This is a genomic window from Polaribacter staleyi (genome assembly GCF_038024045.1).
Lineage (GTDB): Bacteria > Bacteroidota > Bacteroidia > Flavobacteriales > Flavobacteriaceae > Polaribacter > Polaribacter butkevichii.
The window spans coordinates 3913529-3971199 of the sequence record NZ_CP150665.1 but is presented as its reverse complement, the minus strand read 5'-3'; the positions used below and the strand labels follow the sequence as shown (position 1 = coordinate 3971199).

Here is a 57671-nt window from a genome sequence, read left to right as displayed (position 1 = left end):
TTACATCTGCATCTGCTTCTGGATAACCGTTTGCCGCAATTAAATTAATTAAGTTATTAGATGTTGCTATAATATGGTAACGCATGTACCAAAAGTTATTTACTGTTGTAAAGTTGGCGTTTGTATGTGTTAACCATCTTAACTCACTTGTCATCCAACCATTACCTGGTGCCGAGTGAATCATTTCCCCCCCCATAGCATCTAAAGCTGGCATATAAAAACTCTGTCCACTTCTACTTGAAGTTCCTCCTGATATCGGATTTTGAGCATACATAACTCTATGCAATCCATTTAATACCAAAAACATATTGTCTACACTAGCAAAGGCGTCTGCTTCTGCAATAGAATCTGTTGGCGTTGTTTCTAGAAAATCTTCAGAACAACCAGTAACAAATACTGCTAGTAATCCTAAAATTAATAGGTTAATTTTTCGTAACATAATTTAATATTTTATTTATAGTTTATATAATTTAATAATTTCTAGAAAGATAAATTTAAGCCTAAAGTAACTGTTCTAGAAGGACTATAGTCAGATGCAGTTTGTGTTCCTGACAAACTATATTGAGGATTTAATCCTTTTCTTTTTGTACTGATAAAAACATTTTCTGCAGAAAGAGAAACGCGTAAATTACTTAAACCTAATTTTTCTGATACATTTTTATCAAAATTATATCCGAAGTTTACGTTTTTTAAAGAAAGGTAAGAAGCATCTGTTAAAAAACGAGTAGAACCAGCAACTGTTTGGTTAGGATCTCCGTTTTCTAAACGAGGTACATCTGTAATATCTCCTGGAGCTCTCCAAGCATTTTCTGCATCTACATGTAAAGATCTACCAAAAGTACCAGCGTGCATTAATGAAGAGTATCCACTATCTAAAATTTCTCCTCCAATACCAAAAGTAAATAAGAAATCTAACGAAAATTGTTTATATCTAAAAGAGTTAGATACAGACCCAATTAAATCAGGAATACTACTACTATCTGTAAATGCTTCTCCAGCTTCTTGATAATCGTTAGTAGTTGCTTGTGTACCATCTGCATTTAAAACAGCAGTTCTTCCTCCGTCATCAGTATCTTCAAACATATAGTATAAAGCATCACCATTATCTACATCTACACCTGCATAATGATAAATGTAATAATCATATCTAGATCTACCTACTTCCCAACGTTTTGATCCGTTATCTGCTGGACTATCAATTTTAGTGATTTCATTTTTAAAAGTAGATGCTTGTACAGATAAGTCCCAATTAAAATCTTTAGTATTTAAGATATGACCTGTTAAACTAAGTTCTAAACCTTGGTTATAAATATCTCCTAAATTTGTAGGAAACACATCTAATCCTTCAGAAAGAGGAATACCTAATTCATATAATAAATCTTGTGAAGTTTTTTTATAAAATTCTACAGAACCTTCTAATACATTATTAAACAAACCAAACTCTAATGCAACATCCCAACTAATTTGGTTCTCCCATTCTAAATCTACATTTCCTGTATTAGACCAAATAATACCAGGTGCACCTGCGTTTGGTATTATTTCATACAATGCTTGAGAAGCATAAAAAGTACCAAGTCTTTCGTTTCCAATTTCACCATAAGAGGCTCTTAATTTTAATCTATCTATAAAAGAAACGTTTTCCATAAAACTCTCTTGGTCTATTCTCCAAGAACCACCTACTGAATAAAACGTTCCCCAACGTGCATCTTTAGAAAATCTAGAAGTACCATCTCTTCTTGCAGAAGCACTTAAGTAATATTTGCTATCAAAATTATAATTTAATCTTGCAAAATACCCTTCTATTCTATGATCTGTACTATTTCCATTTACATTATCTCCTGCTGCAAAATTATCAAACTCATAAATACCAGTAGCAGTTTGAGTATTGGCAATACCTCCTAATGTAGAAAACTCTCTATTCATACTCTCGTGTCCTAAAGTTACATCTACATTATGAACATCTTTAATAGAAGTATTGTATGTTAAAACTTGATTAAAATTTTCAATAACTCTTCTGTATCTATCTTCACTATATCTACCTGTTGGAGCACCATCACCTACAGTTTCGTTTTCATATCCTTTAGTAATATTGTCTTGAATATCTCTACCGTAAGATACTCTAGCTTTTAAACCATCTAAAATAGTAAGTTCAGCATAATTTCTAAATCCATAAAGATTAAGTTTATCTTGATCTTCGTTTAAAATTAACTCAGCAATACCATGTCTCCCTGGATTGTATGGTCTTGTTTGAATGTTGTTAGCTGGATATCCTTCTCCTAAATCATATAAAGGGTTTCCTGAAGCATCATTTACAATCTTACCATTATTATCTACTTGATAAACTGGATAAATAGGACCTAAACTGTTAGCCCAAGCAAAAGGGTTTGCTGTAGAACTAGCACCTCCACTAGTTGGCCCATGAGAATTTGTAGTTGTAATATACGCACTACCACCAACAGTAAGATTTTTAGTTGGTGAAAAATCGGCATTCAACCTATTGGTAACTCTCTCATAATCACTTTCAATAACATACCCTTCTTCTTTTAAATAAGAAGCAGAATAAAATATAGAATGATTTTCGCCACCAGAAGAAACGTTTACAGAATGATTTCTTCTACTACCTGTTCTTTCTAAATAATCGAACCAATCTAAAGATTGATATTTAAGGTTAGCACTTGGATTTAATTTACCATCTGTACCAACAATTTGATCATTTGCAACATCAAATGGATTATAACCTAATTGGTTATAGATTTTTGCAGAAGCTTCAACTTCTGGGTTTGCACCACCAATTGTATTTTTGTAACCTTCCCACATTAACTCATAATAAGAACCTGCTCCTACCATATCATAATTAGGTATAGATCTTGTAATTACACTATACTGAGTAGATGCACTTACAGTAGTTCTATTCTTTTTTCCTTTTTTAGTTGTAATAATAACAACACCATTTGCTGCTCTAGAACCATATAAAGATGTAGAAGCTGCATCTTTTAAAACAGTCATAGAAGCAATATCATCTTGGTTGATAGAACCTAAAGATCCATCAAACTGCATTCCATCTACAATAAATAATGGATCTGTAGAACCATTAAGAGTACCAACACCACGAATTACAATATCTGGTGAAGACCCTGGTTGCCCAGAAGCTGAAAGAAACTGAACTCCAGTTGCTTTACCTTCTATAGCTCCAATTGGAGATGTTACAGATCTAAGTGCTAAATCTGTTGCTCCAACAACATTAGCAGAACCTGTAAAGGCTTCTTTAGTTGTTGTTCCGTAAGCCACAACAATAACTTCTTCTAATACACTATTATCTTCTTCTAAAGTAACATTAATAAAAGCAGAATTACCTACTTTTTTTTCTACTGATTTAAAACCTAAGTAGCTAAATATTAAAACGTCTCCTTTTTTACTAGTAATTTTATAATTTCCATCAAAATCTGTTTCAACTCCTTTAGTAGTTCCTTTTACTAAAACACTAACACCAGGTAAACTTCCTGATTGATCTGAGACAGTCCCAGAAATAGTTTTCTTTTGAGCAAAAGTAACTTGCACAATTAACCCCAAAAACAGCATTAGGGATACCTTTAAAAATTTTCTCATTGTTATATGTATTTGAATTAATTATGCGCCAAAAATCTTAATTTTTTCTTAATATAAAAAATTAAGATTAACATTAATTTAATTTTAACTCAAAAAAAACTCTTTTTATTGAACAATATTCATCATTTTCAACAAAACACTAACAATTACTCATTAAAAAGTCTATTTTTTATTTAACATTAAATTAACGGATATCATAATTTTTTCCATAAAAAAGTAAATAAACACTAATATGAAAGTTAATTATTTATCAACTCCATGAATTAGCATTTATTTTTATTCAACTGATTATCTTCATTTTTCTTAATTAAAGTATTTTTTATAAAAAATCCATTTTATTTTATTTCATCAATTTTATTTGCTTTTTCAAAAAAAAATATTACCCACCAACAAAACAAACTAAAACACTAACAAACAAACACATAGGACTAAAAACCTTTTTTTTAGCTATTTTTTTTAAAAAAAAGACAAATAGGCCCTCTTAATTTTTTGCTCGTGATTTTTTGAAAAAAAACACTAAAGATTCTTTTTATAACTAAGAATAGGGTGATGCCAACTGGAAATGAATCCGTGATATTATGGAACGATAATTATCTTAAAAAGCGCTATTAAAATAACAAAAAAAGACTCCCTATTAAATAGGAAGTCTTTTAAACCTTATATCTAAAAAAAGTAAATTATTTAGTCTTGCAACGCAAATACTTGTTTTAATAAAGCAGAAGTTCTTAAACCTGCTTTTTCTCTAATTCCTTTTTCCTCAACTTCAATCATTGTAAAAACACCTTTTAAAGCTTGGTTTGTTACATATTGAGTTAAATCTGGATTCACTTTATTTACAAAAGGAATAGAATTGTATTTATTAATTAAATTACTCCAAACCTTATCTGCACCAACTTTAGAGAAAGAGTTGTTAATAACAGGACTAAAACTAGCTGTTAAGCTCTCTGTAGTTTTACCTTGCAAATACGTTGTTGCTGCATTTTGGTCTCCTAAAAGAATATTTTTAGCATCTGTAAATGACATATCTTTTACTGCGTTTACAAAAATAGGAGTCGCTGTTTTTACCGCATCTTCTGCTGCTCTATTTAAAACTTTAATTCCTTCATCCGCTAAATTACCTAAACCAATTTTACGCAAACCATTATCTACCGCTTGCAATTCATCTGGCAACATAATTTTCACCAAATCATTACCATAAAACCCGTTAGTTGCTGTTAACTTAGAAACTTGGTTTTTTATTCCATTATCTAAAGCTTCACGTAAACCATTCCCAATTTGCTCTTGACTTAAACCTGTTCCTTGTGTTACCTGATTTGCAACTTTTTGCAATTCCGCACATCCCACAAGCTGAACTGTCATCACTAAAATTAAAATTCTTTTTATCATTTTATTTATATGATTTATCTACTCTTTGGAAACTATTTTCCTTTAAAAGTCACTTTGTTATTTAAAAGAATCTGTTTTTTTATCGTACCCATAAGGACAATGTTTACATCCGCTTTTACAGCAATATCCTCTTTTTAGGTGAAACTTTTCTGTAAACACTTTATAACCTTGTTCGTTTACATAAAAATCACCTTCCTCTAATTCTACTCTTTTATTATACACCTTGCAAAAATATCATTTTAATCCATAAAAAAAGCGTTCCTAAGAACGCTTTTTAAACTTTTATTTTTCTTGTCCTGGAGGAAATCTAGAAACAATCTCTTTTACAAATTCATTAATTCTAGCCTCTTTTTTTTCTCTATTCTGAAGTTTTAAAGCTCCAGTACCAATTCCTTGCCAAACTAATTCTTTTTTCTTTTTATCAATAAAATCGATAAATAAGGTACCTTCTGTGTATTGAGAAACGTTCATATTATTATTCATGCCTCCCATCATCCAAGGATTCCAACCCCAACCATAACCGTATCCAAAATTATTATTTTGCTGCACGTTTACTTTTTCTCTAGACTTGGTAAAAATACTCACCAACATATCTGGATTTTCAGATTTAGAAAAACCTTGCGCTAATAATTGAGATTCTATAGCACGTAAAATTCTTTTTTTATCCAAATCAGAAATTTCTGCTTTGTCGATACCCGGTCTATAAAAAGCAAAGGTTTTATACTTATTAAAATCTACTTTATTATCATAATCTGTTGTAACTTTTATAGCATTACAAGAGGTTAGCAACGCTGCACTAAACAGGAATAAGAATATTTTTTTCATGATATCTATTTTAAATTATTGAATCAATTAACCAATCTACTACAAAAGACAAGCTAAAACCTTCTGCTATTTTTCTTAAAAAAGAGTGATTCATAAGGTTTTAACACTCTAAAAGATAAGCAATAATTATGCCATTTACAAACTAAATTTGTAATACTAAACAAATCTAGTTATTTTAGACTAAAGTTTTAGCCTGCTATTATTTATGATTTTGATTTCTAAATATATTGTACCCAATGGTTTTGTAGGAATAACTTTATTCCCTTTTATTTTTTTAAAAGATAAAAAACTAAAAGAAAATACAACACTCATCAATCATGAGAAAATTCATTTAAAACAACAAGCAGAGTTGTTATTAATCTTCTTCTATCTTTTTTATGGGTTAGAATGGTTTTTTAAATTTTTAAAGCATAAAAATGGATATATTGCTTACAAAAATATAAGTTTCGAACGTGAAGCTTATCAACATGAAAAAAATTTTAACTACATAAAAAACAGAAAGTTTTGGGCGTTTATAAACTATTTATAAAACTAAGTATCCTTCTTTTTTTCTTCGGATGTATTAATGGCTGTAAAAAAGAGCGGAAAAAAGTTGCTGAAAAAACAATTGCCGTTGCCAAGAAAAAGGACTCTCTTGTGCTGCTTCCTAAATACCTCACAAAAAATTATGTGTTAGGAAAGTTTGATTACACCAAAAACCCCGATTTTGTAATTGTTCCCAAAGAAAATTCATCAAAAAAAATATATCTAAGAAAAGAAGTGTTGACTGCTTTTCTTAAAATGAAAAATGCTGCTCAAAAAGAAGGGATTACTTTAAAAGTGATTTCTGGAACTAGAAACTTTGAGCATCAAAAGAATATATGGAATTACAAATGGAACGTAAAATTCAAAAATTTAGCACCTTTAAAAAGAGCTCAAAAAATTCTTGAATACAGTTCAATGCCCTCTACATCTAGACATCATTGGGGAACCGATTTAGACCTTAACAGTTTATCTAATACTCACTTTTTACATGGTCAAGGAAAAAAAACATACGATTGGTTATTAAAAAATGCTGCTAGATTTGGGTTTCATCAAGTCTATACATCAAAAGAAAATGGAAGAACGGGGTATCAAGAAGAAAAATGGCATTGGTCTTACACGCCACTTTCTACCCTTTATTTAAAATTTTACAATGACAACGTTATCCTAAAAGATATAAACGGATTTAAAGGACACACTTTTGCCAAATATTTAAACGTTATTCAGGCTTATGTAAATGGTATAAACCCAATAATCACAAACCTCAATATTTAAGATTACGTTAAAATTAACTTATATTTTTATTAAATCCGTAAATTGCACACGTAAATACAAACATCTATTACGAATGAAACAAATAAAAACATACAAACCGACACATAAAGTACGAATTGTAACTGCTGCTGCACTTTTTGATGGTCATGATGCTTCCATTAATATTATGCGTAGAATTATTCAATCTACCGGAGTGGAAGTTATTCACTTAGGTCATGATAGATCTGTAGAAGAAGTAGTTAATTGTGCCATTCAAGAAGATGTAAATGCCATTGCAATTACCTCTTATCAAGGTGGGCACAATGAGTATTTTAAATATATGTTCGATTTATTGCAAGAAAAAGGTGCAGGACATATTAAAATTTTTGGTGGCGGAGGCGGTGTAATTCTTCCAAAGGAAATTAAGGAATTGATGGAGTATGGAATTACCCGAATTTATTCTCCTGATGATGGAAGAGAATTTGGTCTGCAAGGAATGATTAATGACCTTGTGCAAACTGCTGATTTTGCTATTGGAGACAAATTAAATGTAGATTTAAAAGAATTAGCAAATAAAGAAATCGGTAAAATTGCAAGAGTAATTTCTTCTGCAGAAAATTTCCCTGAAATTGCAAAAGATACTTTAGACAAAATTCACACTAAAAATAAAACTTCTAAAACTCCGGTTTTAGGAATTACAGGAACGGGTGGTGCTGGTAAATCTTCTTTAGTTGATGAATTGGTTCGTCGTTTTTTAATTGATTTTCCCGAAAAAACAGTCGGAATTATTTCTGTTGATCCATCAAAAAGAAAAACAGGTGGCGCACTTTTAGGAGATCGAATTAGAATGAACGCCATTAATAGTGATCGAGTTTATATGCGTTCTTTAGCTACGCGTCAATCTAACTTAGCATTGTCTAAATATGTTAACGAAGCTGTTCAGGTTTTAAAAGCAGCCGAGTTTGATTTAATTATTTTAGAAACTTCTGGAATAGGGCAATCAGACACCGAAATTATAGAACATTCTGATACTTCTTTATACGTGATGACACCAGAATTTGGAGCAGCAACTCAGTTAGAAAAGATTGACATGCTAGACTATGCAGATCTAGTTGCTATTAATAAATTTGATAAACGTGGTGCTTTAGATGCTGTTAGAGATGTAAAAAAACAATATATGCGTAACAATAATTTGTGGCATGTTCACCAAGATGATTTACCTGTTTATGGTACCATTGCATCTCAATTTAACGATCCAGGAATGAATACTTTGTACAAAAGTATTATGGACAAGTTGGTAGAGAAAACCGGAGTAGATTTAAAATCGAAAATGGAAATTACTAAAGAAATGTCTCAAAAAATATTTGTAATTCCGCCTGCAAGAGTTCGTTATTTATCTGAAATTGCAGAAAGCAACAGAGCGTATGATAAAAAAGTAGATGACCAAGTTGTGGTTGCTCAAAAATTATATGGAATTTATCAAACGGTTCTTTCTATTATAGAAAACGACACGTCATTGCGAGCTACGAAGCAACCTCTAATTATAAAATCTGGATTAAATTCTGATGAAATTCTGTCTCTCGACTGCGCTCAAGATGACAAAGAGTTTTTAAAATTATTACTTGCCCAATTCGAAAAAGTAAAATTAAATCTAAACCCTTATAACTGGGAAGTGATTTTAAATTGGCAAGAAAAGGTTCAGAAATATAAAGACCCAATCTACACATTTAAAGTGCGTGATAAAGAAATAAAGATAGCAACACACAGTGAATCACTATCTCATTCACAGATTCCTAAAGTTGCTTTACCAAAATATAAAGCTTGGGGAGATTTATTACGTTGGGTTTTACAAGAAAATGTTCCGGGAGAATTCCCTTATACAGCAGGATTGTATCCTTTTAAAAGAACTGGAGAAGACCCAACAAGAATGTTTGCTGGTGAAGGTGGACCAGAAAGAACCAATAGAAGGTTTCATTATGTGAGTTTAGGAATGGACGCAAAACGCCTTTCTACAGCGTTTGATTCTGTTACTTTATATGGAAATGACCCTGGAAGAAGACCTGATATTTACGGAAAAATAGGAAACGCAGGAGTTTCAATTTGTTGTTTAGATGATGCCAAGAAATTATATTCTGGTTTCGATTTAAGTCACGCAATGACTTCTGTTTCTATGACCATAAATGGCCCCGCACCAATGTTGTTAGGCTTTTTTATGAATGCAGCTATTGATCAGAATTGTGAGAAATATATCATCCAAAACAAATTAGAAAAACAAGTTGAAGCAAAGTTCAATGAAATCTATGAATCTAAAGGGTTAGAAAGACCTGTTTATCAAGGTACTTTACCTGAAGGAAATAATGGTTTAGGTTTACTATTATTGGGATTAACGGGAGATTTAGTTTTACCTTCGGATGTTTATCAACAAATAAAAAAAGACACTTTAGCACAAGTTAGAGGAACCGTACAAGCGGATATTTTAAAAGAAGATCAGGCACAAAATACCTGTATCTTTTCTACGGAATTTGCGTTGCGTTTAATGGGTGATGTTCAAGAGTATTTCATCGAAAAACAAGTTAGAAACTTTTATTCGGTTTCTATTTCTGGCTATCATATTGCAGAAGCTGGTGCAAACCCAATTACACAATTGGCGTTAACATTGTCTAACGGATTTACGTATGTAGAATATTATTTGAGTCGTGGAATGGATATTAATAAATTCGGACCAAACTTATCTTTCTTTTTCTCTAACGGAATTGATCCAGAATATTCTGTAATTGGTAGAGTTGCTCGTAAAATTTGGGCAAAAGCCATGAAAAACAAATACGGTGCAAACCCAAGAGCACAAATGTTAAAGTATCATATTCAGACTTCTGGACGCTCTTTACACGCCCAAGAAATCGATTTTAATGATATAAGAACTACTCTGCAAGCTTTGTACGCAATTAACGATAACTGTAATTCTTTACATACCAATGCGTATGATGAGGCCATTACAACGCCAACGGAAGAATCTGTAAGAAGAGCGATGGCAATTCAGTTAATCATCAATAAAGAATTAGGTTTAACTAAGAATGAAAACCCAATTCAAGGTGCCTTTATTATTGAAGAATTAACCGATTTGGTAGAAGCTGCCGTTTTAGAAGAATTTGATAGAATTACAGAACGTGGAGGTGTTTTAGGTGCAATGGAAACCATGTATCAACGTTCTAAAATACAAGAAGAAAGTTTGTATTATGAAACGTTAAAACATAATGGAGAATTCCCAATTATTGGGGTAAATACTTTTTTAAGTTCTAAAGGTTCTCCAACTGTACAACCTGCAGAAATTATCCGTGCAACGGAAGAAGAAAAACAATATCAAATTCAGACTAAAGAATTGCTAAACAAAGCGAATCCGAAGAAAGTAGAAGCGCAAATTGCAATTTTACAAGAAGCTGCAATTCAGAATGAAAATTTATTTGAGAAGTTAATGGAAGCAACCAAAGTTTGTTCTTTAGGACAAATTACAGAAGCGTTATTTAAAGTTGGCGGACAATATAGAAGAAATATGTAGAAGGCAATGCCTTCAGATAATTTATAAAAACCACTCAGATTGAGTGGTTTTTATTTTTTTTGAGATTAGAGGTTTATTTAAAATGAGATTGCTTCGTACCTCGCAATAACAATTGGATCGTCATTACGAAGGAAGTATGACTGAAGTAATCTGTTATTTTATGGCAAGATTACTTCGTGCCTCGCAATAACACTGTATCAAACTAATTATTTTTTAATGTAGTCTGTTTACTTGCTTTTCTACCTTTTAAAAAAAACAGAATAAAAGCAATCATAACAATTCCTAAATAGATAGAAAAACCACCAATTTTACTACTTAAAGTTTCTACCAAATCTGTATAATCTACCAAACCATAAATTTTGATAATCCTTAAAGCAAAACCAATATTTAGTAAGTAAAACCCTATTTTAAAAAGTTTGTTAGTTGCCATGGCAATTTCTACTTTCTGATGAAAAATATCCAACATAAAAATTTTACTATTTTTAAATAAATGCTGAGATACTAATGTTGTTAACCCGATGGCAATTGGCAAATAAATGATGTAGGCGATTAATTCTAATGAAGTGTTCATAATTATTGATTTTAGTATTTATTTTAATTTTCTTTGGTCATTATTCCTAAATTTATTTTCTCTCCTTTTGTAAACTTAATTTCTCTTACCATATTCATATCTTCCCACAGGTATTGACTTCCTTTCAATCTTTTTGTCTTTCGAACTCTTCTTTGAAAAGCATTATATTCTTTTTCTGTAGCTTGTCTTTTAGCACCTAATTCGCCATATAATTTTACTGCAGGGTAATCAGAAAAACTCATTTTAAATAATGATTTAAACCAAAACCATTTATTACTATTCACTGCTAAAACACAAATATTTTTATTCGTTTTTGAGTTCGTATTCAATTTTGATGCAAATTTTTCAAAATAAAAACCCGTCTGATCTTTATTGAGAAACAAAGAACCAATTGGTGTAATTGTTGGTTGATTCTCTTCATTTACAGATGCAATAGAAACATGCATATTTGCCCCAAAAGATTTACTAAAGTGTATTCTTATTTTTCGCCAATTTTCTATTAAGTTGATATTCATTTTTCTTCCTTTTTAAAATGTTTATGAATTAAATACACAGTATAAATATTAACAAAATGAAGCCCAGCAATAATCAATAAAATAAAACTCAACCGGCTACTGATTTCAAGAACAACCTCAACAGCGTTATCAATTTCTCTCATAGAATGCAAACTCCAAATAGCCAAACCAAGGTTTAATAAATAGTAAGCAATTCTTAGTAATTTATTAATTCTGTTTCCAAAATTTATATCATCAGGAAAGTAATTTAATATGTACACTTTTCCGTTTTTATAACACCAATTACCAACTAGAATTACAATAGTACTAGACAATAGCATGTATAATATGTAGGTGAGTTGGTTCATATTTTTTTGTGTATTGATTCTAAAATATAGGTCCAGAAAACTGAAAGCAGAATTGGAACTGCAACTACTAAAAAGAGAAAAAGAGAATTTAAGTTAATACCTCTATAATTTTCTGCGATGAGGTAACTTATCAGAAAATAAAATAGTACAATTAATACATACGCAACTATTTCTTTTACTTTTCTAGCTCCTACTTTTTTAATAAAAAACAACGTTCCTAAAAAGGAAAGTATTTGATAAAGACCTAACACAAAAGCTATATACATTGAATATAAAAAAATCTCATTATCAAATATTGCTATTAGCAAGGTCATCAAAAAAGGAATCATTATAATTCTGTTAATCCAAGTTATTATTGAGATCGTTATTTTCATACTATTTATTTTAAAACTTTCAGAAATATTTGAAAGTTTATTTGCAAATTTTTTTACTTTTTTATCATTTTTGTAAAGTTAGACAACAACCAGTGCTCATCCGCCTTTATAGCTGTTTCTAACATTGAGTTTACTTTTGTGGTTACAGAAGATAAATCGCTTAATACTTTTTTAAATTGCATTCCGTCTTCTGTAGTATCATCAACTTTTTGTAAATCTTCTAACACTTTTAAAACAGGTTCAATCTCTCTTTTCTTGCGCTCTTTTGTAATTTGTTTAAACAACTCCCAAATGTCTTTATCCGCCACAAAAAACTCCTTGCGCTCCCCTACTACAAATTCTTTGGTTACAATTCCCCAATCTATTAAAGCACGCACATTCATATTTACATTTCCTCGAGAAATTTGTAAAGCATCCATAATTTCTTCAGCAGAAAGTGGCTTTGTAGAAACTAATAACAAAGCATGTACTTGCGCCATTGTTTTATTAATTCCCCAAGAAGTTGCTAAACTTCCCCAAGTCTGAATGTATTTATTTTTTGCTTCATCTAATTCCATACGTCAAATGTACAACTATTTTCTAAACTTTCAATAATATTTGAAAATTAAATAACTTTATACTTTAGAGATTAATTATTATCTTTCATTTAAAATAGAATTACATGAAATTATTAGGAGTTGGCTCTAGAATAGAGCATTCAGAATTTGGTTTAGGTGTTGTTACCAATGTAACAAGTAAACATTATTGGGTAACTTTTATAAAAGATGGTTTAGAAACCATAGCTATAGACAGCGATTTTGAAGTAATTGAAGCTGTTGAAGATGAAGTTGATACCGTAAGTTTTTATGAAGTAGAAAAATCTTTAAAAGCTATTTTGCAAAAATGGTCTGATGTTACAGAGATTTCACCTATTGCAGATAAATGGAAAAAAGGGACTTTAATTTTTCAACCAGAAGACACAAATTTATCAACCAAAGAAATACCTATTGATACGTTTTTTCATAAAATAGTAATGGTCAGAGACCGAATTAGAGTGATGGAGCAAAAAATAAACTCTAGTAAAACTTTAGATGACCAAGATAAAATAGATTTACAACAATACATTACTAGAATTTATGGCAGTTTAACTACATTTAATGTACTTTTTAAAGTAAAATCTGATCATTTTGTAGGAGAAAGATCTAAATAATGCATCTTTTTAAGTTAAATATTGTCCTTTATAAAAACAAAAATGGACAATCAACTTTTAAAAACAGCATTTTACCATCAATTAAAATCAGGAAGAAAAGCTTTAAAAAAGAACTCTTTCAAAATTGCTTTTTATCATTTTGAAAACGCACACATTCTTGGGCAAAATCATATAATTAGACACACTGTCTGTCATTATTGGATGTTTCTTTTTGGAATAAAAAATAAAAATCTAAAAGAAATAATTGGACAAGCTCTAAGAATAATTGCTTCTCTTCTGTTTACTTATATTTGGGTTCCTAAGGGAAATACAGGAGGATCAAACATTTCTGCAATCAAAAAAATGCCTATTAGAAAAGAATTAAAAAAATACTTTTATTTTAATGCATCTTTTTAAACATTATAAAGTCTATTAAGTAAATATTAAAAATAATATCATGAAAAATAATAATTGTAGTTGTAATTGTGAAGGTTGTAAAACCGGAGATTGTAAAAATTGTACTTGCCAAAATTGTTCTTGTAACAATTGTAATTGCTAACATATAATGTCATTTCGAATGAGGTATAATTGAAAAATATTTTTTTATGATTCTTCCAAATTCTTCGTTCGAAATGACATTTTGAAACCAAAAATTATAATGATGACTACAAATAAAGTTTGGAAAACATATTCTGAAGATTTAAAAAGATTTATCATTAGCAAGGTGAAAAACACAACAATTGCCGATGATATTTTACAGGATACTTTTATCAAAATTCACACTAAACTGCACACCTTAAAAGACATTACTAAATTAAAACCATGGTGCTTTACAATCGCTAGAAATTCTATTTTAGATTATTGGAAATCTACAAATCAGACTTTTGAAATTGCAAGTTTTGAAGCAGAAACAGAATTAATAGAACACCAGCACACAGAAAAAGATTGCCTTAAAGGTATCTTAAAAACTTTGCCTAAAAAATATAGAGACCCATTATTTTTATCAGATATTAAAGGATTAAAACAGCAAGAAGTTGCTACTCATTTACATCAATCATTATCAACAACAAAATCTCAAATACAGCGTGCAAGAAAATTAATTGCACAAGGTTTTATGGATTGTTGTGGATTTGTAATTAATAAAAAAGGGAACTTGGTTGGCGAAATTAAAGCAAAAGAAGATTGTAAAGTTTGTAATTAAAATTGACAAATACTTCCTTTTTTTATTAACTTAGCTAAAACAACAAATTCAAAAAAACTACAAAATGTCTACACTTAAAAAAGAAGATATTAGTCAAGAAGTATTTGATTTATACGATGATTATGCACATAACAAAATAGATAGAAAAGAGTTTTTAAAAAAACTTTCTCTATTTGCTGTGGGTGCCATTACCTTGCCTGCTTTATTGAGTTTTATTTCTCCTAATTATGTAGATTCTATTGTTGTAGACCCAGTAGACCCTAGATTAATATCTGAAACCATACACTATGCTTCACCTAAAGGCGGAATAAAAATGACAGGGTTACTCTCAAAACCTAAAGATGCTGCGAGTAAGTTACCTGGCGTTATTGTAGTTCACGAAAACAGAGGGTTGAATCCTTATATAAAAGATGTTACTAGAAGAACTGCTTTAGAAGGTTTTATTGCTTTGGCTCCTGACGCCCTTTCTCCTATGGGAGGATATCCTGGTGATGATGATAAAGGTAGAGAAATGCAGAACAAGAGAGACCAAAAGGAAATGTTAGAAGACTTTATTGCTGGCTATAATTACCTTAAAAATCATAAAGATTGTAACGGTAAAGTAGCTGTTGTTGGTTTTTGTTTTGGCGGATGGATTTCTAATATGATGGCGGTAAGATTACCAGATTTAGTAGCTGCAGTGCCTTATTATGGTAGACAACCAGAAAAAAAGGATGCCATACAAATTAAAGCTCCTTTATTATTACAATATGCAGGTCTAGATAAAAGAGTAAACGAAGGTTGGCCAGATTTTGACAAAGTTTTGACAGAAAATAATATTGAACACAAGGCATATTTTTATTCGGATGTAAACCACGGGTTTCACAACAATACAACACCAAGGTACGATGAAGCTGCTGCAGATTTGTCTTGGGAAAGAACCATTGCTTTTTTTAAGAAACATTTAAAAGAATAGTTTACAATTTTATCATTCCTGTAAAAGCAGGAATCTATTTCACTATATTTTAATTACTTTTATCCTTTAAATATTTAAGGTGAAAAAGAAAACTCTTATTAGTAAAGAATTAGACGACTTTTACAACAAAGCTTCAGAAGAAACCAGACTAGAAAAAGGTATGGGTATTTTTGAATTTGAACGTATTAAAGAACTGATACAACAACACATCTCTAAACCAAACAACACCATTATAGATGTTGGTGGTGGAACAGGAAAATATGCTGAATGGTTGGCAAAAAATAATCATACGGTACATTTAGTAGAACCTGTTTTAAAGCATATTAAACTTGCCGAAAAAAGAGCAAAAAAGCTTAAGAAACCTTTTACGGTTACTATTGGTGAAGCTCAAAAACTACCTTTTAAAGATAATTCTGCCGATTTGGTAATTTTACACGGTCCTTTATACCATCTACAAAAAAGAGAAGATAGAGTTGCTGCAATTATAGAAGCTAAAAGAGTGTTGAAAAAAGGCGGAATTATTTTAGGTTTTGCAATAAATGCTACTGCTTCTACCGTTGTTGGCCTAATGAATGGAATGATACATGCCAACTCGTTTTTTGATATGTGTAAAGCAGAATTAACCACAGGTGTACATGATGCACCCAAAGATTTTCCTTTTTTATTAGCAGATGCTTTTTATCATAAACCAGCAGGTTTAAAAGCAGAGTTTTTAGAACAAAACCTAAACCTTATAAATCTTTTTGCTGTAGAAGGTATGATATGGTTAGACAACGACTATTTTGCAAATATGTTAGATAAGAAAAAATCGAAAACCTTAAAAGCTTTACAAACCCTTACTCAAAATGATGAGTATTTATTACCTTTTAGTCCGCATATGATGATTTCTGTTAGGAAATAAACCTTTTGTTATAAAGTATCAAACTTTGTGATGTTATTTTTGAGCATTAATCTTAAATACAAAAAAATGAAATTATTGGATATTAAAAGAAGTGTTTATTTCTCTTTAGTGCTTATTTTGATGATCAGTTGTCAAAAACCACAAAAAGAAACTTTTAAATTTAAAAAAATAGAAAATCCATTTATAAAACATATGTATACGGCAGACCCGTCTGCAAGAGTTTTTAATGATAAATTGTACATATACACCTCACATGATGAAGATACAGCCACATATTTTAATATGGTAGATTGGCATGCATTTTCTACAGACAACTTAGTGGATTGGGAAGATCATGGAGCTATTTTTTCTTTAGATGATATTCAATGGGCAGATAAATGGGCGTGGGCTCCAGATGCCATAGAAAGAAACGGAAAATATTATTTTTATTATCCGGTGGAACGTGCTAAGATTGGTGTTGCTGTAAGCGATTCTCCAACAGGTCCGTTTGTTGACGTATTAGGAAAACCTTTAATTGACAATACAAATCAAATTGAAAAAGTAGGTCCAGAACCAATTGATCCAGGGCTTTTAATTCATAACGACCAAGCATACATGTATTTTGGGTGCCGTGAATTACGTGTAGTAAAGCTAAAAGAAAACATGATGGAGGTTGATGGAGATTTAATTCATATTGAAATTAAAGGCATCGAAAACGACAAACAAAATGATGGTGGGTATTACGGAGAAGGTCCTTGGATTTTTGAAAGAGAAGGTAAATTCTACTTTGTGTATTCTAATGGTTGGGGTAAAAAAAGTACTTTAGTATATGCAATGGCAGACAATCCTTTAGGTCCTTTTGAGTTTATAGGAGAAATTATGGATCCTGTAAATTCATTTACCTCTCATGGTTCTATTACAAAATTCAAAAATGAATGGTATGTTTTTTACCACAACAAAACACTATCTAATAATGATTATAAAAGATCTGTCTGTTTTGATAAAATTACTTTTAATTCAGAAGGAAAAATAAACTACTTAAAACTAAAAGATTAATTCACCTAACACAATCAATTGATAGATTAATCCCTAACCTTCCTTTTTTATTTAAGGAAGTTAGGGAATATTAAATAACCTTTTTTTAGTTCCTTTTACTCCTTAGAAGAAGATTTTTATTATTTTAGTTTGATAAAAAATTGAACTTATGACTAAATCACAAGTAATCGGAATCACAATTATAATCCTTGGGATTGTTACTGGTTATTTTTTTGAAGAAAGTAACCTTATTAGTACAATATCAGGAGTAATATCAGCTATAGGTTTAATGTTAATATTAAAATGGTTTCCTTTAAAAAAGCAAAAATCAGTTAACTAATTCCAATTTACAAAAAACCAAGAACTGATTAAAATAAATTACTTGAAAGACAAAGAAACGTATTGGGGAATTTGTAAAAACTGTAAAGGCACAGGAAAAAAAAGGAAAAGTCTTCCTAAAAAAATACGTCTCAACTATAAAATAGCATTAGAACAATTTGAAAATTCTAAAGGAGAAGAGTCTGCTCCTATTCGCCCAAAAGGGCAATTACAAACCTGCTCCAATTGTAAAGGAACTGGATTAACACGTTCGAATACACAACCTTTAGCAAACAATAAAAAGTACCCTCACGTTGCCATAATTGGTGGCGGAATCGGAGGAACTGCACTTGCTGTAGCTTGTTTACATCGCGGAATTCCTTTTACACTATACGAACGAGACAATAATTTTAATACACGTTCTCAAGGTTATGGACTTACTTTACAACAAGCAAGTAAAGCAATGGCTAGTTTAGGTATTCTAACTTTAGACAAAGGAATAACCTCTACAAGACACGTGGTACATACCACTGATGGAAAAATTATAGGTGAATGGGGAATTAGAAAATGGGGACGATCTGACACAAAAGCATCTCCAAAACGAACAAACATTCACATTGCAAGACAATCTTTACGCTTAGCTTTACTTGAGCAACTAAATGGAAATGAAAATATAAAATGGGGACATCAATTATTAAATTTTAATGAAACCGAAGAAGGTATAACGCTAAACTTTCAAGTAAACAACCAAATAAAAAACGCCAAGGCGGATCTTGTTGTTGGAGCTGATGGAATTCGTAGTACCATTAGAAAACTACTTATTGGAGATGATATAACTCCCCTACGTTACTTAGACTGTATTGTTATTTTAGGGATTTGTCCGCTAAAAAGTTTAGAAAACATTGATAGTTCTCTATTAGATGCTGCAACCGTTTTTCAAACGGCTAATGGAAATGAACGTATTTATATGATGCCTTATGATTCAGAAAATATTATGTGGCAACTTAGTTTTCCTTTATCAGAAGAAAAAGCTAAAAAACTGAATTTACAAGGTCCAAAAGCACTTAAGGAAGAAGCCCGTAAAAGAACACAGTGGCACGCTCCTATTCCTCAAATTGTAGCAGCAACTAACGAAACATTAATTTCTGGTTACCCTGTATATGATCGAGAATTATTAAACTCTAATTTATTAGAAAATGCAAATGCAGTTACTATAATTGGAGATGCAGCACACCCAATGAGCCCTTTTAAAGGCCAAGGCGCTAACCAAGCTTTACTTGACGCATTGTCACTTGCTAGAGAAATTGTAAAAAATTGTAATCCATTGTCTAAATGGAAAGAAACAGGAATACGAAAAAGTGTATTAACTGAGTTTGAAGTAGAGATGATAGAACGAAGTTCTACCAAAGTAAAGAGTTCTGCCGAAGCTGCAGAATTGTTGCACTCTGAAATTGTACTTTATAAAGGTGATGGACCTAGAGGGAAACATCGATAATAAAAGAAGAACTATAATATTAAAACTAAATAATTAATATTTAGAAGCTCTATCAAAGTTTTTCATCCTTAAAAAAAAGGATGAAAAACAAAATAATATTTAGATAATCTAAAAATCTACAAAGCTTCTTTTCTTCTTACTTTTATTTTCATGGCACCTTCAATAGGTTTCTCAGAAACTAAGATTAAATAACCTGCACCACCCGCTCCTGCTAATTTCCAAGCAAGTGCTCTATCTTTATATTTTTCTATTTCTTTAAGAATTCTATCATTTACCATTGCAGGAAACATTTTTACCTGCGCATTAAAAGAATCTAAAAAAGCTTCAGAAAATTTGTCTAAATCTTTAGATTGTATTGCTTTCCAAACTTCTTCAGAAGCATCTGCTAAAGACTTTACATTTTCTTCATTAATATATGTTTCTCCTAACAAATCTAAACCTTGTTCTCTAGGCCATAAAAGTACCATCTGAATATGGTCTTCTAACCAACCAAGTATAGATTCGTCATGTACAGATTCAAATTTTGTAGGCCAATACCCATCACTATAATAATGTCTTACAAGACCCGGCATACAAATACCTATTGCATCTTGCGCACCAGAAACCATTGTAGAACCTGGTGTGTTTTCAAATTTAAAAAGTATTTCTGCTAATTTTTGAGGCTTGTCTAATGGTAAATAATGAGGCCATATTTTTTTAGCAGCATTTCTTGTAGAAGTAGACATTCCGCAACGTTCATTATACTCTATAATTGGTTCTAAAGAAACTGTAATTGCCCAACCTGGATGGTATTTAGAAACATAAGGTTGATCTATCCAAGTACCTCCAAGATCTATTCTGTATGGTAAACTACAATTACCACCCGTTCTTAAAGAAGTTGTAGATCTTTCTGGAAGTCCTGCATCTGGAATCCTTTTTAAGTTTTTTAACTCGATATTTAATTCCTCACATAATTCTTCTTTTGCAGGAGAAAAACCATCTTCATTTACAATAAAAAAATCAGGTTTTAATTGCACCAAATCTTCTTTAAAATCTAACATTCCAGAACCAGAATTTACAAATGCTTTTTTTACATACTTTATAGCATTAATCATATAAATTCTTTCTTGTTCAGAATTTATAGTATGACGTCCTTTTAACTCAGATACAGTAGCATCAGAACCAATACCTACATATAAATCTCCATAAGTAGAAGCTTCTTTAAAAAACGCAATATGCCCACTATGTAACATATCAAAACAACCTGATACAAATACTTTCTTTTTCATTTATAATTCTTTTGGAATAATTAACATCAATGCAAAAATGCCTCATTTATTTTAGACTATCAATTTTTAACCGTTAAAAACTTTAATATTGTCTTTTTCTTGATAAAAATACGTTTATTTTCTTCTTGATTATTAAAAAAAGGCTAAATGAACTCACCTATCTTCATTTTTCTTACTTACCTCTTTTAGTCAATCCACTAATTTTCAGTAGGGTTCTAAACATTAGAAAAAAAAATACATTTATCTGTATTTTTCATGTCACTTTTTATCAAACTATGTGTCTAATAGATTAGAACAATAAACATATAATGATGAAAAAAACACAGTTCCTATTCACTTTAATATTCATTTTTTTAGTAACTATTTCTTATGCACAAGATGTGGTGTATAAAAACAAAACCTACACCGTTAAAAGAGAATCCATTTATTTAGCTAAGGTAGACGTAACCAAAACCTTAGCCCCAGAAATGGTCAATGAAATTTTTGCCATTCATACTACAAATGAAAAAAAAATAAATGCAGCTAAAAAAGCTGAGAAAGAAAAAAAAGCTTCTGAAAAGAAAGTAAAAAAAGCCGAAAAAGCTTTAAAAAATAAAGTAAAAGCTCAGAAAAAATTAAGCAAAGCAAACGATAAGTTAAAAAGTGGTATTAAGAAATACAATAAACTTAAAAAGAATGGTGATTTATCTCCTAACGACAACAAAAAATGGTTAGGTAAAATAGAAAAGCTAAAAAAGAATGTAACAAAAGCAGAAAAAAGTTTTAAAAAAGCATAGACTTTTATGGTTACACAACAATGATAAAAAAAGGTCTGGTTTAAATAAAACCAGACTTTTTTTTATATCTATCAATTTGTAAAAGTCAAAGAATTACCTTCTCCTTTTAGGTGCTCTACTTGCTTTTTTCTTTCTCTTATTAAAAGGAACAGGCACTGCATCATCAAAAGTATTCTTTACTTCTTTGGCATTTTTGTTCTTTTTCCAAGAATTATTTTCAGGTAATAATTTCTGTAATAAATCTTGTCTTCCAACTTTGTTCAACGTGTTTTTAATCCAATCTTTATTCTCTTTCTTATACCAAAAGAAAAATTTATGTTGGTCTTCACGTTCTTTTTTAGTCTTAGGTGTTTTGGTTGGTTTTAAAGTATAAGGATGATATCCAGAGTAATAAATAACCGTTGCAACCGTCATAGGTGTTGGTGTAAAACCTTGTACTTGTTCTAACTGAAAGCCCATATCTTTGGTTTCTGCAGCTAGATTTGCCATGTCTTCTACCTCACTTGCTGGGTGACTAGAAATAAAATACGGAATCAATTGTAAGTTCAATTTCTTCTTAATATTTATTTTATCGAAACGCTCTTTAAACATGTGAAAATATTTAAAAGAAGGTTTACGCATCAACTTTAAAACAGGGTCAGACGTATGTTCTGGCGCCACTTTTAAACGACCAGAAACATGCTTTGTCATTACCTCTTCGGTATACGCATCTAATTCTTTTGGATCTGCGTTTTTATTGAATTCCGGCACCAACATATCATGTCTAATTCCACTTCCAATAAAAGATTTTTTAATCTTCGGATGTTTATCAACTGCCTGATACAATTCCGTTAAAGGTTTATGAGATGTATCTAAATTAGAACAAATCACAGGCGATATACAACTAGGTGCCACACACTTGTCGCAAATAGATTGCACTTTTCCTTTCATCTGATACATGTTGGCAGAAGGCCCACCAATATCAGATAAATACCCTTTAAAATCGGGCATATTTGCCACTTTATCTATTTCTCTTAAAACAGATTCCTGACTTCTACTTGCTATAAACTTTCCTTGATGCGCAGAAATTGTACAGAAACTACAACCACCAAAACATCCTCTGTGAATGTTAATAGAAAATTTAATCATTTCAAACGCGGGTATCGGTCCACGTTTGTTATATTTTGGATGCGGTAAACGTGTAAAAGGCAAATCGAAAGAACCATCAATTTCCTTTTCTGTCATGGTAGGAAATGGCGGATTAATTACCAATGTATTCTCTCCTACTCGTTGTAAAACTCTACGTGCTTTTAACTTATTAGACTCTTGTTCTATCACTTTAAAGTTAGAAGCAAACGTTTTTTTATCCTTTAAACAAGCCTCATGAGAGTTAATAGTAACATCTTCCCAATCATTTACAACAGGTAATTTCTCTTTCTTTTCATTAACATAAACAGCCGTTTGTTTAATGTTTTTTAAACTAGAAAACGGCACTCCCTTTTGCAATAACTCTACTATTTCTCGCAAAGGTTGTTCCCCCATTCCGTACACCAACATATCTGCTTTAGACGTCTCTAAAATACCTGGTAATAATTTATCAGACCAATAATCATAATGTGTTACACGCCTTAAAGAAGCTTCAATACCACCAATTAAGACAGGAATATCCGGAAATTTTTCCTTTAAAATTTTAGAATACACAGACGTTGCATAATCAGGTCTAAACCCCTTATCACCATTTGGTGTATAGGCATCTTTATCTCTACGCTTTTTACTTGCCGTGTAATTAGAAACCATCGGATCCATACAACCACCAGTAACCCCAAAAAACAAACGAGGTTTTCCTAGTTTTTCAAAATCTTGTAAATTATCGTTTACACTTGGTTGCGGCACAATAGCCACACGCAAGCCATAACTTTCTAAAATACGACCGATTACTGCAGGTCCAAATGATGGATGATCTACATAAGCGTCTCCGCTAAATAAAATAACGTCTAATTCTTCCCAACCACGAATCTTCACTTCTTTGTTTGTAGTTGGTAACCAGTCTGTTAATTGATGTCTTTTAGGTTCTTGCATAGTTTGCAAAAATACAAGAATTTTAATAGAAAAAACACTTATTTTTAGAATGTCTTTTTTTTGCTGTATTAGAAGCTATTTCCTGCTTTCACTACTCGCTTTGCGCCCAAAAGCGCAAGAGCTCAAACACACCGTTCAATCAGGGCTAAGGTATTTGTTTACTATTTGCCTCATCAAAAGTTTAGTTTCACTAAAAATGTCATTCCAAAAATAAGGAACGATTAAAGAAACTAATGTATCTAACACCTCTTTTTTAAGTTTTATCAATCTGCTAAAAAATCATTTAAAAATCAGTATAAATATGTAATTAATTAAATCACATAGATATATTTTATAAAAAATTTATTATTTTTGGTTTACCAGATTGGTATACCAATTTGAAAAATAAAAATAGTATGCTAAAAAATTAAATTTTAAAAAAAACTAAAATGATTAATTTTCCCTCATTACCCAAAGTAGTACTTCTTTTTTCAATTATTTTTTCATGTAATTATAATGTGTTTTCTCAAACTACATATAACATTGATGATCCAGAATCTTTAAGAGATGTTATATATCAACCCGGAGATGTCATCATTTTAAAAAATGGTGTTTATGAAACCGATGAACGCATGCGGTTTCTTGGATCTGGTACTGCAGAAAACCCCGTTACTTTTAGAGCAGAAACACCTGGTGGAGTTGTTTTTACTGGTGGACCAAGATTAACCATTGGTGGTGAAACAGATGATTCTGGAGCAGTAATTGCAACCGGAGCATATTTAATCGTAGATGGTTTTCATTGGAAAGGAGGCTATGGTGCCAGTAATTTTATTGAATTTAGAAATGGTAATAATTATGCAAACCATAGTACGTTACAAAATTGTGTAATAGACGGTTTAGGCATAGATCCAGATGACTTAAAAGAAGATTTGGCAGACGGACAAATTACCAAACACAGATGGGTTGTATTATATGGTACTTATAATACCGTTATAAATTGCTCGTTTATGAATAAAGTGAGTGCCGGAGCAATTGTTTTGGGAGAATATGCATACAACGCATTTCCTGACGGGGATGATGGTGCAAATAATAGTTGTGCAGAGGTTGGGCATACTGTTATGAATAATTATTTTTACAATTTTGGTAAAATAGAAGATTTATACGGCAGAAAACCAGATGGTTCTCCCCTATCTAACGCAGGAGATAGCGAAACCATACGTATGGGTACAAGCTCCTACCAAATGGTAAATAGCAATGCTACTGTTAGTAATAATTATTTTGTGCAATCTGATGGAGAAAATGAAATTATCACAAATAAAAGTAAAGGAAATACATACACTAACAACACTTTCAGAAGATGTAGAGGATCTTTAGTACTTCGTCATGGTTCTTACGCAACTGTACAAGGAAATTATTTTTTAGGCGAAAATGTAGACGGTACAGGTGGTATTAGAATTACCGATAGTAACCATACAATTACAAACAATTACATTCAAGATTGTATTACCGTTATGGAACAAGCAAAATGGAATAACGGCATCACTTTTATAGGTGGATCTGCAAATGCTGATATTGCTTGTTCTTCTGATGATGTTTCTAACGGATACCAAAAAACAGAAAACATAACGGTATCTAATAATACTATTGTAAACACAAACGCCCCTTTGTTTTACAACGAAGATAAAGGATCAACGGATCCAACAGGAACCGTTTCTAATAACTTAATTTATTTTGCTGATAATTATCCGAATATAACAGACGTTATCTCTGGTGATAGTGAAACTGCTTATACAAATATGGGTACAGCATTAACTTACCAAGGCAATGTTTATACTGGTACTAATTTGGGCGCAACAAATGCAAATTTCTCTGAAGAAACAAATATTACTGCTACTGCAAATGGTGAAATTTTTACTTTTTCAGGAACTGGAACTACAGGCAAAGGTGCAGATATGGGGGAAAACACACCAATAACCGACGCTATGGTAGGACATGGAATTGGAGCTTGTTTTACAGATAACTTAGGAGCTAGCATAACCAACGGAGATTGTACTATTCAAGTAAGTGAGTCTTTAACGGTTAGTAGTTTACCTACTCTTACTTCAGATGCAGCTAGTTATACTATTTCCGTTTCTGCAAATGTAAGTTGGACGGCTTCCTCTAATGATGCTTGGATAACTTTAGATACAAATTCTGGTACTGGTGATGCAACAGTTTCTGTTACAGTAACAAAAAACACAGAGGCAACTAATAGAACAGGAACAATAACTTTTACACAAGATGCAGGAGGAGATGATATTGTAAGAACTTTAACCATAACACAAAGTGGTGCAGATTTAACAGACCTATACGACCTTATTAATACAGGAACTGGTTTACCTACAGATAAAGTTACTGTACATTCTTTTTCTAAAGAAAATTCATCTAAATCTGAATTTGCTACAAATTCTTTGGATAAAGATTCTGATACAGAATGGACAGCAGATGATGGAAGTATATTATCCGGAGATTATAAAGGAGATGGAGAATATGTTATTTACAATTTAGGTAGCACTTACAAGCTTGCCTTAATTCAGTTTAGCACTACAAATAAATCAGATGCCTTTGGTTTTCAAATATTGGTTTCTACAACAGGTACAGAAGATGCCGACTTCTCTAGGATATTGCCTACTTCTGGAGATTTATTATTAACAGCTACCAATACTACAGACTTTAATCAATACCAAATTAATGCAAATGCAACTTATGTAAAAGTTGTAGGTTACGGACGTTTTAATAGTGATGGAGATAAAAGAAAAAGTGCTTGGAGCGCCATTAAAGAAATTGAATTTTACAAAACTTCAACACTATCTTTAAAAGATCCTGTTTTAAACACTAAAATTACAGTATACCCAAACCCAACAAGTCGTATTTTAAATGTAAAAGCAGACAATCAAAATATAAACCTAGTAACTCTTTACAATATTAACGGAAAAAAAGTATTAGAATCTAAAAACAACCAACAAAAAACAGCTGTAACCGTTGATGTTTCTAAATTATCCAAAGGAACATATTTTGTTGTTATTTCTGATATCAATAATGCTAAAACATCCAAAACAGTTATTATTAAATAATATACTAAGGCTACAAAAAGGTTGAAAAAAAATCAGTATTATCATCATTTTAGTTATAATTCTGTAATTTAACATCAAAATAATTAAAATTAATGTTCAGTTTTGTAATTTTACTAGCTAAAATATGCACAACCAACCATGAAAAAACATTTTTTTAAAATCCTTTTTGTAGCTTTTTCTTTTACTTTTTTTATCAGTTGTAATACAAAAACTACAGAAGATAAAAAAGACATTAAAAGTACTTTTGTTGCAGACAACTACACAAAATCTGAAGTAAATATTGCAATGAGAGATGGCGTAAAGCTACACACAACCATCTACACCCCAAAAGACAACTCTAAAAAATACCCAATCTTAATGCAAAGAACTCCGTATAGTTCTGCGCCTTATGGAGATGGAAAGATGAAAACCAAAATTGGTCCCAATGTTCATTTAATGAAAGAATTGAATATTGTGGTCTATCAAGATGTGCGTGGACGTTGGATGAGTGAAGGTGTTTATGATAATATGCGTGCCTACATCCCTAATAAAACAGCAAAACAATCTGACGAAGTTTCTGATACTTATGATACCATAGATTGGTTGGTTAAAAATGTAGAAAACAATAACGGAAATGTAGGTACTTGGGGAATTTCGTACCCAGGGCATTATGCAACCATTTCTACAATAGATGCACATCCTGCTTTAAAAGCAGCTTCTCCACAAGCCTGTATTGGCGATTTTTTCTTTGATGACTTTCATCATAACGGAGCTTTTTTGTTAAGTTATTTTAGAGCAATCTCTTTATTTGGAACTTACAAAGACACACCAACAGACTCTGCTTGGTATTCGTTTCCTAAAATGGATTCTCAAGATCAATATCAATTTTTCTTAGATAAAGGACCTTTAAAAAACTTAAACCAATATTTTCAGTACGATAAATTAGATGTTAAAACGGCTGAAAATAAAGATAGAATCGATGACTTTTTCTGGAAAGAACTCGTAGAACATCCTAATTACGATTCGGTATGGCAAAGTAAAGGTATCATTCAGCATTTAGACAAAGTTCCATCTACTGTTGCAACCATGATTGTTGGCGGTGAATTTGATGCTGAAGATTTATACGGACCTTTAGAAACCTATAAAGCCATTGAAAAACATGGAAAAGACAATTATAACACTTTAGTTTTTGGACCTTGGGATCATGGAAAGTGGTCTAGAAATACAGTAGAAAATTATGTAGGTAATTATTATTTTGGAGATTCTATTTCTTTAAAATTTCAGTCTGATGTAGAAACAAAATTCTTTAATCATTTCTTAAAAGGAAATGGTGATAAAAATTCTGGATTGCCAGAAGCCTATGTTTTTGATTCTGGTAAAAAAGAATGGAAATCTTATGACGCATGGCCTCCTAAAAATGTGGTGAAAGAAGATTGGTTTTTATTAGAAGATCAAAAATTAGCTTATAATGACCCAAAGATTAAAGCTAAAAGAAAAATAAACGAAGTGAAATTTATTAGTGATATAAAACATCCTGTTCCGTATTCAGAAGATATTAAAACGGTTTTTACACCACGTAAATACATGACAGACGATCAGCGTTTTGCGGCAAGAAGACCAGATGTTTTGGTTTTTGAAACAAATATTTTATCGGAAGATTTTACTTTGGCTGGAGATATTTTAGCAAAACTAAAAGTAGCAACCACAGGTTCTGCTGCAGATTGGGTTGTAAAAGTAATTGATGTGCATCCTGCAAATGCTGAGGAAAATAACGATAAACTTCAAGATCATTTAAAAATGAGCAACTACCACTTAATGGTTAGAAGCGAAGTTTTACGTGGTCGTTTTAGAAATAGTTTTGAACATCCAGAGCCTTTTATCCCTAATAAAAAAACAGACGTAAATATAAAATTACAAGACGTTTTTCATACGTTTAAAAAAGGACATAAATTACAAATTCAGGTGCAAAGTACGTGGTTTCCTTTAATCGATTTGAATCCGCAAACCTATGTAGATAATATTTATAAGGCAGACGAAAAAGATTTTAAAACACAAACACACAGCGTTTTTACAGATTCTAGTATTGAGTTTTCTGTGTTAAAATAATAAACGTTCACAAAACTACACGTACAACCTATAAAAATGACTAAAAACAAAACGGTTAATCATTTAAAAAAATTAGTAACTTCTTTATTAGAAGCCCCAGAAAACAAAGTAAAAGTTGAAAGTATTTTAAATGAAATTCATACTCATTTTAAAGAAATCACAAAAATAACTGGTTTTGATATAAAAATAGAACATCTTGCGGCAGTGCCTACAGCAAAAGGAAAAGCTCTTGGCTTAAACCATGCCGCACAATGCTTATTAGATTATAAAAGAACAGTAAAATTTTTACAAGGGGTGTTTTTAGCTATTAAAGAAAAACAGAAGCTACAACCAGGTAAAACAATTACTTTTTTTTATGCTGGTTGTGGGCCTTATGCTCCGTTTGTAACTTTAATTGCGCCTTTTTTCTCTGCAGAAGAAGTACAGTTTACTTTATTAGAAATTAACAAAAACTCTTTAGAAGCAGCTAAAAAACTAATTAACTATTTAGAACTCAATAACCATATTAAAGATTACTATTTAGCAGATGCAGTAACCTTTGTTGTACCAAATGCTACCAAATTCGATATTCTTTTTAGTGAAACCCTAGATGCATTATTATATAGAGAATGTTATGTGCCTATTTTATTTAATTTATTGCCTCAGTTTAGCAATAATGTAACCTTGATTCCAGAAAACGTCATCTTAAATTTAAAATTAATTTATAATTCCGATGTTAAAGAAAGTGACAAGGAACAAAACATTGATACTATTTTAGATGTTCGTAAAACCATATCGGCTCACAAAAAAGAAGAAAACACTCCTTTACATTTACCAGATAAAAAAGTTGATTTAACTTCTTTATCTATAAACCAAAACGCTAGCTTTTTACTAGAAACCCAAGTTCTTGTTTATAAAAACATTTGGCTAAACAGAAATGAATCTTCTTTAACATTGCCTTTAGAAATTAAATTAGACTATCCAATTAGTAAGTCTCAAATTATCTTTACCTATAATATGGGTCCAGAAATAGAACTAAAGTGTAAATTAGTTTAATTAAACCTTGACTATCGCCTTGCGATTAAAATCCGCCTTAGCGGATTTTTTCTTGCTTTAAAACTCTCAATAGATATAGTAAAATAACACACCCAAATAAGGCAAAAATGGTAATTGCAATCCACGTAGTTTCAAAACCATATGCTGCTACCATTTGCATACCAATATTATGACTAAAAATATGTGCTAAAGAAAACGCAATGCTATACAAAGCCATATATTCTCCCTGATTTCCTTTTTTAGCTCTTTCTACGGCAAACGCATTCGAAAACGGAAACGCAATCATTTCTCCTACCGTCATTAAAAACATGGCAATAATTAAAATTCCAATCCAACCAGTTAGGTTTAAAATGATAAAACTTAACGCAGTTAAAAACAATCCTATTGCAATTAATTTTACTTTAGATTTTTTAGAATCTTCTAACCATTTTATCAAAGGCATTTCAAAAAGGAAAATAAAAAAGCCATTAAACCCCATTAGCAATCCTATTTCAAATTCTGATAAAAAACGGTTTTTACTATAATACAATGGCATAGTAGAAAAATACTGCATAAATACAAAGCCAAAAATAAACATGGCGATAAAAAATATCCAAAAAGCATTGTCTTTATAAACAGAAACAGGGTTTTGTACTTTTACCTCATCTTGTATTTTTGCTTTCTTCGGATGCAATACTTGCAGCAATAAAAATGCAGCTAAAACACACGTTACTCCATCTGCCCAAAACAATCCTTTATAACCAATTCCTGTAATTATTAAACCTCCAACTGCGGGTCCTGCAGAAAAACCTAAATTAATAGCCAAACGAATTAAAGTTACAGAACGTGTTTTATTTTCTGGTTTACTATAAGCACTTAACGCCACAAACATAGCAGGTCTAAAAGCATCTGCCACCAACATCACTAAAAAAATACCCCCACAAAATTGATGAAATGTTGTTGCATATTGTAGTAAAACAAATAAAACACCTGTACCAAATAAACTTACAAGCATTACTTTGTAATATCCAATTTTATCGGTTAATTTTCCGCCAATCCACGTTCCTAAAACAGAACCTAAACCAAAGAAAGACATAATCCACCCAACATCTGTTAAAGAAAAATGCAGACTTTTAGTAAGATACAAAGACAAAAAAGGAATTACCATTGTACCAGACCTATTGATAAATGTAATTAAAGAAAGCCACCAAACCTCTGTAGAGAGTCCTCTAAAAGTATTGATATAATTGTTGTATAACTTTTTCATGGTTAAGTTGGTTGTTGAACTAAAAACAAAAAAGTCCGACTTGTGAAGTCGGACTTTTATAATTACTTGATTTTATATTGATAACATCAAAACATATAAACATACCGACCTTGGCGCTTTTTACGCGATAATTTGGTTAAATATGTATTGACTTTATTCATTTTTATTTTATTAACAGATCAAAACTACATAAAATAATTGAATATTGTATTTTTGTTAAAAATTATTTTTAAAATAAAAATTACGTAGCGCTGCTTTTTTTTCAATTAGCAAATAGCGTTATTTTAAATTATAAAAAAAAATACAACACTTATTTTTAATACTAACTTAAATGAAAAAACTATTATTTATATGTTCTGTTTTTCTAATGATGATGTCTTGTAATTCGCAAGGTAAACGTCCTTTAATGGGTAAAACTGTTTATCAACAAGAATTAAATGCTAGTTATAAAGACGCCTCAAAATCACCTTTAAAAAAGAAAGATTTAAGGAACTTTAATGGCTTAGAATTTTTTACTGTAGATTCTACTTTTATTGTAAATGCTAAATTCACTAAAACAGAAAACGCTCCTACATTTAAAATGGCAACCACTACAGATAGAAAACCATTATATAAAGAATATGGCTTGCTAGATTTTACTTTAAATGGCAAAAACTGTAAATTAACCATTTATCAAAGTCAAGATGATTTGCGTGATGAAAAATACAAAGACTATTTATTTTTGCCTTTTACAGATGATACTTCTGGTAATGAATCTTATGGAGGTGGTCGCTATATGGATGTAATGACTACAGACATTAAACCTGATAATACTGTAGTCTTAAATTTTAACAATACCTACAACCCATATTGTGCTTATAACGACAAGTATTCTTGTCCTTTAACACCGCGAAAAAACCATTTAGATTTAGAAATAAAAGCAGGAGTAAAGGCTTTTAAAAAACACTAAAACAATAGCACTACATTTTTTTATTAGTCATATAAAAACCATAAACAGCACTAAAAACAACCTTAAAACCAAAAAAGTTTTTCCATTTGCCATTTAAAAAATTGGTTTCTGCTACTTTTGTAAAATCTCCTGAAAAAATATCGCTAAAACTAGCCAGTAATAAAGAAACGATTGTAACAATAACAAAGAAAGGAATTGCAACTTTAGCAAAATTAGTCCAAAAAAGAGGTTGCTTTATTTTTTCTAATACACTCATTATTTTAATTTTTGATTATTATGATGGCGATCGTGATCGCGTTTTGTTTTAATATCTAATTTCTTTTCGAAAGCATCTTGTAAATTGATTCCTGTTTGGTTTGCCAAACATAAAACAACAAATAGTACATCTGCTAATTCTTCTCCTAAATCCTTATTTTTATCAGATTCTTTTTCACTTTGCTCTCCATAGCGTCTTGCAATTATACGGGCTACTTCACCTACTTCCTCTGTTAATTGCGCCATGTTTGTGAGTTCATTAAAATAACGAACTCCATGAGTTTTAATCCAATCGTCTACTTGTTTTTGTGCGTTTTCTATATTCATTTTTCTTTATTAAATGATTGAAAATTTTAAGATTTCAAAGATATCGTTTTTAAAATAATTTAGTTTGTTTCTAGACTTAATTTCTGATAACTTCGTAGGGAGCAACAACCTCTGTAAATCTAATAAATCTATCGTAAATTTAATTTTAATCAATTTTATTTATAATAAAATATGAAAATTATATAAAGGTATTTACACGTTGCAATTAGATTAATTTTGACAACAAGAAAAAACACAAAACCTATATATCATGGAAAACGACCAACACCCAAACTCATCTAATGATGAAAGTAAATGCCCATATCATCAAGAACAAAATAAAACTGAAGAAAATAAAGTAGAAGCAACTGCTGGAAAATGCCCAGTAATGCATGGAGCAAACACTTCTAATCAATCTAATGTTATGAATTGGTGGCCAAATGCATTGAATCTTGATATTTTACATCAGCATGACACAAAAACAAATCCTTTAGGAGAAGATTTTAATTACCATGAAGAATTAAAAAAATTAGATACTGAAGCTTTAAAAAAAGATATGCATGCCTTAATGACGGATAGTCAAGATTGGTGGCCTGCAGATTGGGGACATTACGGTGGGTTAATGATTCGTTTATCATGGCATTCTGCCGGGTCTTACCGTACGTCTGACGGTCGTGGTGGCGCAGGTTCTGGTAGTCAGCGATTTGCTCCATTAAACTCGTGGCCAGACAATGCTAGTTTAGACAAGGCAAGACGTTTATTATGGCCTATCAAGAAAAAGTATGGTAACAAAGTAAGTTGGGCAGATTTAATTGTGCTTGCAGGTACTATTGCTTATGAAAATATGGGTTTAAAAACATTTGGTTTTGCTTTTGGTCGTCCAGATATTTGGCATCCAGAGAAAGACACCTATTGGGGAGCCGAAAAAGAATGGTTGGCTCCAAGTGATGAACGTTATGCTAATGTAGACAAGCCAGACACTATGGAAAACCCATTAGCTGCAGTACAAATGGGACTTATTTACGTGAACCCAGAAGGTGTTAATGGAAAACCAGATCCTTTAAAAACAGCTGCTCAAATACGTGAAACATTTGCTCGTATGGCCATGAATGATGAAGAAACCGTTGCTTTAACCGCAGGTGGACACACCGTTGGTAAAACACATGGTAATGGTGATGCTAGCATTTTAGGCCCTGAACCAGAAGCTGCAAACATAGAAGAACAAGGTTTAGGTTGGCACAACCCTAACAAATCTGGAAAAGGACGTTACACTGTAACCAGCGGATTGGAAGGCGCATGGACAACAAACCCAACAAAATGGGATGGTGGTTTTTTCGAAATGCTATTTAACCATGAATGGGAGATAGTTAAAAGTCCGGCAGGTGCTTTGCAATGGGAACCTATAACGATTAAAGATGAAGACAAACCTGTAGATGTTGAAGATGCAAGTATTCGTCATAACCCAATGATGACCGATGCTGATATGGCCATGAAAATGGATCCTATTTACAAGGAAATCTCTTTAAAATTCATGAACGATCAAGACTATTTTTCAGATACTTTTGCACGTGCATGGTTTAAATTAACGCATAGAGATTTAGGACCAAAAGCAAATTACTTTGGTGCAGATGTACCTAAAGAAGATTTAATTTGGCAAGATCCAATTCCTGCAGGAACTACAGAATATGATGTTGCAGCAGTAAAAGAAAAAATTGCAACATCAGGATTATCAAATTCAGAAATGATTGCTACCGCTTGGGATAGTGCACGTACGTATCGTGGTTCTGATATGCGTGGTGGTGCCAATGGTGCCAGAATTCGTTTAGCTCCTCAAAAAGATTGGGAAGGAAACGAGCCAAAACGTTTAGCACATGTTTTATCAATCTTAGAACCAATTGCCGCTCAATTTAAAATTAGTATTGCAGATGTAATTGTTTTAGCAGGTAATGTTGGTTTAGAACAAGCTATAAAGGCTGCTGGTTTAGAAACAATAGTTCCTTTTACACCAGGTCGTGGAGATGCCACAGATGAAATGACAGATGCTGAATCTTTTGATCCTTTAGAGCCTTTGGCTGATGGATATAGAAATTTCAGCAAAAAAGACTATGTGGTAAGTACAGAAGAATTACTATTAGACAGAACGCAATTAATGGGATTAACGGCACCAGAAATGACCATACTTATTGGTGGTATGAGAATTTTAGATACGAACTACAACCATACAAAACATGGTGTTTTTACAGACAGACCTGGAGTATTAACCAACGATTTCTTTGTGAATTTAACCGACATGAATAACACTTGGAAACCTACAGAAAACGGACTTTACAACATTTGCGACCGTAAAACAGGTGCTGTAAAATGGACTGCAACACGTGTAGACCTTGTGTTTGGTTCTAATTCTATTTTACGTTCGTATGCAGAAGTTTATGCACAAGATGATAACAAAGAAAAGTTTGTAAAAGATTTTGTAAAAGCGTGGACTAAAGTAATGAATGCTGATAGATTTGATGTAAAATAAGCAAACACAACTTACATTTATATAAAATAAAAACGGTTTTGATAGTAGCTATCAAAACCGTTTTTTATGATGGTAAGTCAATTAAAATAAGATTAATTAACCTCTAAAAGTTCATTACAATACCAAAACTTTGTGGTGTAAATTGTATATCCCAAGCTATCTTTTTCTTTTTACCCTTATCGTTATATTTCTGATCGTATTTTGTATCTAAATATCTATCTATTGCTTCCACAATAAAAATACTTAAAGCTGTAGAAAAAACAACATCAGAAACCCAGTGAAAACGATCTACAATTCTAGCAAAACCAGGTATAGAACCTACAGTATATAATCCTGCCTTTATCCAAGGGCTATCAAAATGTTTTGCAAGAATATATGCATTTGTAAAACCTAACATTACGTGCCCAGAAGGAAAAGAATCATAATTAAAAACCCTGTCAAAATGTAAAGGATCAAAAGTTCCTTTACCAACATTAGCTTTCGGTCTTGCACGACCAACAATTCTTTTAGAAATCTGTTGTAACAATCCAGACGCAGATGCAGATGAAATTAAAAGCACCCCTGTTCTTCTTAATTTTGGATTATCAGAAATTAAACCTGTTAAATAAACAGCTCCAGTAATCATAAAATTATTATTCGGACTTCCGTATTCATTACCGTAATCGGCTAACCAACGCGGTACATCTCCCCGCCAATTATTTGCCCAATTATCAATATGATCATCCACCAAATACAAAGCAGAAGTTCCTGCTGCAACATAGGCTAAATTATTTAATTGTTTTCCTTTCCAATGTAAAGGTCTACTGTAAGCGTACCCCATTCCGCCAGCCATATTTCCTAAATCGTAGGTGAATTTTTGCCATAAATCTCTATCTTTTTTAAGATTTAGATTGATAGATTGGTTCTGAGAATACGTAAAACTATACATAAATAGTAATAGCGAAAATACTAGTAGTTTCTTCATTTTTATTAAAATTGAAGCGCCAAAGATACTATTATCTTACATAAAATAATTTATTTCTGAGCCCAAAAAACAAAAACAGCAATTTACAAACTTTAAAAACAAACAGACATTCTTGTAGGTAATACGTTCGTGTTTCAAAAAATCATCAAAAGAAACAATACAACTACTATCTTTTTTTAAATAAGAATTTCATAAATAACGAGCTTATCTGAACACAAAAAAGAGATTGATAACTTAGTTCGTTTCAATCTCTTTTCACTTTATTAATAAGTCTACTATTTTACTTTAAAAACGTAGAAACTTCATCGTAAAATTGTTTTGGATTTTCGGCATGCAACCAATGACCAGCATTTTTAATTTCTACAATTTTAGAATTCGGAAAATGCGCCTCTATAATTGGCTCTTCATCTTTTGTTATGTAATTAGATTTTTCTCCTTTTAAAAACAAGGTATCTTTTTCAAAAACAGTAAAAGAAGGCAATGCTTCTCCTATTTCTATGTTATTATCGGTTAAAGATTCTAAATTGAATCTAAATGCCAATTGCCCTTTTTCTTTCCAGTAGACATTTTTTAATAAAAACTGACGCACACCTAATTCTGGAATTAACGTTGCTAGTTTTTTATCAACCTTACTTCTAGAGTTTTCTACGGAAAAATCAATAGAATTTAAGCCCGCTAAAATTGCATTATGATGTGGCTGATATTGTCTTGGAGAAATATCAACAATAATTAATTTATCAACCAAATTAGGATATGTAACAGCAAACAACATTGCTGTTTTTCCGCCCATAGAATGCCCTATAATATGTACTTGTTCTAATTGGTAATGTTGTATGTAAGCGTGTAAATCTTCAACTAAAACTTCATAATTAAATTCGTCTTCATGAAAACTACGTCCGTGATTTCTTTGATCAATTAAATGAACTTGATAATCCTCAGAAAACTGATTTCCTAAAGTTTTCCAGTTATCAGACATTCCAAAATAACCATGTAAAATTAACAACGGTTTTCCTTCTCCTTTTATGGTTGAATGTAATATTAGGTTATTTGACATTTTAGATTGTTGGGTTTTGTCAGGTCGAGCGCAGTCGAGACCTAAATGAACCTCTCGACTGCGCTCGAGGAGACATTTCTACTAAATACTGCCTACTATTTTAGTCGATGTAAATACATATTTACAACATTTTCTAAACCTAAGTATAAACTCTCTGCAATTAGCGCGTGTCCAATAGATACTTCGTTTAAATTAGGAATATTCTCTTTAAAAAACTTAATATTATCTAAGCTTAAATCGTGCCCAGCATTAATACCTAATCCTAATTTATGAGCTAAAATAGCCGCTTCAGTATAAGGCTTTATAGCATCAAAATTTCCTAAATCGAATTGCGTTGCAAAATATTCTGTATACAACTCTACTCTATCAGCACCTGTTTTTGCAGCAGCTTCAATTAGCTTAGCATCCGTATCAATAAAAATAGATGTTCTAATTCCGTTTTGTTGAAATTCTTTAATTACCTCTTGTAAAAAAGATTGATACGTAATTGTATCCCAACCAGCATTAGACGTAATTGCATCTAGGGCATCTGGCACCAAAGTAACTTGAGTTGGTTTTACTTCTAAAACCAAATCCATAAAAGATTTTATAGGATTTCCTTCAATATTATACTCTGTAGTAACAATATTTTTTAAATCTCTAGCATCTTGGTAACGAATATGTCTTTCATCTGGTCTTGGGTGAATTGTAATTCCCTGAGCACCAAACCCTTCAATATCCGTGGCAACTGTTAATAAATTAGGTACGTTTCCGCCACGAGAATTTCTTAAAGTTGCAATTTTATTAATATTTACACTTAACTTTGTCATTGTCTAAAATTAGGCTACAAATATAATTTATTAAATCATTTTATCCTATATTCGTAAAGCATGAATATGAACGACTATATATTAAAAGAAATAACACCACTTCACTTAAAAGACGCTGTAAAAAAGGCTCAAAAAGTGTTTAAAAATTACCCTATCACCCATTTCCCTGTAGTTGAAAACAACAAATTACTAGGTTCTTTTGCAGAAGACGATGTACAAACGATTGAAAATAATGAAGAAGAATTAGTAAAATCTTCACATTTATTAAATTCTTTTTTTGCGGATGACAAAGCAACTGTTTTAGAACTATTAAAAATTTTTGCTGATAACGACACCAATATTATACCTGTTTTAGATGAACAAAAAGAATATGTTGGCTATTTTGATTTGCGCGATGTTCTAGACGTTTTTTCTACAAGTCCTTTTATGATTGAAGAAAGCGAGACTTTAATTATAGAAAAACTTAGAAATGATTATTCTATGAGTCAAGTAGTTCAAATTATAGAATCTAATGGCGGTAAATTATTAGGTTTGTATATTTCAGAAAAAAAAGCAGATACTATTCAAATTACCATTAAAGTAATTTCGGATGAAATAAATGAAATAATGCAAACTCTTAGAAGATATGATTATAAAATTATATCTATGCACGAAAATGATATTTATTTAGAGGATTTAAAGAGTAGATCTGAATATTTACAAAAATATTTAGAAATGTAATCTTTTAAGGGCATTTAAAAAAAATAAAGAAGTGAAGAAAGCAGCAATTTACGGTCAATCTTACGCCATTTCATCAGATAAAGAAATTAAAACTTTATTACACGTTTTAGAAAAAAATAAGGTTGATTTCTATATTGAAAAAGAATTTTATACTCTTTTGGTTGAAAGTAACGTTTTAGAAAATAATTATAAAACCTTTGTTAGTTTTAATGATTTAAACAGCTCTTTCGATATTATGTTTACGCTTGGTGGCGACGGAACCTTTTTGCGTTCTGTTACCCACATTAGAGATTTAAACATCCCTATTTTAGGAATAAACACAGGTAGATTAGGTTTTTTAGCAAATGTACCAAAAGATCTTATAGAAGAAAGCATAAAATTAATAATTAAGGGAGATTATACTATACAAGAAAGAACGCTTGTATCTGTAAAAACAGAACCAAAAACAAAAGACTTTACCGAGCTAAATTTTGCCTTAAACGAAGTTACTATAGCAAAGAAAAACACCACATCTATGATTGGTGTAAAAACGTATTTAAACGGAGAATATCTTACCAATTATTGGGCAGATGGCTTAATAATAGCTACTCCTACAGGTTCTACTGGCTATTCTTTAAGTTGTAATGGCCCTGTTATTTTACCAGATTCTAAAAACTTAGTAATTACTCCCATTGCCCCTCATAATTTAAATGCAAGGCCCATGGTTATTTCTGACGAAACTAAAGTAGAATTAAAAGTAGACTCTAGAGAAAAGAGCTTTTTAATATCATTAGATTCTAGAGTTACTAGTGTACCCAACAATACTAAAATTTTTATAGAAAAAACAGATTTTACAATAAAAAGTATATTACCAAAAAATCAATCCTTTTTAAAGACATTAAGAAGCAAACTCTTATGGGGAGAAGACATTAGAAACAAAACAAATCTTTAACGTATTACTTACAATATTTCTTTAAAAAAAAGGTTATTCAAAAAAGACAGCGTATTAACTTTATAAAGCAATTTGAAATTTCTATATTTGCGGACTATTTTTAGAATGAAAAAAAAAATATTATTTTTTGTATTTGTAAGTTTCACCTCTATATTCTTGGGGCAACTTCATGAAGTGGGCCTCTCTTTAGGAGGAGCTAACTATGTTGGAGACATTGGTAAAAACTATTATTTTTCACCAAACAAACCTGCAGGTGCCTTATTTTACAAATACAATTGGAATCCTAGAGTTGCCCTTAGAGCAACCTACAGTTACTTGCCAATCTCTGGCAATGATGCAGATGCAGATACTGGATATAGAAAAGATAGAGACTTACATTTTTCGAATACAATTAATGAATTAGCCGTTGGTTTAGAATTTAACTTTTATGAATATGATTTATCCTCAGATGATAAAACATGGACACCTTACCTACTTTTAGAACTAGCAACCTTTAACTACAACTCTGTAGCAGGTAACAGAACTTCGTCTGACGAATACAAAAACACAAACAAAACATCCTATGCAATTCCTTTCGGTATAGGATATAAATCTAAATTATTTGGTACTTTAGCATTTGCACTAGAAGCCAAGTTTAGATACACCTTTAAAGATGATTTAGACGATAGACTCTACAATTCATCAAATGAGATACCAACAGGTTTAAGTGAAACCACTAAAAGAAATTTAAAAGGAGATGGAAATGATTGGTACATGTTTACTGGAGTTTCTATAATTTACACCTTTGGAAGACCAGCTTGTTATACTAACGGATTATAAAAATTATGGATAAAAAATTACTTATCGACTTACAAAAAACGCCAAAACATGTTGCCATTATAATGGATGGTAATGGTCGTTGGGCAAAAGGTAAAGGGATGAATAGAATTTTTGGCCATAGAAACGCCTTAACTGCTGTAAGAGAATCTGTAAGTGCAGCTTCCAAAATAAATGTAGAAGCAATTACTTTATATGCTTTTTCAACAGAAAATTGGAACCGACCTAAACTAGAAGTAGATGCCTTAATGAGTTTACTTATTAATTCTTTAAAAAAAGAATTACCTGGTTTTCTAAAAAACGGAGTAAAAGTGAATGCAATAGGTTTAATTAGTAGCTTACCAAAAAAAGCTCAAAATGTTTTAGCTGACGTTATTTCTCAAACAAAAAACAATACAGATATTGTTTTAACTTTTGCTTTAAGTTACGGTTCTAGAGAAGAAATTGTTAACACTATTAAAAACATATCCAAAAAAGTTGTTAATAATGAGCTAAATATTGAAGAAATTAATGAAAATACTATAAATAACCATTTATATACGTTTAATTTGCCCGACGTTGATTTAATGATAAGAACTAGTGGAGAGCAACGCATTAGTAATTTCTTATTATGGCAAATGGCATATGCCGAATTATATTTTACAGATATACTTTGGCCGGATTTTAGAGAAGAGCATTTTTACGATGCAATCATAGACTATCAGAATAGAGAACGAAGATTTGGAAAAACAAGCGAACAAATTACAGAATAAATTTTTTATGAAATTATTTTCTGCTACAATAATGCTAATGGCATTATTTTTTACTTTTAGTGCCAACGCACAAACCGAAATAGATAGTTTATCAATTGTAAAAAAAGATACAACTTCTACTAAAAACACTTCCTTTGAAAAAGGAAAAGAATATATTCTAGGAAGCATTAGTGTTACTGGTTTAAAAAAGTTTAGTGAAGAAACTGTTCGAGTTTTTACTGGTTTAAGAAATGGACAACCTATAAAATTACCAGGAGACAAACTTACAAGTGCTATAAAAAAACTATACGAAAGTAAACAGTTTAGTAATGTAGATGTATATCTTGCAAGACTAGATGGCAATACCGTTTACCTACAATTTGATGTTCTAGAATTACCTCAATTAAACAATGTAACCATTACAGGTATTAAAAAAGGAAAAGCAAAAGAACTTAAAAAAGATGCAGAACTTAAAAGAGGTGCTATGGTTACAGATAACCTTATTGTAACTTCTAAAAATTACTTTACAAAAAAATATACCGACAAAGGGTTCCTTAAAACCAAAGTTAATTTAGACGTTAAAAAAGACACCTCTGACGTTAATATTGTTAACATGGCTATCTTTATTGATAAAGGAAAAAAAATAAAAATTAAAGACATTCTTTTTACGGGTAACAAAGCGCTTTCTAACAAGAAATTAAAAAAAGCGATGAAAAACACCAAAGAAAAATTTCTTGGTCGTTTTTGGAAAGCCTCTAAATATATCGAAGAAGATTATCAAGAAGATTTAGAAAGCATTTTAGATAAATACAGTAGATTAGGTTATAGAGATGCACGTATTCTTAGTGACAAAATAAGTTGGAATGATGACAATACCATTAACATTCATTTAGATATAGAAGAAGGTAGACAATATCGTTTTGCTGAAATTTTATTTATAGGAAACAAAGAATACACAGATGAACAACTTCAAAGATATTTAAAAATTGAAAAAGGAGACGTGTACAATGGAGCTGTTTTAGAAGAACGTATTAAAGGAGATGGTAGCCCTACTTCGCAAGATATATCTACCTTATACCAAGATAATGGTTTCTTATTCTCTTCTGTGAATGCAGTAGAAACTAGAGTAAAAAACGATTCTATTACTGTAGAAATAAGAATTAGAGAAGATGAAAAAGCACGTATTAGAAAAGTAAGTGTTTCTGGTAATGATAAAACAAATGACCACGTATTATTTAGAGAATTACGTGTAAAACCAGGAGATTTATTTAGTAGAAGTGCTATTATAAGATCTATTAGAGAAATTGGTCAATTAGGTTTCTTTGATTCTAACGTTACACCAGATGTTGTACCTGATTATCAAAATAAAACAGCAGATATAGATTTTACTGTTGTAGAAAAAGGAGGAAGTCAAATAGAACTACAAGGTGGTTATGGTGGTGGCTCTTTTATAGGAACTTTAGGTTTATCTTTTAACAACTTTTCTATCAGAAACATTTTTAACAAAGAGGCTTACAAACCTTTGCCAATGGGAGATGGACAAACATTAGCTTTAAGACTACAAACTAGTAGAACTTACAGTACTTATAGTTTTTCTTTTACAGAACCATGGTTAGGCGGTAAAAAACCAAAATCTTTATCTTTTTCAATCTACTCATCAAATCAATATCAATTAGATTATACAACTTATGACGTAGATAAAAGTAAAAGTTTATCTATAATTGGAGCATCTTTAGGGTTAGGACAACGTTTAAAATGGCCTGATGATTACTTTCAATTATCACAAACAATAAGTTACCAAGCATTAAAATCTAACGATTATAACTTTGGATTAGCAGGAATAAACCTTAATAATGGAACCTTAAATAACTTATCTTACAACCTTACATTATCAAGAAATTCAGCAGGTCCAAGTTTAATTTTCCCTACATATGGTTCTGAATTTTCTGTAGGAGTAAAAGCAACTTTACCGTATTCTTTGCTAAACAAAAAAGATTATTCTGATCCAAACTTATCAGATTTAGAAAAATACAAATGGTTAGAATATTATAAATTTAATATCAAAGGAAAATGGTATACATCTTTTACAGATAAATTAGTATTAATGACCAACTCTGAAGTAGGATATTTAGGTTCTTACAATCATGAGCTTGGAGCAACACCTGTAGAGCGCTACTTTGTTGGTGGAGATGGTATTGCTGCTTATCAGTTAGATGGTAGAGAAACAATAGGATTAAGAGGTTATGAAAACAGTGGTCTTTCATCAAATTATGGAGGTACAATTTATAACAAATTTCAGTTAGAACTGCGTTATTCTATAACAGATGCGCCGTCTGCATCTATATACACTTTAGGGTTCTTAGAAGCAGGAAACTCTTATGACAATTTTCAAGAATTTAATCCGTTTGAATTAAAACGTTCAGCAGGAGTTGGTGTAAGAATATTTATGCCTGCATTTGGTCTATTAGGAATTGACTTTGCACATGGTTTTGATCCATTGCCTGGTCAAACAGTAAAATCTGGCTGGCAAACACATTTTATTATTGGAAAACAATTCTAAGAAAACGGTAACTTTGTAAAGAAAATTTTTTTTTGGCACGGTTTTTTCTAAATACATTATACAAATGAAAAAAATATTTTTATTAGTCGTTCTTATACTTAGTGCTAGTATTTCTTGGTCTCAGAGAAATCAATTAATTGCTTATATAGATATGGAGTATATTCTAGAAAATGTTCCAGAATATTTAGAAGCACAAAACACTCTTGATGCAAAAATTGCTAAATGGAGAAAAAAATTAGATGACCAAGCAAGACATATAGAAGTTTTAAAAACAGACTTAGCCAACGAAAAAGCAATTCTAACAAAAGATCTAATTGAAGAAAAAGAAGAAGAAATTAGTTTAAAACAAGTAGAATTAAGAAGATTAGAATCTTTATACTTTGGTCCTAAGGGAGATATGTTCTCAGTGAGAAAGCAATTGGTAAAACCAATTCAAGATCAGGTTTACAATGCGATTCAAAGTATTTCTAAAAGAAAAAAATATGATTTTGTTTTTGATAAATCTACCGATTTGGTTATGCTATATTCAAATAAAAAATACGATATTAGCGACCTTGTTTTAGCAACTATCAATCGTAGTCGATTAATAGACGAAAAAGACAAAAAAAGACAAGAGCAACTTCTTGCTCCTGAAAAAGGTTTAACAGATAGGCAAAAAGAAGCTATTAGTAAAAAAGAAGCAGCACAAGCAAAAAAGATTGCAGATGTTGAAGCAAAAAAGAAACTAATTGCAGAAAAGAGAGCAAAGCTATTAAAACAAAGAGAAGAGAAAAGACAATTGCTTAGAGACAAAAAAGAAGCATTAAGAAAGAAAAAAGAACAAGAACAAGAAAAAAAAGAACAAGAATAATAATTAAATTAAAACAAGAATGAAAAATTTAAAATCGTTACTATTAATTGCTGTATTTACTTTAGGATTAGCTGGTGTTGCAAATGCACAAAAGATAGGTCATATAGACTTTGAAAAATTAGTAGCAGAAATGCCACAAACAAAAACTCTTAAATTAGACATGGAAAAGCTTGGTAAAACTTACCAAGACGAAATTACTGGTATGGAGAAAAAAATTGAAGCAACTAGACAAAAATATGTTGCAGAATCTAAAGGCCAAACCAATGAGACTAATGATAAAAGAGCTCAAGAATTACAACAAGAAGCTGCTAAAATTGAACAAGCAAGAAGATTTGCGTACCAAGACATGCAGAAAAAACAAAATGAAGGTTTACAACCTATTATAGAAAAAGCGCAAAAAGCAATTGACGCTGTTGCTGCTTCTAAAAGTATTTTATACGTATTAGATGCTTCTGTAGGTAAAGGCTTACTAGTTAAAAAAGGAGAAGATCTTTTTAATGATGTAAAAGCTAAATTAGGTTTCTAATTAAAAGCACATAATATTACAAATTAAAAACCTACTGAATATCAGTAGGTTTTTTTATTTTTACAAACCATGGTAAAAAACAACAAATTTCCTATTGGCATATTCGACTCAGGTGTTGGCGGAACCTCTATTTGGAAAGAAATTAACGCACTCTTACCTCAAGAGAATACTATTTATCTTTCCGATAGTAAAAATGCGCCATACGGCGAAAAAACCAAACAAGAAATCATTAATCTTTCTATTAAGAATACCGAATTTTTATTGGCTCAGAATTGTAAAATAATAATTGTTGCTTGCAATACAGCAACTACAAATGCCATTAAAGTTTTAAGAGAAAAATACAACATTCCGTTTATAGGAATAGAGCCCGCAATTAAAACTGCTGCTTTACGTACCAAAACAAATAAAATAGGGATATTAGCTACAAAAGGCACTTTAAATAGTGAATTGTTTGAAAAAACTTCTCACACTATCAATCATAATATAATACGTAAAGAAATTATAGGAAAAGGTTTGGTAGAACTCATTGAAAGCGGAAAGCTGCATTCTAAGCAAATGACAGCCTTATTATCTACTTACATTACCCCTTTAATAGAAGACAATGTAGACTGCTTAGTTTTGGGTTGTACCCACTACCCTTACCTTATTCCACAAATAAGAAAATTGGTAGGTAATAAAATTCAGATTATAGATTCTGGTGAAGCGGTTGCAAAACAAACAAAAAACATTCTAGAAAAGCATCAATTAATAAACACAAGTAACAACAAGGGTTCTTATCAATTTTTCATCAATAAAAACAAAGATATTTTAGAAATGTTAATATCCAACAAAAGCAAAGAAATAAAAATTACCGAAAAGGAATTCTAGAAACCTATAAATGAATTATTAATATTTGGCATACTACGCCATGTTTTTTCTTTTGTCCATAAATTCAAACCTAAAGTAATTTGATGAAAACCTGAATTGGTTAAAACAACACTTTCTAATTGGTTGGTATAGGTATAAGAAAATAGTAAGTTTTTATAATTTAAGCCGATTATAGGAGAAATAAATTGAGCATTATTAATAGAATTAGAATCAAAGCTTCTACGATAAGACAAAGCTACCCACATTTGAGTTTTTTTTAATGTCTTGTAAGCTTTTATATTAAAATCTGCAATACGTTGTCCGGTACTTTCTTTTAACTGCAACATAAAAGAAGGTTCTAATTGAAAATGATAAAATTTATCATAATAAAACCCAGCAGAAAAAACATAGTTTCTTAAATCTAAAGATTCTTGAATATTTAAATTATTTTTTGCCGTTAAAAATAAGTTTTTTACCGTAAAATATGATGATAAACCTCCACGATGATACGCTACTCCAAAATCTGAATTGTAATAACTTGTACTTTGCACAATAGCAGGCACATCATCACTTTCAAAAGACCTTTGGTCTGATTGATTTTGAACAAAAGTAAGAGATAAGCCAAAAGACAGTTGCTCAAAAAAGTGGCCATCGCTTAATTGTAAATGATATGCGTATGTTCCTTGAATTCCTTTTTGAGAATGATAACCATTTTCATCATTAAATAATACAACACCAAATGCAGCATTGGTCTCCTCACCAAATCTAGAATGATAACTTAAAGTTTGTAAAGACGGAGCATCTGGTATACCTGCCCATTGTTGTCTCGCCGTAAAACGTAATTTACTAGAATTACCAATACCTGCAGCAGATGGATGTACTAAATATACATTGTCTGATAAGTAATCTTGATATATAGGTAAAGTTTCTTGTGCGTGACTTTTAACAGAAAAAAATAAAACACATAGAAGGCAAAATCGTACGTAATTTAATTTCATTGAAGGGAGATTAGTCTTAAGTTACCAAATATATACTTTTTTCTTATAATAAATACTTTGCTAGTCAAAGATTTAACAGTATTGTTCTTCTATTTTTAAAGATATAAAATACAATAAGCACCATATTTTATAACAAAAAAACTAATGACAAGAACTATTAGAAGTAACTAAATCTACAACGGGTGCTGGAGAAATGTATGGAATGCCCAATCCTAAACCTCTTAAAACAAATAAAACTCCAATAAAAACAACTACAATTGGAATTACTTTTTTTATTCTTTTTCTAAAAGTTCCTTTGGTAAAATTACCTAAATAGACCACTGAAGTCATAAGCGGAATTGTACCTAGACCAAATAAAAACATATACAAACTACCCGAAAAAGGGTTTGTTGTTGCTAAAGCTCCAAAAACAGCCATGTACACCAAACCACAAGGTAAAAATCCATTTAAAAAACCTATGGTAAAAAAAGTATCATTTCTTTTTTTCTTAAGTTCTTTTCCTAAAGCATTCTTTACTTTAAAAACTACTTTATTTATATTTTTAGAAAAATTTACTTTCGAAAAAAGTTTTGGAAATAGAATTACAAAAATCATGCTAAGTCCTACTATAATCGATAATTGTTGTTGAAAGCCAAAAAAATAAAAGCCCTTTCCAAGAAAGCCAAATAACAAACCTATTAAACTATAGCTTAATAATCTTCCGAAATGATAAATTAAAATTTGCAGAAAACCTTTTGTTTTGTTTTGTCTATCAATTGGTAACATAAAGGCTATTGGCCCACACATACCCACGCAATGGAAGCTCCCTAATAAACCAAAGATAATTGCTGATAGAAACATAAATAGGATTGATTCAAATAAATTTATTAATATTTTTTTATGCTAATTTTCCTTTAAAATCCCCAATAATTGATCTATACTTATTAAAAAAACACAAATTATAGTTTTACAAGTAGCAAAAACTTAATCTTAAAAAAAATCATTGTAAATTTACCTCTTGTTATTTTAAATTAATATTTATTGAAACGTTAATATTCTATTTCTTTTTTTATTAAGTATTCTTTATTATTATATTTGAAAGCTATAGTAATGTTCCAACGACCATCTAATAAACGTTTCTCAGGCACGAGCAAATATGTATTAGAGATTGAAATAGGTATTTCAAAATCTAATTGTTTATTAGACGGTCTATATAGGAACACTTTTCCTTTAATTTCTTCTGGAGAAAACTCTTTAGGAAATGCTATTTTTAAACCTTCATTTGTTCTTTCGATTAGTACTCTTTCTTTTAGTTCGAACGCATTTTTTTCGGCATTAATTTCATCTTGAAACCCCAACTCTTGTTCGTAATACTTTTCTGTAACCAAATCGTAACTATACGTGTTATCTGTACTCATGGTAATCACCAAGAATAATATAAAACTCATAAAAGCTACAATTGCAATAACAATTCCTGTTCCCCAATTAAATTTCATAATCTTAGTTATTTATAACTTCTTGGTCCTAAAAAGTTTGTTGTTGTTGTTTCAATTAATTTATCATCGCTATAAACACCAATCTCTAATTTAATTTTATCTTTTTCTAAAGCAGCCGAATTAATTTCTATAAATAAGGTTCCTTCTGCAAGACCTTGTTTAGGCACTACAAAATCATGATTAGACACTAATTTTATGGTTCCTTTATGAGAAAGTATTTTATAACTAACATTATTTATATCTTTTGTAGTTTTATTAATCACTTTAAAAGTATAAACATTACTAATAATATTATTTTCTTTATGTTGATACAACTGCCCTGGCAACCTTAAAATTGTAGCCTCTACATCATTTCTTAAAAATAACATCCCTATTAAAATACCTACTAAAATAAATAACACAGCAGAATATCCTTTTATTCTTGCATTTAATTTAAAAGGCTTCTTATTTTCTATATTTTCTTCACTTTCATATCTAATTAATCCTTTTGGCAAACCAACACTCTCCATCATATGATCGCATTCGTCAATACAAGCGGTACAGTTTACACATTCTAATTGCGTACCATTTCTAATATCTATTCCTGTAGGGCAAACAACCACACATTGTTTACAATCGATACAATCTCCTTTACCTAAAGCTTCTCTATCTTCATTTTTCTTAAATTTAGATCGTCCTTCTTCTCTTTCTCCTCGTTTATGATCGTAAGCAACATTGATCGTTTTATTATCTAATAAAACACCTTGTAACCTACCATAAGGACAAGCTATAATGCATACTTGCTCTCTAAACCAAGCAAATATAAAATAGAAAACACAGGTAAAAATTGTTAATGAAATAAATGTACTAATATTATCAAACGGGTTTCCTGTAATGTAACTTATAAGGGTATCACCACCTATTAAATAAGCTAAAAATACGTTTGCAATAATAAAAGAGATCACAAAGAAAATAAACCATTTTAAAAGTCTTTTTCTAATTTTTTCTGCATTCCAAGGTTGTTTATCTAAACGAATTTGTTTTCCTCTATCTCCATCTATCCAGTATTCTATTTTTCTGAAAACCATTTCTAAAAAAATAGTTTGTGGACAAATCCATCCACAGAAAATACGTCCAAAAATTACTGTAAATAGTATAATAAACACCACTCCAATAATCATTGAAATAACTAACAAGTGAAAATCTTGTGGCCAAAAAGGAAATCCGAAAATATTAAATTTACGTTCTAAAACATTAAATAGTAAAAACTGATTTCCGTTAATTTTTATAAATGGAGCCGTTAGTAGGAAAATTAATAAGAAATAACTAACATACGACCTGTATTTATAGAATTTACCACTAGGCTTTTTAGGAAAAACCCAAGAACGATTACCCGATTCGTCTATCGTACTGATACTATCTCTAAATTTCTCGTTTTTAGGAGTTTCCATAATTACCTCAACACATTTATACTATTTATTTTTATTCAGCTACCCATTTTTCTCCTTGAGGAGCTTTTGGGTTTGCAGGTGTAGTTCCTTGTAAAGAAATTACATAACTACCTACTTTTTGAATGTCTGCTGCTTTTAAAGTTTTATTCCAAGCAATCATTCCTTTACCATCTCTACCTCCATTAGATATGGTGGTAAATACATTTTTGATTCCTCCTCCTAAAATCCAAAACTCATCTGTTAAATTTGGTCCAATAGAGCCACCTCCATCAGCAATATGACAAGAGGCACAGTTTAACTTAAATATTGCTTTACCTCTGGCTAAATCTTTATCATCAGTTAATAAGGTAACACTCTCTGCTGTAATTAAATCTGTAGCTGTAGACTTGTATTTTTTTAACGATGCTTTAGCTTCTGCAACGGCTTTTTCATACTCTACAATTTGATCATCGCCATCTAACACATGAAATCTTACCATATAAACTACTGCAAAAACAATAGAAGCATAGAATAAATACACCCACCAAGGTGGTAATGTATTATCTAATTCTTGAATTCCATCATAATTATGGTCTAAGATAATTTCTTCTTCACTATCAATATCTTTAGATCTTGTCCAAGATTTTAATACTTTTTTAATCCAAGCATTACTTTCTTCAGGAACAATTCCTAATTTTTCATTTTGCAATTCTGTAGCTTTATTAATGGCAATTACATTTACCATTTCTTTTAAAACAACAACCAATACAAAAGCAATTAGAGCTAGCCATACTAAAGGATTCTCATAAACATTAAATGGGTTTTCGTACACCATAAACGACTTTGCAAGTGCTAAAAACGTAACAATTACAAAAATTATATATACCGTAGATTGAAAATACTTTTTCATTTTTTTTCGTTTTAATTATCTAATGGCAAATTACTTACCGTATTTATATATTCTTTTTTCGCAGTAAAAACCCACCAAAACAAGACCATGAAAAAAGAGAAGAATATGATTAATGATATTAAAGGATATATTTCTACACCAGTAATTGTTACCATATAATTTTTTACAAATTTTAACATAACTTAATTTTTAGAAATTTTTTGTTCGTCTTTAACTTTTATATCTGTACCTAAACGTTGTATATAAGCAATAACTGCTACAATTTCTCTGTTTTTCATTTCTATAAAAGGCAATCCGTTTTCTTCTGCATACTTTTTATCTGCTTCATAATTTTTTGCAAAATCTGGATCTGAATGTAAGTTTTCTTCAATTTTAGTACCTTGCTCTAACATGTGCTGTTGTGCATTTGCTATTTCATCTTTAGTGTACGGAACACCTAAAGTTACCATTACTTCCATTTTACTTTCTATATCTCCTTTATATAGTTCATCTGTAATTAACCATTTATAAGAAGGCATAATAGAACCTGGCGATGTACTTTGTGGATCATACATGTGATTTAAGTGCCAGCTATCTGAATATTTAGCTCCTACTCTATGTAAATCTGGTCCGGTACGTTTAGATCCCCATAAAAATGGATGATCGTACACAAACTCACCTGCTTTAGAGTATTCTCCATAACGTTCTACCTCACTTCTAAATGGTCTAACCATTTGAGAGTGACACCCAACACAACCTTCTCTAATATAAATATCTCTACCTTGTAACTCTAATGGTGTGTATGGTTTTACACTACTAATTGTAGGTATATTAGATTTTATTAATAATGTTGGTATAATTTGCACTGCACCACCAATTAAAATGGCAATAGTTGCATAAATTGTTAATTTAATTGGTTTTCTTTCTAACCATGTGTGCCAACCTTCACCTTTTGTTCTATATTTAGAAACTTTAGTTAATGCAGGTGCTTCTGCTAACTCATCGGTTACATCACTACCAGATCTAACTGTTCTAACAATATTATATAACATTACAAATGCACCAATAATATACATACTACCTCCAATAGCACGCATCCAGTACATTGGTATAATTTCATTTACAGTTTCTAAAAAGTTACCATAAGTTAAAGATCCATCAGGATTAAATTGTTTCCACATAGAAGCTTGTACAAAACCTGCCACATACATTGGTAACGTATACAATATAATACCTAAAGTACCAATCCAAAAGTGCACATTTGCTAATGCAACAGAATGTAATTTTGTTTTAAACATTTTTGGTATCATCCAATACAACATACCAAACGTTAAGAAACCATTCCAAGCTAATGCACCAACGTGTACGTGTGCTATAATCCAATCACTAAAGTGTGCAATTGCATTTACATTTTTTAAAGACAACATTGGTCCTTCAAAAGTTGCCATACCATATCCTGTAATTGCAACTACCATAAATTTTAAAACAGGATCTGTTCTAACTTTATCCCAAGCACCACGCAAGGTTAACAAACCGTTTATCATACCTCCCCAAGATGGAGCCAATAACATAATAGAAAATGCAACTCCTAAGTTTTGCGCCCAAGATGGTAATGCTGTATATAATAAATGGTGTGGTCCTGCCCAGATATAGATAAAAATTAATGACCAAAAGTGAACAATAGATAATCTATAAGAATATACAGGTCTGTTTGCTGCTTTAGGCACAAAATAATACATTAACCCTAAAAAAGGTGTTGTTAAGAAAAATGCTACGGCATTATGTCCGTACCACCATTGTACCAATGCATCTTGTACCCCTGCATAAACAGAATAAGATTTTAAAAAGGTAACCGGCAATGCTAAACTGTTAAAAATATGTAATACAGCTACCGTTACAAAGGTTGCTAAATAAAACCAAATTGCTACATATAAATGACGTTGTCTTCTTTGTAAGATTGTCCAAATCATATTAACACCAAATGCAACCCAAACAAGTGCTATTGCAATATCTATTGGCCACTCTAACTCTGCATATTCTTTAGATGAAGAATACCCTAAAGGTAAAGTAATGGCTGCCGCAACAATAATTAATTGCCAACCCCAAAAGTTAAAATTGCTTAAAAAATTACTTGCCATTCTTGCTTTTAACAATCTTTGAAGCGAGTAATAAACCCCTGCAAAAATAGCGTTACCTACAAAGGCAAAAATTACAGCATTTGTGTGTAATGGTCTTAAACGTCCAAAACTTAACCAAGAAATTCCTTCTGTGTAGTAAGGGAATAAAAACATAAAAGCGAGCATTAGCCCCACAGAGAACCCCACTATTCCCCAGAATAATGTAGCATAGATAAATTTCTTTACGATCTTATTATCGTAATAAAATTGTTGCATTTCCATAATTTAATATTTAGTCTTTAGTTGATTTTTCTTTATCTTTTACTAATTCATCATCAAACAACATACGAACAGATGGCGTATAAGAATCGTCAAATTGCCCAGTTTTTACTGAATAAATAAATGCGATAAAAAATAAGATGGCTACTAGTATACTAATAGTTAGTAGTAGGTATATTACGCTCATATCTTGCCTGATAATTGATTTTTCAAAAATACTATTGGTCACTTTCTTAAAATATGACAAATGTCATGTTTTGTAAATATCTTAATTTTCTGTTAAATAGTCATCGAAAACAACTGTGTTTTTGGTTTGTTTTTTAACAAATGCAAATCAAAAGCCATACAAATGTTTCTTACATAAGGTCTTGCCGCTTCTGGCACTGCTAATGATTTTGATTTTAAATCAATTTTTACCAAACCATCTTGTTCCATTTCTTGTAATAATCCTAAATGCATCTCAATATTATTGATCCTCATAGATTCCGCATCCCACGAAGTGGAAAAATGACACATAATATTTAAAATATGTTTTCTAATAATTCTATCTTCTTCGGATAAAAGGTGTCCTCTAAAAATTGGAATTTCTCCTTCATTAACAATCTTCTGATATTCTTTTACTGTTTTTACATTTTGAGCAAAGGCATACCAAGAATCTGAAATTGCAGACATTCCTAAACCAACCATTAACTGGGTTTTATTGGCAGTATACCCCATAAAATTTCTATGCAAGGTTTTGTTGATGGTTGCCTTAAACAAACTATCTGTTTTTAAAGCAAAATGATCCATCCCAATTTCTACATACCCCAATTCTGCAAAAAGTTCTTTCCCTATTTCGTAAAGTTCTCTTTTTTCATCATTCTTAGGCAAATCGTCTTCATTAAAACCTCTTTGTCCTACTCCTTTTACCCAAGGTACATGAGCGTAACTGTAAAATGAAATTCTATCTGGTTGTAATTCTTTGGTTTTATTAATACTGTAAATGACGTTTTCTTTGGTTTGATGTGGCAATCCGAAAATTAAATCGTGACTTACAGACGTATATCCTATTTCTCTAGACCATTTGGTTACTTGTTCTACTGCTTCGAAAGGTTGAACTCTATGAATTGCTTTTTGAACTTTTTCATTATAATCTTGTACACCAAAACTTACTCTTGTAAAACCTGCATCAAACAACGTTTGCAACTGTTCTTTAGTGGTATTATTTGGATGCCCCTCGAAACTAAATTCTGATCCTGGATGTTTTTTGGCGATTTTAAAAATACCATCCATTAAATATTTTAAGTTTTCTTTTGAGAAAAAAGTAGGCGTTCCTCCACCTAAATGTAATTCTTTAATAACCGGAATTTCATCTACCAAGGCAACATACAATTTCCATTCTTTTAAAACGGTATCTATATACTCATCTTCTACTTCATGACGCTTTGTAATGTGTTTATGACACGCACAAAACGTACACAAACTCTCACAAAAAGGCAAATGGATATAAACACTTATTCCTTCTGACGAATTACTTTCTTTAAATGAAGTTTGAAAAGATTGTATCCAATCTTGTTTATCTATTCCTGCTTTGTTCCAATAAGGAACGGTTGGATAACTGGTGTATCTTGGCCCAGGAATATTATATTTTTGTACTAATGATTTTTTCATTTTGTTTAACTTTTTGTCAGGTCGAGCGCAGTCGAGACCTAATTAACCTCTCGACTGCGCTCGAGGAGACATTTACTATCTTACCCCAATTCTAAAGCAATTTCTATCATTTCTTTAAAGGTTTGCTCTCTTTCTTCTGCCGTAGTTCTTTCTTTAGTTACCAAACTATCTGAAATTGTTAAAATAGACAAGGCATTTACATTGTGTTTTGCTGCTACTGTATACAAGCCAGAGGTTTCCATTTCTACACATAAAACACCATAATCTGCCCATTTTTTATAGCTATCAAACTCATCTGCATAAAACTCATCAGAACTTAAAATTCCACCAGCTTTTACCACTATATTTTTTTCTTTTGCAATTTCAACAGCTTTTTGAAATAACTTAAAACTCGCTGTTGGCGCATAATCTGCTCCGTTAAAACGGATGGTGTTTAAACCAGAATTTGTAGAAGCTGCCATTGCCAAAACAATATCTCTAATTTTCACTTCCTTTTGATAAGAACCTGCAGAACCAACTCTAATTAAGTTTTTAACACCGTATTCTGTTATTAATTCTGTAGCATAAATTAATGTAGAAGGTATTCCCATACCAGTACCTTGCACAGATATTCTTTTACCTTTATAAGTACCGGTAAACCCTAACATTCCACGTACGTCATTATATTGAATACTATCTTTTAAAAAAGTATCTGCAATCCATTTTGCTCTCATAGGATCTCCAGGTAACAGCACTGTTTCTGCAATTTCTCCTTTTTTGGCTGCGATATGTACACTCATAATTATTTAATTTTTTTTCCCAATAAATTGGTGGAAATTGTTGTAAAAACTACAATACTAATAGAACTTAAAGGCATTAAAATAGCTGCCATTACAGGTATTAATTGCCCTGTTACCGCAAAATACAACCCGATTACATTGTAACATAAAGATAGTATAAAACTGTATTTTATAATTTTAATCGCTTTTTTAGAAGCCTTTATATATTTCCCTAATTTATTAAATTTTGATGCATCTAAAATTCCGTCACATGCAGGAGAAAACACATTGATGTTTTCTGACAAAGCAATACCAACATCACTTTGTGCCAAAGCACCAGCATCATTTAAACCATCACCAATCATTACCACTTTTTTATTTTCTTTTTGCAGATTTGCAACAACGTTTAATTTATCTTCTGGTTTTTGATTGAACAATAAATTTGTGCCTTCTGGTAAGAATTCTTTTAGAAAACCCCTTTCGCCTTCATTATCACCAGAAACAACTGCTAAATTAAAACTGCTTTTTAAAGTATTAAATAAATCTTTTACCCCTTTTCTGTAAGAATTTTTAAAGGTAAACTTTCCTTTATAGTCATCATTAATACCAACATAAACGGCTGTGTCTAAAGTTGATTTATCTTCATTATTTTTAACAAAAGAAGATGATCCTAACTTTAATTGAAAGTTTTTATAAGAAACCTCTATTCCTTTACCAACAATTTCTTTATAATCTGTTATTGCTAAAGTTTTTACTTCTTCTAAAGAGTTGTACAAAGTTCTACTTAACGGATGATTAGAAGCTCTTAAAGCGCTTTTTAAAATGCTTTTTTCTTCCTCATTTAATGGAATCCCGTCATAAGAAATAGTGTTTTCTTTATGCGTTGTTAGCGTACCTGTTTTATCAAAAATAATAGTATCTATTGCCGCTAACTGCTCTACAACAGTTGCGTTTTTTAAATAAAATTTCTCTTTCCCAAAAAGTCGTAACATATTACCTAAAGTAAACGGAGCAGCCAAAGCAATGGCACAAGGACAAGCAATTATTAAAACTGCAGTAAATACATTTAAAGCCTTACTAGCATCAAAATACAGCCAAAACGCAGTTGCTAAAAAAGCTATAGACAATACAATAATGGTAAAGTTTTTACTAATTTTATCTGTAACTGTTTTAAAGTGCGACTTATTGTCTTTATTAAAAACATCATTACTCCATAATTGGGTTAAATAACTTTGAGAAACCGATGCCAAAACTTCCATTTCTAAGACCCCAGAAAGTTGTTTACCACCGGCAAATAATTTATCTCCAGATTTTTTAGACACTGGCACTGCTTCTCCGGTAACAAAACTATAATCTATATCTGCATTACCGTTAATTAGAATTCCGTCTGTAGGTATTAACTCTTGGTTTCTAATTAACAACCGATCTCCTTTTTCTATATCATAAATAGCAACGTTTTCTTCTTTTCCTTTAGATGAAATACGTGTTACTGCAATAGGGAAATACGATTTATAATCACGCTCAAACGACAAAAAATTATATGTTTTTTGTTGAAAAAACTTTCCTAATAAAAGAAAGAAAACCAAACCGGTTAAACTATCAAAAAAACCTGCCCCTAAATTAAAAATAATTTCAACACAACTTCGGATAAACAACACCGAAATACCCAGTGCTATAGGAACATCAATATTTAATATTTTAGAACGAATACCTTTAAAAGCAGATATAAAATAATCTTGCCCTGCATAAAATACAACTGGTAAAGAAAATGAAAACATTAACCATCTAAAGATATGTTTGTATTTTTCTATCCAAAAACCATCTACTTCAAAATATTCTGGAAACGATAAAAACATAACGTTACCAAAAGCAAAACCAGCAATACCTAACTTATAAATTAAGCTTCTATCTACCGCTTTTTTTCCGCTTTCATAATCTTCTAAACTAATATAAGGTTCGTAACCAATAGCACTTAAAAGCAGTACTATTTCTTTAAGCGTAGTTTCTTCTGAATTAAAAGTAACTCTTACTTTTTTCTTTGGAAAATCTACTTGAGATGAAGAAACCTTTTTATTTAACTTATGTAAGTTTTCTAACACCCAAATACAAGAACTACAATGAATATGTGGTATGTATAAAGTTGCTATTTGTGTATTACCATCATTAAAATCCAATAATTTTTCTGCTATTTCGG

The 57671-nt window shown here is 31.0% G+C and carries 54 protein-coding genes (2 of these 54 running past the window's edge); 25 read left to right on the top strand and 29 right to left on the bottom strand.

Going from position 1 to position 57671, the window contains the following annotated elements; all coding sequences use genetic code 11:
• The 5 genes from WHD07_RS16490 to WHD07_RS16470 all read right to left on the bottom strand — a co-directional run.
• A protein-coding gene (locus tag WHD07_RS16490) for a RagB/SusD family nutrient uptake outer membrane protein (protein ID WP_343329278.1) crosses the window boundary here: on the bottom strand, nucleotides 1-439 show its beginning. It extends 1178 nt beyond the left edge of the window; 439 of the gene's 1617 nt are visible here — the first part of the coding sequence; it begins with the start codon at nucleotides 437-439; the stop codon falls past the left edge of the window.
• A gap of 41 nt (nucleotides 440-480) precedes the next feature.
• Nucleotides 481-3606, bottom strand: coding sequence for a TonB-dependent receptor (locus WHD07_RS16485; protein WP_343329277.1), 3126 nt, complete (start codon nucleotides 3604-3606; stop codon nucleotides 481-483).
• A 681-nt stretch (nucleotides 3607-4287) separates the two neighbouring features.
• Nucleotides 4288-4992, bottom strand: a complete 705-nt coding sequence (locus WHD07_RS16480; RefSeq protein WP_343329276.1) for a DUF4197 domain-containing protein — start codon at nucleotides 4990-4992, stop codon at nucleotides 4288-4290.
• A 57-nt stretch (nucleotides 4993-5049) separates the two neighbouring features.
• Nucleotides 5050-5214: a DUF5522 domain-containing protein gene (locus WHD07_RS16475; protein ID WP_158838168.1), complete on the bottom strand. Its 165-nt coding sequence runs from the start codon at nucleotides 5212-5214 to the stop codon at nucleotides 5050-5052.
• 60 nt (nucleotides 5215-5274) lie between these two features.
• Nucleotides 5275-5817 carry a DUF4136 domain-containing protein gene (locus tag WHD07_RS16470; protein WP_343329275.1) on the bottom strand — a complete coding sequence of 181 codons (543 nt, stop codon included), beginning with the start codon at nucleotides 5815-5817 and terminating at the stop codon, nucleotides 5275-5277.
• A gap of 205 nt (nucleotides 5818-6022) precedes the next feature.
• Between WHD07_RS16470 and WHD07_RS16465 the strand changes: the two genes are divergently transcribed.
• The 3 genes from WHD07_RS16465 (at nucleotide 6023) to WHD07_RS16455 (ending at nucleotide 10645) form a co-directional block, all read left to right on the top strand.
• On the top strand, nucleotides 6023-6346 hold the full coding sequence (locus WHD07_RS16465) for a hypothetical protein (RefSeq protein ID WP_343329274.1): 324 nt from the start codon (nucleotides 6023-6025) through the stop codon (nucleotides 6344-6346).
• Nucleotides 6322-7113, top strand: a complete 792-nt coding sequence (locus WHD07_RS16460; protein ID WP_343329273.1) for a M15 family metallopeptidase — start codon at nucleotides 6322-6324, stop codon at nucleotides 7111-7113. Before WHD07_RS16465 ends, WHD07_RS16460 begins: the two co-directional genes overlap by 25 nt.
• Before the next feature lie 73 nt (nucleotides 7114-7186).
• Nucleotides 7187-10645, top strand: a complete 3459-nt coding sequence (locus WHD07_RS16455) for a methylmalonyl-CoA mutase family protein (RefSeq protein WP_343329272.1) — start codon at nucleotides 7187-7189, stop codon at nucleotides 10643-10645.
• Between the two features lie 202 nt (nucleotides 10646-10847).
• On the opposite strand, the gene WHD07_RS16450 is transcribed toward WHD07_RS16455, so the two are convergent.
• The 5 genes from WHD07_RS16450 to WHD07_RS16430 are packed head-to-tail and all read right to left on the bottom strand — an operon-like array spanning nucleotide 10848 to nucleotide 13009.
• Complete coding sequence (locus tag WHD07_RS16450; RefSeq protein WP_343329271.1) at nucleotides 10848-11216, bottom strand: hypothetical protein; 369 nt, start codon at nucleotides 11214-11216, stop codon at nucleotides 10848-10850.
• Between the two features lie 23 nt (nucleotides 11217-11239).
• Nucleotides 11240-11731 carry a hypothetical protein gene (locus WHD07_RS16445; protein ID WP_343329270.1) on the bottom strand — a complete coding sequence of 164 codons (492 nt, stop codon included), beginning with the start codon at nucleotides 11729-11731 and terminating at the stop codon, nucleotides 11240-11242.
• The gene (locus WHD07_RS16440; RefSeq protein WP_343329269.1) at nucleotides 11728-12078 is read right to left on the bottom strand and encodes a hypothetical protein; all 351 of its coding nucleotides are present in this window, start codon (nucleotides 12076-12078) and stop codon (nucleotides 11728-11730) included. Before WHD07_RS16440 ends, WHD07_RS16445 begins: the two co-directional genes overlap by 4 nt.
• Nucleotides 12075-12452, bottom strand: a complete 378-nt coding sequence (locus tag WHD07_RS16435) for a hypothetical protein (protein WP_343329268.1) — start codon at nucleotides 12450-12452, stop codon at nucleotides 12075-12077. Before WHD07_RS16435 ends, WHD07_RS16440 begins: the two co-directional genes overlap by 4 nt.
• A gap of 53 nt (nucleotides 12453-12505) precedes the next feature.
• Nucleotides 12506-13009 carry a GbsR/MarR family transcriptional regulator gene (locus WHD07_RS16430; protein ID WP_343329267.1) on the bottom strand — a complete coding sequence of 168 codons (504 nt, stop codon included), beginning with the start codon at nucleotides 13007-13009 and terminating at the stop codon, nucleotides 12506-12508.
• Between the two features lie 104 nt (nucleotides 13010-13113).
• On the opposite strand from WHD07_RS16430, the gene WHD07_RS16425 reads away from it, so the two are divergent.
• From WHD07_RS16425 to WHD07_RS16390, 8 genes are all read left to right on the top strand, one after another.
• On the top strand, nucleotides 13114-13641 hold the full coding sequence (locus tag WHD07_RS16425) for a hypothetical protein (RefSeq protein WP_343329266.1): 528 nt from the start codon (nucleotides 13114-13116) through the stop codon (nucleotides 13639-13641).
• A 42-nt stretch (nucleotides 13642-13683) separates the two neighbouring features.
• Nucleotides 13684-14037, top strand: coding sequence for a DUF3703 domain-containing protein (locus tag WHD07_RS16420; protein WP_343329265.1), 354 nt, complete (start codon nucleotides 13684-13686; stop codon nucleotides 14035-14037).
• A gap of 244 nt (nucleotides 14038-14281) precedes the next feature.
• A complete protein-coding gene (locus tag WHD07_RS16415) occupies nucleotides 14282-14821 on the top strand; it encodes a sigma-70 family RNA polymerase sigma factor (protein ID WP_343329264.1) in 540 nt (179 codons plus the stop codon).
• Between the two features lie 64 nt (nucleotides 14822-14885).
• Nucleotides 14886-15776, top strand: coding sequence for a dienelactone hydrolase family protein (locus WHD07_RS16410; RefSeq protein ID WP_343329263.1), 891 nt, complete (start codon nucleotides 14886-14888; stop codon nucleotides 15774-15776).
• A gap of 79 nt (nucleotides 15777-15855) precedes the next feature.
• Entirely contained in the window at nucleotides 15856-16677 is an 822-nt protein-coding gene (locus tag WHD07_RS16405; protein WP_343329262.1) for a class I SAM-dependent methyltransferase, read from the top strand.
• A gap of 66 nt (nucleotides 16678-16743) precedes the next feature.
• The gene (locus tag WHD07_RS16400; protein ID WP_343329261.1) at nucleotides 16744-17712 is read left to right on the top strand and encodes a family 43 glycosylhydrolase; all 969 of its coding nucleotides are present in this window, start codon (nucleotides 16744-16746) and stop codon (nucleotides 17710-17712) included.
• 148 nt (nucleotides 17713-17860) lie between these two features.
• Nucleotides 17861-18031: a hypothetical protein gene (locus WHD07_RS16395; RefSeq protein WP_343329260.1), complete on the top strand. Its 171-nt coding sequence runs from the start codon at nucleotides 17861-17863 to the stop codon at nucleotides 18029-18031.
• Nucleotides 18032-18064: 33 nt separating this feature from the next.
• Nucleotides 18065-19504 carry an NAD(P)/FAD-dependent oxidoreductase gene (locus WHD07_RS16390; protein ID WP_343331021.1) on the top strand — a complete coding sequence of 480 codons (1440 nt, stop codon included), beginning with the start codon at nucleotides 18065-18067 and terminating at the stop codon, nucleotides 19502-19504.
• A gap of 116 nt (nucleotides 19505-19620) precedes the next feature.
• Here WHD07_RS16390 and WHD07_RS16385 read toward each other — a convergent pair whose 3' ends face one another.
• On the bottom strand, nucleotides 19621-20772 hold the full coding sequence (locus tag WHD07_RS16385) for an adenylyltransferase/cytidyltransferase family protein (protein WP_343329259.1): 1152 nt from the start codon (nucleotides 20770-20772) through the stop codon (nucleotides 19621-19623).
• A gap of 311 nt (nucleotides 20773-21083) precedes the next feature.
• On the opposite strand from WHD07_RS16385, the gene WHD07_RS16380 reads away from it, so the two are divergent.
• A complete protein-coding gene (locus tag WHD07_RS16380) occupies nucleotides 21084-21548 on the top strand; it encodes a hypothetical protein (RefSeq protein ID WP_343329258.1) in 465 nt (154 codons plus the stop codon).
• A gap of 93 nt (nucleotides 21549-21641) precedes the next feature.
• Here WHD07_RS16380 and WHD07_RS16375 read toward each other — a convergent pair whose 3' ends face one another.
• A complete protein-coding gene (locus WHD07_RS16375) occupies nucleotides 21642-23606 on the bottom strand; it encodes a YgiQ family radical SAM protein (RefSeq protein WP_105047815.1) in 1965 nt (654 codons plus the stop codon).
• 428 nt (nucleotides 23607-24034) lie between these two features.
• Here WHD07_RS16375 and WHD07_RS16370 point away from each other — a divergent pair, with 428 nt between their 5' ends.
• The 3 genes from WHD07_RS16370 to WHD07_RS16360 all read left to right on the top strand — a co-directional run bounded on the left by WHD07_RS16370 (nucleotide 24035) and on the right by WHD07_RS16360 (nucleotide 29818).
• Complete coding sequence (locus WHD07_RS16370) at nucleotides 24035-26698, top strand: chondroitinase-B domain-containing protein (protein ID WP_343329257.1); 2664 nt, start codon at nucleotides 24035-24037, stop codon at nucleotides 26696-26698.
• A 138-nt stretch (nucleotides 26699-26836) separates the two neighbouring features.
• A complete protein-coding gene (locus tag WHD07_RS16365) occupies nucleotides 26837-28783 on the top strand; it encodes a CocE/NonD family hydrolase (RefSeq protein WP_343329256.1) in 1947 nt (648 codons plus the stop codon).
• A gap of 36 nt (nucleotides 28784-28819) precedes the next feature.
• The gene (locus WHD07_RS16360; RefSeq protein WP_343329255.1) at nucleotides 28820-29818 is read left to right on the top strand and encodes a phytanoyl-CoA dioxygenase; all 999 of its coding nucleotides are present in this window, start codon (nucleotides 28820-28822) and stop codon (nucleotides 29816-29818) included.
• 37 nt (nucleotides 29819-29855) lie between these two features.
• Here WHD07_RS16360 and WHD07_RS16355 read toward each other — a convergent pair whose 3' ends face one another.
• Nucleotides 29856-31064 carry an MFS transporter gene (locus WHD07_RS16355; protein WP_343329254.1) on the bottom strand — a complete coding sequence of 403 codons (1209 nt, stop codon included), beginning with the start codon at nucleotides 31062-31064 and terminating at the stop codon, nucleotides 29856-29858.
• Nucleotides 31065-31395: 331 nt separating this feature from the next.
• On the opposite strand from WHD07_RS16355, the gene WHD07_RS16350 reads away from it, so the two are divergent.
• Nucleotides 31396-32013, top strand: coding sequence for a DUF1684 domain-containing protein (locus WHD07_RS16350; protein ID WP_343329253.1), 618 nt, complete (start codon nucleotides 31396-31398; stop codon nucleotides 32011-32013).
• A 10-nt stretch (nucleotides 32014-32023) separates the two neighbouring features.
• Here the strand turns inward: WHD07_RS16350 and WHD07_RS16345 are convergent, their stop codons facing one another.
• Together WHD07_RS16345 and WHD07_RS16340 are read right to left on the bottom strand one after the other, a co-directional pair.
• Nucleotides 32024-32269: a hypothetical protein gene (locus WHD07_RS16345; protein ID WP_105047809.1), complete on the bottom strand. Its 246-nt coding sequence runs from the start codon at nucleotides 32267-32269 to the stop codon at nucleotides 32024-32026.
• Nucleotides 32269-32595, bottom strand: a complete 327-nt coding sequence (locus WHD07_RS16340; RefSeq protein WP_105047808.1) for a nucleotide pyrophosphohydrolase — start codon at nucleotides 32593-32595, stop codon at nucleotides 32269-32271. Before WHD07_RS16340 ends, WHD07_RS16345 begins: the two co-directional genes overlap by 1 nt.
• A 250-nt stretch (nucleotides 32596-32845) precedes the next feature.
• Here WHD07_RS16340 and katG point away from each other — a divergent pair, with 250 nt between their 5' ends.
• The gene (gene katG, locus WHD07_RS16335) at nucleotides 32846-35095 is read left to right on the top strand and encodes a catalase/peroxidase HPI (RefSeq protein WP_343329252.1); all 2250 of its coding nucleotides are present in this window, start codon (nucleotides 32846-32848) and stop codon (nucleotides 35093-35095) included.
• A 103-nt stretch (nucleotides 35096-35198) separates the two neighbouring features.
• On the opposite strand, the gene WHD07_RS16330 is transcribed toward katG, so the two are convergent.
• The 3 genes from WHD07_RS16330 to WHD07_RS16320 form a co-directional block, all read right to left on the bottom strand.
• Complete coding sequence (locus WHD07_RS16330; RefSeq protein WP_343329251.1) at nucleotides 35199-36059, bottom strand: phosphatase PAP2 family protein; 861 nt, start codon at nucleotides 36057-36059, stop codon at nucleotides 35199-35201.
• A gap of 280 nt (nucleotides 36060-36339) precedes the next feature.
• On the bottom strand, nucleotides 36340-37113 hold the full coding sequence (locus tag WHD07_RS16325; protein WP_343329250.1) for an alpha/beta fold hydrolase: 774 nt from the start codon (nucleotides 37111-37113) through the stop codon (nucleotides 36340-36342).
• A 95-nt stretch (nucleotides 37114-37208) separates the two neighbouring features.
• The gene (locus WHD07_RS16320; RefSeq protein ID WP_343329249.1) at nucleotides 37209-37922 is read right to left on the bottom strand and encodes a pyridoxine 5'-phosphate synthase; all 714 of its coding nucleotides are present in this window, start codon (nucleotides 37920-37922) and stop codon (nucleotides 37209-37211) included.
• Nucleotides 37923-37988: 66 nt separating this feature from the next.
• Here WHD07_RS16320 and WHD07_RS16315 point away from each other — a divergent pair, with 66 nt between their 5' ends.
• The 8 genes from WHD07_RS16315 (at nucleotide 37989) to murI (ending at nucleotide 45923) form a co-directional block, all read left to right on the top strand.
• Nucleotides 37989-38642 carry a CBS domain-containing protein gene (locus WHD07_RS16315; protein ID WP_245893462.1) on the top strand — a complete coding sequence of 218 codons (654 nt, stop codon included), beginning with the start codon at nucleotides 37989-37991 and terminating at the stop codon, nucleotides 38640-38642.
• 31 nt (nucleotides 38643-38673) lie between these two features.
• Nucleotides 38674-39573: an NAD kinase gene (locus tag WHD07_RS16310; RefSeq protein WP_343329248.1), complete on the top strand. Its 900-nt coding sequence runs from the start codon at nucleotides 38674-38676 to the stop codon at nucleotides 39571-39573.
• A gap of 105 nt (nucleotides 39574-39678) precedes the next feature.
• On the top strand, nucleotides 39679-40392 hold the full coding sequence (locus tag WHD07_RS16305) for a DUF6089 family protein (protein WP_343329247.1): 714 nt from the start codon (nucleotides 39679-39681) through the stop codon (nucleotides 40390-40392).
• A gap of 5 nt (nucleotides 40393-40397) precedes the next feature.
• Nucleotides 40398-41141 (top strand): isoprenyl transferase, encoded by a 744-nt coding sequence (locus WHD07_RS16300; protein ID WP_343329246.1) that lies wholly within the window; start codon nucleotides 40398-40400, stop codon nucleotides 41139-41141.
• 7 nt (nucleotides 41142-41148) lie between these two features.
• Complete coding sequence (gene bamA / locus WHD07_RS16295) at nucleotides 41149-43680, top strand: outer membrane protein assembly factor BamA (protein ID WP_343329245.1); 2532 nt, start codon at nucleotides 41149-41151, stop codon at nucleotides 43678-43680.
• 64 nt (nucleotides 43681-43744) lie between these two features.
• Nucleotides 43745-44530 (top strand): OmpH family outer membrane protein, encoded by a 786-nt coding sequence (locus WHD07_RS16290; protein ID WP_343329244.1) that lies wholly within the window; start codon nucleotides 43745-43747, stop codon nucleotides 44528-44530.
• A gap of 19 nt (nucleotides 44531-44549) precedes the next feature.
• A complete protein-coding gene (locus WHD07_RS16285; RefSeq protein ID WP_105047799.1) occupies nucleotides 44550-45056 on the top strand; it encodes an OmpH family outer membrane protein in 507 nt (168 codons plus the stop codon).
• Between the two features lie 69 nt (nucleotides 45057-45125).
• On the top strand, nucleotides 45126-45923 hold the full coding sequence (gene murI / locus WHD07_RS16280; RefSeq protein ID WP_343329243.1) for a glutamate racemase: 798 nt from the start codon (nucleotides 45126-45128) through the stop codon (nucleotides 45921-45923).
• On the opposite strand, the gene WHD07_RS16275 is transcribed toward murI, so the two are convergent.
• From WHD07_RS16275 to WHD07_RS16225, 11 genes are all read right to left on the bottom strand, one after another.
• Nucleotides 45920-46900 carry a type IX secretion system membrane protein PorP/SprF gene (locus tag WHD07_RS16275; RefSeq protein WP_343329242.1) on the bottom strand — a complete coding sequence of 327 codons (981 nt, stop codon included), beginning with the start codon at nucleotides 46898-46900 and terminating at the stop codon, nucleotides 45920-45922. The two genes, murI and WHD07_RS16275, sit on opposite strands and share 4 nt — an antisense overlap.
• Before the next feature lie 141 nt (nucleotides 46901-47041).
• Nucleotides 47042-47740, bottom strand: a complete 699-nt coding sequence (locus WHD07_RS16270) for a sulfite exporter TauE/SafE family protein (protein WP_105047796.1) — start codon at nucleotides 47738-47740, stop codon at nucleotides 47042-47044.
• 188 nt (nucleotides 47741-47928) lie between these two features.
• Entirely contained in the window at nucleotides 47929-48375 is a 447-nt protein-coding gene (locus tag WHD07_RS16265; protein ID WP_343329241.1) for a FixH family protein, read from the bottom strand.
• A gap of 8 nt (nucleotides 48376-48383) precedes the next feature.
• Nucleotides 48384-49805: a cytochrome c oxidase accessory protein CcoG gene (gene ccoG / locus WHD07_RS16260; protein WP_343329240.1), complete on the bottom strand. Its 1422-nt coding sequence runs from the start codon at nucleotides 49803-49805 to the stop codon at nucleotides 48384-48386.
• 31 nt (nucleotides 49806-49836) lie between these two features.
• Entirely contained in the window at nucleotides 49837-50694 is an 858-nt protein-coding gene (locus tag WHD07_RS16255) for a cbb3-type cytochrome c oxidase N-terminal domain-containing protein (protein ID WP_105047793.1), read from the bottom strand.
• Between the two features lie 11 nt (nucleotides 50695-50705).
• Nucleotides 50706-50873 carry a CcoQ/FixQ family Cbb3-type cytochrome c oxidase assembly chaperone gene (locus WHD07_RS16250; RefSeq protein WP_105047792.1) on the bottom strand — a complete coding sequence of 56 codons (168 nt, stop codon included), beginning with the start codon at nucleotides 50871-50873 and terminating at the stop codon, nucleotides 50706-50708.
• Nucleotides 50874-50876: 3 nt separating this feature from the next.
• Complete coding sequence (ccoN, locus tag WHD07_RS16245) at nucleotides 50877-53072, bottom strand: cytochrome-c oxidase, cbb3-type subunit I (protein WP_343329239.1); 2196 nt, start codon at nucleotides 53070-53072, stop codon at nucleotides 50877-50879.
• Nucleotides 53073-53082: 10 nt separating this feature from the next.
• A complete protein-coding gene (gene ccoS / locus WHD07_RS16240) occupies nucleotides 53083-53256 on the bottom strand; it encodes a cbb3-type cytochrome oxidase assembly protein CcoS (RefSeq protein ID WP_105047790.1) in 174 nt (57 codons plus the stop codon).
• Between the two features lie 92 nt (nucleotides 53257-53348).
• On the bottom strand, nucleotides 53349-54719 hold the full coding sequence (gene hemN, locus WHD07_RS16235) for an oxygen-independent coproporphyrinogen III oxidase (RefSeq protein WP_343329238.1): 1371 nt from the start codon (nucleotides 54717-54719) through the stop codon (nucleotides 53349-53351).
• Nucleotides 54720-54799: 80 nt separating this feature from the next.
• Complete coding sequence (gene deoD / locus WHD07_RS16230; RefSeq protein WP_105047788.1) at nucleotides 54800-55498, bottom strand: purine-nucleoside phosphorylase; 699 nt, start codon at nucleotides 55496-55498, stop codon at nucleotides 54800-54802.
• A 2-nt stretch (nucleotides 55499-55500) separates the two neighbouring features.
• Nucleotides 55501-57671, bottom strand: partial view of a heavy metal translocating P-type ATPase gene (locus tag WHD07_RS16225; protein WP_343329237.1) — the 3' portion only. Its footprint extends 205 nt past the window's final position; 2171 of the gene's 2376 nt are visible here — the last part of the coding sequence; its start codon lies beyond the right edge, outside the window; it ends in the stop codon at nucleotides 55501-55503.

Excerpts from the sequence above, each read along its gene's own strand:
- WHD07_RS16485 (WP_343329277.1), bottom strand. The coding sequence starts at position 3,606 with ATGAGAAAATTTTTAAAGGTATCCCTAATGCTGTTTTTGGGGTTAATT.
- WHD07_RS16480 (WP_343329276.1), bottom strand. The coding sequence starts at position 4,992 with ATGATAAAAAGAATTTTAATTTTAGTGATGACAGTTCAGCTTGTGGGA.
- WHD07_RS16470 (WP_343329275.1), bottom strand. The coding sequence starts at position 5,817 with ATGAAAAAAATATTCTTATTCCTGTTTAGTGCAGCGTTGCTAACCTCT.
- WHD07_RS16465 (WP_343329274.1), top strand. The coding sequence starts at position 6,023 with ATGATTTTGATTTCTAAATATATTGTACCCAATGGTTTTGTAGGAATA.
- WHD07_RS16455 (WP_343329272.1), top strand. The coding sequence starts at position 7,187 with ATGAAACAAATAAAAACATACAAACCGACACATAAAGTACGAATTGTA.
- WHD07_RS16450 (WP_343329271.1), bottom strand. The coding sequence starts at position 11,216 with ATGAACACTTCATTAGAATTAATCGCCTACATCATTTATTTGCCAATT.
- WHD07_RS16445 (WP_343329270.1), bottom strand. The coding sequence starts at position 11,731 with ATGAATATCAACTTAATAGAAAATTGGCGAAAAATAAGAATACACTTT.
- WHD07_RS16440 (WP_343329269.1), bottom strand. The coding sequence starts at position 12,078 with ATGAACCAACTCACCTACATATTATACATGCTATTGTCTAGTACTATT.
- WHD07_RS16435 (WP_343329268.1), bottom strand. The coding sequence starts at position 12,452 with ATGAAAATAACGATCTCAATAATAACTTGGATTAACAGAATTATAATG.
- WHD07_RS16430 (WP_343329267.1), bottom strand. The coding sequence starts at position 13,009 with ATGGAATTAGATGAAGCAAAAAATAAATACATTCAGACTTGGGGAAGT.
- WHD07_RS16425 (WP_343329266.1), top strand. The coding sequence starts at position 13,114 with ATGAAATTATTAGGAGTTGGCTCTAGAATAGAGCATTCAGAATTTGGT.
- WHD07_RS16420 (WP_343329265.1), top strand. The coding sequence starts at position 13,684 with ATGGACAATCAACTTTTAAAAACAGCATTTTACCATCAATTAAAATCA.
- WHD07_RS16415 (WP_343329264.1), top strand. The coding sequence starts at position 14,282 with ATGACTACAAATAAAGTTTGGAAAACATATTCTGAAGATTTAAAAAGA.
- WHD07_RS16410 (WP_343329263.1), top strand. The coding sequence starts at position 14,886 with ATGTCTACACTTAAAAAAGAAGATATTAGTCAAGAAGTATTTGATTTA.
- WHD07_RS16400 (WP_343329261.1), top strand. The coding sequence starts at position 16,744 with ATGAAATTATTGGATATTAAAAGAAGTGTTTATTTCTCTTTAGTGCTT.
- WHD07_RS16395 (WP_343329260.1), top strand. The coding sequence starts at position 17,861 with ATGACTAAATCACAAGTAATCGGAATCACAATTATAATCCTTGGGATT.
- WHD07_RS16385 (WP_343329259.1), bottom strand. The coding sequence starts at position 20,772 with ATGAAAAAGAAAGTATTTGTATCAGGTTGTTTTGATATGTTACATAGT.
- WHD07_RS16380 (WP_343329258.1), top strand. The coding sequence starts at position 21,084 with ATGAAAAAAACACAGTTCCTATTCACTTTAATATTCATTTTTTTAGTA.
- WHD07_RS16375 (WP_105047815.1), bottom strand. The coding sequence starts at position 23,606 with ATGCAAGAACCTAAAAGACATCAATTAACAGACTGGTTACCAACTACA.
- WHD07_RS16370 (WP_343329257.1), top strand. The coding sequence starts at position 24,035 with ATGATTAATTTTCCCTCATTACCCAAAGTAGTACTTCTTTTTTCAATT.
- WHD07_RS16365 (WP_343329256.1), top strand. The coding sequence starts at position 26,837 with ATGAAAAAACATTTTTTTAAAATCCTTTTTGTAGCTTTTTCTTTTACT.
- WHD07_RS16360 (WP_343329255.1), top strand. The coding sequence starts at position 28,820 with ATGACTAAAAACAAAACGGTTAATCATTTAAAAAAATTAGTAACTTCT.
- WHD07_RS16355 (WP_343329254.1), bottom strand. The coding sequence starts at position 31,064 with ATGAAAAAGTTATACAACAATTATATCAATACTTTTAGAGGACTCTCT.
- WHD07_RS16350 (WP_343329253.1), top strand. The coding sequence starts at position 31,396 with ATGAAAAAACTATTATTTATATGTTCTGTTTTTCTAATGATGATGTCT.
- WHD07_RS16345 (WP_105047809.1), bottom strand. The coding sequence starts at position 32,269 with ATGAGTGTATTAGAAAAAATAAAGCAACCTCTTTTTTGGACTAATTTT.
- WHD07_RS16340 (WP_105047808.1), bottom strand. The coding sequence starts at position 32,595 with ATGAATATAGAAAACGCACAAAAACAAGTAGACGATTGGATTAAAACT.
- katG (WP_343329252.1), top strand. The coding sequence starts at position 32,846 with ATGGAAAACGACCAACACCCAAACTCATCTAATGATGAAAGTAAATGC.
- WHD07_RS16330 (WP_343329251.1), bottom strand. The coding sequence starts at position 36,059 with ATGAAGAAACTACTAGTATTTTCGCTATTACTATTTATGTATAGTTTT.
- WHD07_RS16325 (WP_343329250.1), bottom strand. The coding sequence starts at position 37,113 with ATGTCAAATAACCTAATATTACATTCAACCATAAAAGGAGAAGGAAAA.
- WHD07_RS16320 (WP_343329249.1), bottom strand. The coding sequence starts at position 37,922 with ATGACAAAGTTAAGTGTAAATATTAATAAAATTGCAACTTTAAGAAAT.
- WHD07_RS16315 (WP_245893462.1), top strand. The coding sequence starts at position 37,989 with ATGAACGACTATATATTAAAAGAAATAACACCACTTCACTTAAAAGAC.
- WHD07_RS16305 (WP_343329247.1), top strand. The coding sequence starts at position 39,679 with ATGAAAAAAAAAATATTATTTTTTGTATTTGTAAGTTTCACCTCTATA.
- WHD07_RS16300 (WP_343329246.1), top strand. The coding sequence starts at position 40,398 with ATGGATAAAAAATTACTTATCGACTTACAAAAAACGCCAAAACATGTT.
- bamA (WP_343329245.1), top strand. The coding sequence starts at position 41,149 with ATGAAATTATTTTCTGCTACAATAATGCTAATGGCATTATTTTTTACT.
- WHD07_RS16290 (WP_343329244.1), top strand. The coding sequence starts at position 43,745 with ATGAAAAAAATATTTTTATTAGTCGTTCTTATACTTAGTGCTAGTATT.
- WHD07_RS16285 (WP_105047799.1), top strand. The coding sequence starts at position 44,550 with ATGAAAAATTTAAAATCGTTACTATTAATTGCTGTATTTACTTTAGGA.
- murI (WP_343329243.1), top strand. The coding sequence starts at position 45,126 with ATGGTAAAAAACAACAAATTTCCTATTGGCATATTCGACTCAGGTGTT.
- WHD07_RS16275 (WP_343329242.1), bottom strand. The coding sequence starts at position 46,900 with ATGAAATTAAATTACGTACGATTTTGCCTTCTATGTGTTTTATTTTTT.
- WHD07_RS16270 (WP_105047796.1), bottom strand. The coding sequence starts at position 47,740 with ATGTTTCTATCAGCAATTATCTTTGGTTTATTAGGGAGCTTCCATTGC.
- WHD07_RS16265 (WP_343329241.1), bottom strand. The coding sequence starts at position 48,375 with ATGAAATTTAATTGGGGAACAGGAATTGTTATTGCAATTGTAGCTTTT.
- ccoG (WP_343329240.1), bottom strand. The coding sequence starts at position 49,805 with ATGGAAACTCCTAAAAACGAGAAATTTAGAGATAGTATCAGTACGATA.
- WHD07_RS16255 (WP_105047793.1), bottom strand. The coding sequence starts at position 50,694 with ATGAAAAAGTATTTTCAATCTACGGTATATATAATTTTTGTAATTGTT.
- WHD07_RS16250 (WP_105047792.1), bottom strand. The coding sequence starts at position 50,873 with ATGTTAAAATTTGTAAAAAATTATATGGTAACAATTACTGGTGTAGAA.
- ccoN (WP_343329239.1), bottom strand. The coding sequence starts at position 53,072 with ATGGAAATGCAACAATTTTATTACGATAATAAGATCGTAAAGAAATTT.
- ccoS (WP_105047790.1), bottom strand. The coding sequence starts at position 53,256 with ATGAGCGTAATATACCTACTACTAACTATTAGTATACTAGTAGCCATC.
- hemN (WP_343329238.1), bottom strand. The coding sequence starts at position 54,719 with ATGAAAAAATCATTAGTACAAAAATATAATATTCCTGGGCCAAGATAC.
- deoD (WP_105047788.1), bottom strand. The coding sequence starts at position 55,498 with ATGAGTGTACATATCGCAGCCAAAAAAGGAGAAATTGCAGAAACAGTG.